The sequence below is a fragment of the Bifidobacterium sp. LH_450 genome (assembly GCF_056356715.1).
In genome coordinates this window covers 1-57671 of sequence record NZ_JBKEUU010000003.1, presented here as the reverse complement: position 1 = coordinate 57671, position 57671 = coordinate 1, and the positions used below count along the sequence as shown (strand labels likewise).

Below are 57671 nucleotides of genomic sequence, written 5' to 3'. Positions count from 1 at the left end.
CGCGCGCTATGAGGAAGGCCTGAAGCACCAGGAGCTGCTGCGCACGAAGGACGGCTACTTCTTCGGCTGCAACGCCGCGCACAACCCGGAGATCCGCAACCTCGAATGCGTCGACAACGGCTACAACGACGTGCGCCAGCAGACCGGCGCCCGCCGCGCCCGCTTCTCGCAGCTGCTGCCGCAGGTCAACGGCACGATCGACGACGAAATGGCCAAGAAGATCCTTGCCGACAAGTTCGACCCGTACCTGGGCTACGAGTGCGCCAGCTCGCGCGACATCTGCGCCCACTACGACGTGGACCCGCAGTACTACGCCGACGACATGAACGCCGTGTGGAACATTCCGTTCTATCCGGCCGGTTCGGTGGACGGCAAGTGCGCCGACGGCAACGACATCGACAACTTCCGCATGTGGGGCATCTTCGGCCGCGCCGACGGTGAACCGTTCGACGCCGACGACTTCATGAACCAGCATCCGCAGTGGAACTGGCAGCGCGGCTACTTGAAGAGCCGCCCGAGCCAGCCCTGGACGCTGTTCGTCTGAGATTTCCAACGTCGGGGATTTCCGGCCCCACGCGGTTTTGCGCCGTGCGGCGAAAAGAATGGTTTTTCAGGTTTCTCCCCATAGCCGGGGTGTACAAATAAAGCAAAGCTTGACGTAAAGCTTTCGTGATGGTGGGACACGGGAAATGCGTCAAAGAAGGTCAATATTAAGGGAAGGTAATTTGACATGGAATTGACGAAACAAGACCTGTCGAAGATGGCCGAGTCGTATAAGAAGGCTACGACCCAGCATGTTGCCGAAAACGCCGTGAAGAAGAACGGCATCAAGGCTTCCGCCGAGCGCGAGCACGTCGCCGTCACCGAAAACAGCTTCGTGTTCTCCATCGACGTGGACGACGAAGCCGTCGCCAACCAGCAGCAGTCCGGCCGTTGCTGGATGTACTCCTGCCTCAACTGGATGCGCCACAAGATCGAGAAGGACCTGAAGCTCCCGAAGGGCTCGTTCCAGCTGTCCCAGAACTACAACTTCTTCTTCGACAAGCTCGAGAAGGCGAACTTCTTCATGGAGAACATCGTGAAGTACGCTTCCTCGGACCTGGATGACCGCCGCATCGACTTCCTGCTCGCCACCCCGCAGCAGGATGGCGGCGACTTCGACCCGATCGTCGCCCTCGTCGAGAAGTACGGCGTCGTCCCGCTCGAAGCGATGCCGAACACCGCCGTCACCGAGAACACCTCGGACCTCGACGCCGTGCTCAACAAGCTGCTGCGCCAGGATGCCCTGGAGCTGCGCGACATGGTCAACTCCCGCAAGTCCGAGAAGGACATCGACGCCCGCCGCATGGAGATGCTCAACGACATCTACCGCATCCTGGCCGTGTCGATGGGCGAGCCGCCGACGCACGTCGACTTCGAGTACCGCGACACCGACAAGAAGTACCACGTCGACCGCAATCTCACCCCGCTGGAGTTCTACAAGAAGTACGTCGGCTACAAGCTCGAGGACTACGTCGGCGTCATCAACCTGCCGACCGAGGACTACGGCAAGATGTACACGATCGACATGACCGGCGAGGTGCTCGGCTCCAAGCGCGACCTGCACTATGTCAACGTCCCGATGGACGTGATGGTCCAGGCCACGATCGACCAGCTCAAGGCCGGCGAGCCGGTGTGGTTCGGCTGCGACGTCACGCAGGACGCCGACTGGACCAAGGGCATCTTGAGCTGCGGCCTGTACGACATGGAGAACCTCTTCGGCATCAAGTGGACGATGGACAAGGCCCAGCGTTTCGAGACCAACCAGTCCCTGCCGACCCACGCCATGCTGATCGGCGGCGTCGACCTCGACGAGAACGGCAAGCCGGTGCGCTGGAAGGTCGAGAACTCGTGGGGCACCAAGGCCCACAACAAGGAAGTCGGCCACAACGGCTACTTCATCATGGACCAGAAGTGGTTCGAGGAATACAACTACGAAGTCGGCGTGCGCAAGGAGTTCCTGCCGGAGGAGTACCGCAAGGTCCTCGACACCGAGCCCGTCGTGCTGCCGTACTGGAACACCTTCAACCCGGAGCCGTGAGCCCCGCTGCCTGACCTGCCGCCCGATTCGCCGCCGTCCGAACGCAACGCAACAGTACAAGGCGGCGGCCGGCCGGCGGCATTGCCCGTTGGCTTGGGCGTGCGCAGGGGGCTTGCCTGAACGGTTCCTTCCCGGCGAAGAATCTTGTTCAGGCAGCCTGCGCAGGCGGCCCGCAAAGGCGACTTGCTGAAGCGAAACGGGGGCAGCGGACACTACCCGCTGCCCCCGTTCGCTTGAGCCCTGGAAAAACGTATGTCGCAGGAAGGCTTGTTAAGGAGGCAACCCTTCCGCATCGCAAGGATTCATTATGAGTGGAAAATCGAATGCGACCGCAACGAAGGCGGTTGCGAAACAAGGGGATGCGAAGGCCCCGTCGGTAGGAACCGGCCAGCTTTCGACGATAGCCCTGACGATGATGACGGTCACGACGCTGGCCGGCATCGCCAACGACGTCCAGCTGAGCTTCTACGGCCTGTCGGCCGTGACCTACCTGCTCATCGGCGGCCTGCTGTTCTTCGTGCCGACCGGCCTGGTCGCCGCTGAACTGGCGTCCGGCTGGAGCCAGCGAGGGGGCATCTTCCGCTGGGTAGGCGAAGGCCTGGGCACGTTCCCGGCCATCTGCTGCCTGCTGATTCTGTGGTTCCAGACCTCGTTCTCGTTCGGTTCGGGCATCCCGAGCTCCTCGGCGACGATCGGCTTCTTCACCACGAACTACGACTGGGCGGTCAACTTCGCCGAGAACTCGCATAGCTGGAAGGTGACGCTGCCGATCATGCTCGGCTGGCTGGCCTACTACTGGTTCATCTGCTGGCTGGCGACCAAGGGCGTCAAGGTCTTCTCGAACATCGCCAAGTACGGCGTGATCTTCGGCACGTTCCTGCCGCTGTCCGTCATGATGATCCTTGCCATCGTCTGGCTGTGCCAGGGCCACAAGCCCGTCATCGACATGTCGATGAGCGGCTTCGTCCCGCAGTGGAACGGCATGGCGTCGCTGTCGCTGGTCGCCGGCGTGTTCTTCAGCTTCGCCGGCGTCGACATGAACGCCGCGCACATCAAGGACCTCAAGCACCCGAGCAAGCAGTTCCCGGTCGTAGTGTTCGTCTCGATGATCCTCGCGTTCCTCATCTTCGTCATCGGCACCGTCATCATCGCCATGATGGTTCCGGAAGGCCAGATCAACCTGCTGTACACGCTGAACACCGTCTACCGCGACCTGGGCGCCACGATCGGCTTCCCGGACCTGTACGTCGTGTTCGTCTACCTAGGCATGGCCAACAGCTTCGCCGCGCTGATCACGAACCTCGCGGGCCCGTCCTACATGCTGGGCCAGGCCGGCCGCTCGGGCTTCCTGCCGAAGTGGCTGCAGAACAACAACAAGCACGGCATGCCGAGCCGCATGATGTACTTCCAGATGCTGTTCATGACCATCGTCGCGTTCATCGTGTTCTTCCTGCCCAACGTCGAGGGCTTCGTCGCCCTGATCACGCAGGCCATCACGATCCTGTACATGATCTACTACGTGCTCATGTTCGTCGCGTTCCTCAAGCTGCGCTATGAACAGCCGAACCGCCCGCGTTCGTTCAAGGTGCCCGGCGGCATGGTCGGCGCGTGGATAGTGGCCGGCATCGGCATCCTCGCCGCGGTGTTCGCCATCGTCATCGCGTTCTACCCGCCGGCACAGCTGAAGAAGGAAGTCGGCTCCGCGTTCACCTACGACATCATCATCCTTGGTCTGCTGGCGTTCGTGTTCCTGTGCTGCTTCCTCATCTACCGTGCGTCGCGCAAGCATAACTGGGTCGATCCGTCCAACCAGTTCGCGCCGTTCACCTGGCAGATCGAGGGCCTGAAGAAGCCGGGCAAGGTCGAGTCGAACATCCCGACCGCGCTGATGAGCGAAGGCCAGGCCCCGATGGGCATGCCGATCAAGCACTACTACGATCCGAACGAAACGATCGACCTGCCGAGCTCCAAGGACTACAAGCTCCAGGCCGCGGCCGCCGCGAAGATCCTCGCGGAGCACGGCATCAAGGAGCCGAGCGAGCCTGCGAAGGCCGCGATGATCAACCCGAACAACAACAGCATCAAGACCGTTGCGTTCGCTGCCCCGCACGTCCAGCCCGACGACGACCTGTCCGTCCCCGGCGTCGACGTTCCGGCGCCGACCGCGGAGGAGATTGCCGCCGTCAAGATTCCGTCCGACCTGAATGCCGACGCCGCAGCAGCCCGCGCCGCCGCGGCCAAGGCGCAGACGGTCGCGCACGACGCCGAGGTGGAGGCCAAGGCGTACGAACTGCGCGCGAAGGCCGACGAGAACCTCGCCGCCGCCCGCCAGAAGGTGAAGGAGGAGACCGCCGCCGCCCAGCAGGCCGTCGAAACCGCCCAGTCGCATCTGCGGCAAGACGATGCCGGCGCCGCGTCCGCCGACGCGGCTTCCAGCGACGCCAAGCCGGCTGATTCCGCCAAGCCGGCCGCGTCCGGCGACGCGAAGGCCGAGGGTTCCGCCAAGACCGACGGTTCCGCCAAGCCGGCCGATTCCGACAAGTAACCCTCGCCGCTCAGAGGAACCGGACCCAGGATTTTCAGTGGAGGCTGGGTCCGGTTCTTCCGGCTCCGGCGTGTTGGGGAACCCGACCTGAGATTTCGGACGAATCTTGGCCCCGGTTCCTCCCCCCCGCGGCGTGTTGGGGAACCCGACCCAGGATTTTCAGTGGAGGCTGGGTTCGGTTCCTCCGCTGGTGGCGTGTTGGGGAACTGGACAGAAAAAACCGGTGCGACCGAAAATAATCTTTGCGAGGAATCTTATTTCTTCTAAGCAAGATTTCAGAAAAAACCAAACTTACCGGGCATAGCATGAAGCTGTTTTCCGCAGCGAGAGCTGCCCGCTGCGACCATTAATTCCAAGCAAAAATCTTAAGGAGCTCGATATGGCAGACGAAACGCAAGCCGCCGCCCAGGGCGAGAAGAAGGAGCCGCTGCCGGTGCCGGCGACGGCCACCAAGGACTTCGTATGGAAGTCCCCGGAAGGCGAGTCGATCAACTACACCGCCACCGCCGAAATGGTGCCGGTCTACGACAAGGACAACGTGCTGATCGGCCAGATGTTCATGTTCTCGCAGGTTTCCGACGACGTCGCCGACAAGAAGGACCGTCCGGTGACGTTCCTGTGGAACGGCGGCCCCGGCGGCGCTTCCTACATGGTCAACATCGGCGGCATGGGCGCCCGCCGCGTCGCTACCGACGGCGAGAAGCACCTGCCGAACGACACGGCGATGGAGGACAACCCGTACACGCTGCTGCCGAGCTCCGACCTCGTGTTCATCGACGCGTTCGGCACCGGCTACTCGAAGGTCGACCCGAACTACGACGCCAAGAAGGTGTGGGGCGTCGACGGCGATGGCGACGCGTTCGCCCGCGGCATCATCGCATGGCTGGCCAAGCACGGCCGCGACGATTCGCCGGTCTACCTGTACGGCGAATCCTACGGCACGATGCGCAACGCCGTCGTCTACCGCCTGCTGGGCGAAATGGGCCGCGGCGTGGCCGGCGTCATCGAACAGTCGACGATCCTCGACTACGAGCCGGTCATGCCCGGCGACGACGCCTACTACATGGGCATGGTGCCGGTCTACGCCGCCACCGCGAATTACTTCGGCAAGGCCGGCGTCGGCCAGGACCAGTACAAGTGGTTCGACAAGGCCGTCGACTGGGTGTACGACACCTACGCCGCCGCCGTCACGAAGGCCGACCGCCTGCCGGCCGACGAAATGAAGGCCGTCGCCGCCGAAATGAGCGAGCTGATCGGCCTGCCGGCCGACTTCATCGTCGAGAAGGGCCTGCGCATCGAGCTCGACACGTTCCGCAAGAACCTGCTCAAGGACGAAGGCAAGACCATCGGCCGCTACGACACCCGCGCCGTCACCTACGCCTACCAGGACGTGCAGGGCGACAACGAGTTCTACGCCGGCGAGGATCCGTCCTACGACATCATCAACGCCGCCTACCTCGACGCCTACATGAAGTGGCTGCACGACGAGATCGGCTTCGAAGGCTACGCCACCTACGACCCGCTGTCGATGAAGGTCAACATGGACTGGAACTGGACGCACACCGCTCCGGGCACGATGGGACCGGCCCAGGTGCCGAACGTCGCGTGGGACATGGCCACCGCGCTGCGCCGCAACCCGACGTCGCGCATCCTGTTCTTCGGCGGCATCCACGACGCGGCGACGCCGTTCTGGAACGTGCTGCACGATACGTCCAAGATGTTCCTGCCGGCCGAGCTCAAGGAGCGCATCTCGTTCAAGGTGAACTCCAACGGGCACATGCTGTACGCCGACGCCGAGGCGCTGAAGAACGCCGCGGCCGAACTCAAGGCGTTCTACCAGCTGCCGCACGAGCCGGTCGAGTGAGCCGCCGCTGCCGCTGGCAGCGTGACAGTTTGACAATCCGTCCCCGGTGACCACTCCCGGGGAGCAAGTGCGCCGCCTTTGCCCGCCATAAGCGGGCGGAGGCGGCTTTTTCGTTGTTTTTCCGCGCGTCGGCAAGGAGCCGTGGGGAAGCGCTGGCGCGCCAGCGGGCGGACGGTACAATCGTGAGGTATGACTGAGCAGAACCCTACGCCTTCGCTGGCATGGCTGGAAGAAGCGCGGCGCGACGTCCCGCAGTGGGCGTCGCTGCTCGTGCGCGACGCCGACGGCGCCGTCATCGACTGGGAATGGGTGGCGTCGCTCGACCTCGCCGGCGGCATCGGCGCGGCCGCCGCCGTCGATATTCCCGCCGCCGCGGCCGCCGGTCCAGCTGCCAGCGGCCTGGACCTGCACGCGCTGCTCAGGCAGGACTACGCCATCCGCAACCGCCTGGAAGCGGTGCTGGAACGCGCCGTGCAGACGTTCATGTGCGATTTCGACCGCGTGCTGCGTTCGTTCCGCCTGCCGCGCGCGCTCGCCTACGCCAACCGGCGGCTCAACGACGAAATCGGCTGCCTGATCGAGCTCGGCGCCGAATGGGGCCTGTGGACGGTGCGCCAGGAGCGGCGGCAGTTCGCGACGGTGCCGGTGCTGCAGGCGGCGGCCGATGCCGACGTCGCCGACATCCAGGACGACACCGACCGCATCGCCGAGGCGCGCAAGTCCCGCGGCGCCCGCGAGCGCGAGCAGCGCGAGGGGGCGGCGCAGCTCGCCGCGCAGGGCTCGCTCTCCGGCATCGAACGCGGCGTGATGGACGAGCGCGAGAAGGCGAAGCGGCCCGACGTCGCGCACGACTGGCGCAACGCCTACCTGCCCGGCCGCGACGTCGGCATCGTGATGGGCATCGACCTGGAGACGACCGGCATCAGCCCGTGGCGCTCCTATATTATTGACGCCGGTTTCGAATACATCGACGTCGCCGCGCCCGAAGGCTCCGGCGCCAGCGACGGGCGGCGCCGCACCGCGCTGTACGGCGAGGACGGCTACGACGCCGGCGACGCGTTCGGCCAGGCGCGCCTGAGCTTCGGCGTGCCGGCGCGCGCCGCGTGGCTCGGCAACGCGTTCATCCGCGAGCTCACCGGCATCGACGTCGCCGAACGCGCCGTGGGGGAGCGCTACCCGGCCTTCGACGAGTGGCCGGCAGCCCAGCACGCGCTGCTGCGCCGGCTTTCCGAGCAGCCGTACGTCGCGCACAACGCCAGCTTCGAGCACAAGTACTTCATGTTCAACGTCGAGGGATACGCCGAACGCTATCGCGACGGCGGCATCACGATCATCGACACGCTGCCGATGAGCCGGCAGTGGGATCCCGGCAGCCAGCCCAGCGACGAGCATCCGTACGGCGACAACACGCTCGAGGCGTACGCGCGCCGCCAGGGAGCGCTCGGCGCCGGCATGAGCGAACGGCACCTGGGCCTGGAAGACGCGCACATCATGCTCGTCGCGATGAAGCACCACTTGGCGTCGCTCAAGGAACGCGGCGAGGGGCCGTGGGGTCCCGACGGCCACGGCGGCACCGGCGGCAAGCGCTGCCGTCCTCATTGGTAGGAATCTCGCGTGTCCCGCCGCGATACCCCCTAAACTGGAGTCACCTGCATCTGACCCAGGACGTCAGGTTTCGGCTTGAGAACCCCGGAATCTGTACATACTGGGGGATTGCCGAAAAACGGGCCCGGCCTGGCTTCAAGCCCCGGGCCCGTGTTACGTCCGCCGCCCGCGTTCCTTCCCGGCTGCGTTCCGTATCCGTACGTTGCGTCCGGCGTTCCGGCTTCTACTATGTGAGATTTTGCGGCCGCGCCGCCCCGTTTCCCACCTCCAGCCGGTAAAGTCAGAGGCAAAAATCTGGTTCCTTGCGAAAGGTCGACGATGACGGAACTTGCCCAATGCTGCTCGATTTCGGTAACGGACCTCGGCCTGCCCGCGGCGGCGGCCATTCCGGCGGCGAAGGCGGCGCTGCCGAAAGCGGCGTTCGTACGCGGCGCCGTCGGCACGAACGTCAAGCAGCGCCTCGCCAACGACATCGCGGCGATCCGGTTCCTCGGGCTGCTGCAGGAGCGCAATCTTGGATATGCGGGCACGAAGGTGCCCGAGATTCTCGTGCTCGGGCTGCAGCTGGCGCCGAAAGCCGCCGGCGTGCCGGAATCGGTCATCGAACTGATCGCCTCCCAGCGCAAGTCGGGCATCGTGTTCGTCGTCGCCCGGGAAGATGCCGACGGCGGCGAGGCGAGCGTTGCGCTCGCCGTACGCCGCGCGATGCCGTCGCGCCCCGGCCACCCGCCGGTCTACGAAACGTTCGCCACCGATTTCGCGCCGGCGTCGGAAACGATGCTGCTCATCCCGGACGCGGCGGCGACGCTCGACGACGTCTGGGATTCGTTCTGCTCCCAGATCGCGCTCGGCGACGACGCGTTCGGCGACGTCGACGGCCGCATCGCGCGCAGCCGCCGCGCCGAACAGCTCAAGGCCCAGATTGCGAAGCTGGAAGCCGACCATAAGCGCGCGAAGAACCCGCAGCAGCGCAACGAGGCGTTCGCCAGGCTCCAGCAGGCGCGCAAGGAACTCGCGGCGCTGTAGCGCGGGCGCAGATGCGCGCAATGCTGCAGGGTTGCCGGCTGTGCGGCTGCCGCGCCACGAAATCCGCTGCTCTCTGAACCCGGTGCGCGGCGATCCGTCGTCGGCTAGACTCGGGAACGGAAGTCTGTTTCGCCGACGCAAAGGAGGTCGCGATGACGCAGGATGCAGCACACGCAACGGGGGATGCCATGGGGAACGCCGCGGAAGGGGCGGCGCAGAGGGCAGCCGCGCAGGACGCCGGGGTGGTGAACGTCGCCATTCTCGGCGCGGGGCGCATAGCCCACACGATGGCGAAGACGCTGGCGATGATGGCCGGCGACGAGCGGTACGCAACGCTCGTGGCGCCGTACGCCGTCGCGTCGCGCAGCCAGGACAAGGCGGACGCGTTCGCCGAACAGTACGGCATCGCGCACGCCTACGGTTCGTACGAGGCGATGCTTGCCGACCCGGCCGTAGACCTTGTATATATAGCGACCCCGCACCCGCTGCATGCGCAGCAGGCCATCGACTGCATGCGCGCGGGCAAGAACGTGCTCGTCGAGAAGCCGTTCGCGGCGAACCTCAAGCAGGCGCAGGCCGCGCTCGACGTCGCCGACGATACCGGGCTGCTGTGCGCCGAGGCATTCTGGACGCGCTACATGCCGTCGCGGCTGATCATCGACCGGCTGGCGTCGGGCGGCGAAATCGGCGACGTGACGTCGATCAGCGCCGACCTGTCGTACCGCGTGGACTACAAGGAGCGGCTGACCGACCCGAACCTGGCCGGCGGCGCGCTGCTCGACGTCGGCGTCTACCCGCTCAACTTCATCGACATGCTGATGGGGGCGCGCGAAATCAGCCGCATGGCCACGATCATGGCGCCGTACTCCACCGGCGTCGACGCGTCCAACGCCACGACGCTCGTGTACGCCGACAACACGCTGGCGACGGCGACGAGCTCGATGACGTGCGCGTCCGACAAGCAGGGCATCGTGCGCGGCACGGGCGGGTATTTCATCGTCAACGACATCAACAACCCCGCAGGCATCGACGTGTTCGACGCCGACCACCAGCCGGTGCGGCATATCGACGTGCCGGCGCAGCTGACCGGCTATGAATACGAAGTGGCGGCCGCGGCGAACGCTGTGCGGGCCGGGCGGCGCGAATGCGTGGAGATGACGCATGCCGACACGCTGCGGATGATGGCGCTCTACGACGCCATCCGCAAGCAGTGGAACCTGCAGTACCCCTTCGAACGGTAAGGATAGCCGGCCGCCCGCAACCGCCGCCCGGATATGAAAAAGTGCCCCAGATCGGATTCGAACCGACGACACCCGCTTTAGGAGAGCGGTGCTCTATCCACTGAGCTACCAGGGCAACAGAGTGACATTATACACCGGCGCCGCCGAAAAGGCATGCCTGCGGATGATGCGCGTGTGGCCGCCCGTTTGCTAGAGTCGTGCGGTGACCTTGGATGGGGGAGCGGCGAAAGGAGCGGGCATGGCGAGAGCGGCGAAGAGACATCCGGTACTGACGGCGGCGGCGCGGCTCCTGGCGGCCATAGCGGTCGTCGGCTGCCTGCTGCGGCTGCTGCCGTCCTCGTTCCAGGGGCTGCCGTACGTGGCGAACGTCATCGCGTGCTCGCCGTGGTTCGCGGCGCTCGCCGCCATCGCCGCCGTGCTCGCGCTCGCCACCCGCCGCTGGATGACGCTGTTCCTGTCGGTGCTGTGCATCTGCGCGCAGGCCTATTGGCAGATGCCGTTCTTCGTTGCCGGCGACGCCCTCGGCCAGGATGCCCGCAACGCGGTGGCGCAGGTCAAGCCCGACACGTCCGACGCCTATGCGCGCGTCATGACATGCAACGTGTTCATGGGGCAGGCGAGCGCGCAGGACATCGTCGACGCGGTGCGTTCGCAGCATGTCGAGGTGCTCGCGTTGCAGGAGATCAGCGCGCCGTTCGTCGAGGAGCTCGAGGAAGCGGGCATCGAGTCGTACCTGCCGTATTCGATCACCGCCGGCATCGACGACGACGGCTACGGCAACGGCCTGTGGTCGGCCGCGCCGATGAGCCGCCCGGTCGACGCGGAAATCTCTTCCAGCGCCTCCAGCATGCCGGCAGGCACCATCGGTTTCGGCGGCCGCGAAGTGCGCTTCATGTCGGTGCATACGACGTCGCCGCGCGCCGGCCAGTGGGCGCAGTGGCGCCGTTCGCTCGAGGAGCTGCAGCAGGTCACCGAGCGAACCGGCATCGACTACGTCATGATGGGCGACTTCAACGCCACCGTCGACCACGCGCCGCTGCGCGACGTCATGGGCTCGCGCTTCAAGGACGCCGCCGAAGCGTCCGGCCACGGCCTGGAATACACGTGGCCGGCCGACTGGCGGTTCGTTCCGGCGTTCGCCGGCATCGACCACGTGCTCGTCGAGCAGGGCGTCACCGTTGGCCAGGTCGAGACGGCGTCCGTCGGCGGCAGCGACCACAAGGCGCTGCTGGCCACGCTCGACTTCTCCAGGCTGTAGAGGGGCCGTCCCCTCCGGTGCGGGCGCCCTACAGCCTCCGGAACGGGGCTGCCGGTCCTTTCCGGTTTCAGGGTGCGGGTCCTTTCCGGCAAGCCGTCCCGATGCCATCGGCGGGGGCGTTCTATTCCAGATTGCCCTGCGTTCCGGCGGTGTTCGCCGTCGCGGCCTGCTCGGCCTGCGCGGCGTCCAGCTTGGCGCGCACGTCGTTGAGCAGCGACTGCGCGCGGGCCGCCAGCGCCTCGCCGATTTCCCACTGGTGCATCGACTGCTCGAGGCTCAGGCCACCGGTTTCCAGCGCCCGCACCGCTTCGATGAGCCGGTCGCGCGCCTCCTCGTACGGCATGCGCGCGATGGCGTCGCGTTCCTTCTTGGTCAGGCTGCTGGCCGGCTCCGCCTTCTTGCCGCCCTTTGCGCCGCCCGCTTTCCTGCCGGCTTTCGCGCCGGTTTCCGGCTCGCTGCCTTCGCGCGCATCGTCTTCCTCGATCGTTTCCTCGACGCTCTCTTCGACGATGCCCTCCTCGATGACGTCGTCCAGTTGCGTTTCCTTGGCCATGGGTTTCCTTTCGTTCTTGCGTTGCCCGTTGTCCTGCTTGAAGATTTCCGGTTGTGACTGCCTAAGATTTCCTGCGCGCGCGGTTTCGCGCCCGTGCGGTTTCGTACCGGCGCGGATTGCCTACCCGCGCACCGTTTCGGCCTGCGCCACCACCGCGCCGGATTTCAGCGTCAGCGTCAGCATGTCGCCGGGGGCGACGGCTGCCGCATCCGCGACGACGTGGCCGGCGGCGTCCTGCACGACCGCGTAGCCGCGGTCGAGCGTCGACTGGGGGCTCAGCGCCGTCAGCGTCGCCTGCGTCTTCTCGATGGTGAACTGCGCCTCGTCGACCAGGCGCGTCATGCCGATGCGCATCGTGCGCTTCGCGTCGTCGATGAAGCGCTGGTACGGCTCGAGCATCGTCAGCGGCTGCGTCAGGCTCGGGCGGTTGGCGTATCCCTCGACGAGGCGCTGCTCCGAGTCGACGCGGCCCTCGATGCGCATGCGCATCGTCGCGATGGCCGACTGCACGAGCTGCCACTGTTCGCGCACGTCCGGCACGACGCGCTTGGCGGCGTCGGTCGGCGTCGAGGCGCGCACGTCGGCGGCCAGGTCGATCAGCGTCCAGTCGTCCTCATGGCCGATGGCGCTGACGATCGGCGTGGCGCAGGCGGCCGTGGCGCGCACGACGCCTTCGTCCGAGAAGCCGATGAGGTCCTCGAAGCTGCCGCCGCCGCGCGTCACGATGATGACGTCGACTTCCGGGTCGGCGTCGAGCTGCCTGATGGCGGCGATGACCTCCGGCGGGCACTGCTCGCCCTGCACATGCGTATGGACGACCTTGAACTTCACCGTCGGCCAGCGCAGCATGACGTTCGTGATGACGTCGCCCTCGGCGCGCGCCTGCGGGGCGCACACCAGGCCGATCGTGCCGGGGAATTCCGGCAGCGGGACCTTGTTCTCCGGGTCGAACAGGCCTTCGCCCTTGAGCTTCATGCGCAGCCGGTCGATCTGCTCCTTCAGGTCGCCGGCGCCGATGCGGCGGATGTCGTCGCCGCGGAAGCTCAATCTCGTCTGCTTCATCCACAGGTCCGCGCGGCCGTGCACGACGACGCGGTCGCCCTGGCGGAAATTGCGCGCCATCTGCGCGAAGGCGCCGAAGCCGTTGACCGAAATCGAAACGTCCTGGTAGCTGTCGCGCAGCGTTATATATACGGACGTGGCGCGCCGGGCGTTGATCTCGACGATCTGCCCCTCGATCCAGGCCGCCGGCCAGCGTTCGACGGCGTCGTGGAAACGCTGGGACAGCACCGAAACCGGCCAGGGGTTCTCGGCCGTCGTGTCGCGCGCCAGGCGCGGCAGCTCGTCGAGCGGCCGGGGGCCGTCGGGCCGCGCCGCGGCCGCATTCGGGAAGGCCGGCGCATGCGACCGGTCATCTTGTAACCAACTCATGGCTTCTAGGTTCGCGCCGCTGACGGACTTTCGTCAACCAAGGGCGCAAGGCGTGTCTGGGAGTGTCGGGCCAAACCAAGCCGATCCGGGGGTGAATCGGGGGCTGCGAAACGCTGGGGCGCCCGGCGAACGTAATCTTTATCACACAGCCTCGTTTCGGTTGGAATGACGCCAAAAACCCAATATCTAGTCACTGCACGGCGTGGCGCAACTAGATATGGGATGCCGATTGGCGTACAGTCTTATGTGCCCGCAAATGACATGCAGGTGATTTGCCGCTGCGACGGGCGGCGATCGGCAATAGGAAAGGAACACGACATGGACACACAGGCATTGGCCACGACGCAGACGACGAAAGCCACGCCCGGCAACGAGGCGCGCGTGCTCGTGGAGAAGCGCGATGGCCGCGTGGTCGACTTCGACCCGATCAACATCATCGCTGCCGTCAAGTCCGCCTTTGCCGACCTCGACCGCGAAGTCGGGCCGCAGGAAGAGCGCATGATCCGCGAAATCGCCGACCAGGTGCAGGGCCAGATCCGCGAGCGCTACAACGGCCCCGCGAAGATCGAGGACATCCAGAACCTCGTCGAGCACGCGCTCATCGAGGACCACCTTTACGACGTGGCGCGCACCTACACGACCTACCGCCTGAACAAGGACATCGAGCGCGCCAAGGCGACCGACATCAACGAAGCCGTCAGCCGCCTGGTCAACAAGGACGAATCGCTGGTGCGCGAGAACGCCAACAAGGACTCGAACGTCTACGCCACGCAGCGCGACCTGCTCGCCGGCGCCGTGTCGAAGGCCTCCGCCTTCTCGATGCTGCCGGATGCCGTGGCCAACGCCCACATGAAGGGCGACATCCATTTCCATGATGCCGATTACTCGCCGTTTACGTCGATGAACAACTGCTCGCTGCCGGACTTCGGCGACATGCTGCGCCACGGCTTCGCGCTGGGCAACGCGATGATGGACTCGCCGAAGTCCATCGGCACCGCCGCCACGCAGATCACGCAGATCATCAAGGACATCGCCGGCGCCCAGTATGGCGGCCAGACCGTCAACCGCGCCGATGAAATGCTCGAGGAATACGCCAAGCGCGACTACGTGAAGAACATGGACATGGCCCGCGCCATGATCCCGGACTCCACGCCCGTCGAGGTCGCCGAGGCGATGATCCGCGGCCTGAAGGCGCAGGAGCCCCGCTGGCTGCACTTCGAGAACCGCGAGCCGCTGCCGGACGACGTGCCGTTCGACGACGACCTGCCCGAGCTCGAGCAGCTGCGCGAGATCTACGCGAAGATCATGACGCGCAAGAGCATCTACGATGCGATGCAGACGATGGAATACCAGATCAACTCGAACCGCGTCTCCAACGGCCAGACCCCTTTCGTCACCGTCGGCTTTGGCCTCGGCACTTCGTGGTTCGCCCGTGAAATCCAGCGCGCCATCCTGCTCAACCGCATCCGCGGCCTCGGCAAGGACCGCCACACCGCCATCTTCCCGAAGCTCGTGTTCACCATCAAGCACGGCGTGAACGCCGACCCGGGCGACCCGAACTACGACATGAAGGAGCTTGCGCTCGAATGCTCGACGAAGCGCATGTACCCGGACGTCGTGTTCTATGAGAACATCGTCAACATCACCGGCTCCTTCAAGGCGCCGATGGGCTGCCGTTCGTTCCTGCAGGGCTGGATCGACCCCGAGACGGGCGAGGACGTCGAGGACGGCCGCATGAACCTGGGCGTCGTCACCGTCAACATCCCGCGCATCGCGCTGGAATCGCACGGCGACGTCGACCGCTTCTGGAAGATCTTCAACGAGCGCATGGAGATCGCCCACCAGGCGCTGCAGTTCCGCATCATGCGCTGCAAGCAGGCGACGCCGGTCAACGCGCCGACGCTGTTCCGCTACGGCGCCTTCGGGCGCCTGGGCGCCAACGACAACGTCGACCAGCTGTTCCGCAACGAGCGCGCCACCGTGTCGCTGGGCTACATCGGCCTGTACGAGGCGACGGCCGTGTTCTACGGCAAGAACTGGATGCGCGACCACGGCTGGGATCCGCAGGGCAAGGAATTCGCCCTGTCCATCGTCAAGAAGATGAACCAGCTGTGCAAGGACTGGAGCAAGGCCGAGGGCTACCACTACTCGGTGTACTCCACGCCGGCCGAGTCGCTGACCGACCGCTTCAACCGCATGGACCGCGAGAAGTTCGGCAAGGTCGATGGCGTCACCGACCACGACTTCTACACGAACTCGTTCCACTACCCGGTGTGGCTGCAGCCGACCCCGATGGAGAAGCTCAACTATGAGAAGGACTTCCCGTACTACGCGTCGGGCGGCTTCATCAACTACTGCGAGTTCCCGTGCCTGCAGGCCAACCCGAAGGCGCTCGAGGCCGTGTGGGACTACGCCTACAACATCGGCATCGGGTACCTGGGCACCAACACGCCGATCGACCACTGCTTCGAATGCGGCTTCCAGGGCGACTTCGAGCCGACCGAGGAAGGCTTCAAGTGCCCCGAGTGCGGCAACTCCGACCCCGACAAGTGCAACGTGACGAAGCGCACCTGCGGCTACCTGGGCAACCCCGTCCAGCGCCCGATGGTGCACGGCCGCCACGAGGAGATCGCCCACCGCGTCAAGCACATGAGCGGCGAAACCGGACATGTGACCCTTTCCGACGGCACGGCCCGCGAGTGGTTCGAAGAAACGAAGTAATATAGAGGTACGGTCCCGCCGGCGCCGTAGGAAACCAAAGCCGGCGGGATGAATCTATGTTAGGTCTTCCAATCTTAGATTCCTTCTCAAAGTCGTGACCCACAATAAATGCGGCGAAAAGAACAAGGGGAGCCGCACGGGGTCGTGAAGCAGCCAGAAGCGTTGGGGGACGTTCCGGCTGCACCGGAAGATAGGAGGGTGGCGCGTTGCCACCCTCCTCGTGCGTTCGGGGGCCGGCGCCGCGGCGAGTCGCCGCAGCCGGCCCCGGCTTCCCGGAACGGCGGCCTAGGCTTCCTGCAATGGCAGCCCCCGGCTTCCCGGAACGGCGGCGAAGCGAAGAACGACAAAACGAAACGAAGAAGAAGAGAACGGGGCATCATGAGCCTGCATGACTTTGCGAAAACCGATGCGAACCGCGGTCCGGCGATCCCGACCGCGCTTGCCAACAACCCGCGGGCCGGGCAGTGGACGAGCGCGGCGATGAGCCACCGCATGATCGCCGACTACAAGCGGTTCCTGATGACCGACGGCGAGGGCATCCGCTGCTCGCTGTACGTGTCCGGCTGCCCGTTCCACTGCGAAGGCTGCTACAACGCGTCGATCTGGGATTTCCAGGCCGGCCACGAATACAACGACCGGCTTGAGGCGCAGATTCTCGACGACCTGTCGCAGCCGTTCGTGCAGGGCATCACGTTCCTCGGCGGCGAGCCGCTGCTCAACACGTCGGTGCTGCTGCCGCTGGCGCATACGATCCGCGAGCGCTTCGGCACGGCGAAGGACATCTGGTGCTGGACCGGCTACACGTGGGAGGAGCTGATGCGTGCAGGGGAGAGCGCCGACAAGATCGAGCTGCTGCATCTGGTCGACGTCCTCGTCGACGGCCGCTATATCAAGGACCTGCACGATTCGCTGCTGCAGTTCCGCGGCTCCTCGAACCAGCGCATCATCGACGTGCCCGCAAGCTTCGCCGCCGGCACCGTCGTCATCTGGCCGAAGCTGCACGACCAGGAGCGCTTCATCCCCGAAATCTACGGCAAGGAGCGCGCCGCCGGCGAAGGCGACGCCAGCTAGGCTTCGTAGAGCACCTTCCCGTCGCGTTCGATTTCCCCGGCGAGCGCCGCGTCGACCGGTCCATCGAGATTGACGACGTCCACTTCCAGCAGCGACCACAGGTCTTCCTGCACGGCGTCGTAGAAGCCGTTGAAATCCGCGCAGCCTTCTACGGCGATGTCGATGTCGCTGGTCTCGCGGTTCGTTCCGCGCGCCCGCGACCCGAACAGCCGCACGCGCCGCGCCCCGTACCGCTCGGCCAGCTCGGCGATCTGCCGATACACCGCCTCCGTTTCGCCCATGCCGCGCCTCCTACGCCAAACCCGTCCCTCCAGCATATCGCGCCATCAAATTCGTTGCCAAGGATTACGTTTTCTCTCCCCGGTCCCGGCAGAATCTTGTTCCCTCCATATGCGCCGAATCTTGCATCCCGCTCCCTGTTCATAGAGTCTTGAATCCTTTCCTTTCTTTCTTTCTCCGGAAATACCCTCCAGATGAAAGCCGGCTGTGGGCGACACACGTTGCCATCCACAGTTGCGTCTGGGCTGCCGCTCTTTAGAAGCGACTCTTCTACCGTGGAAAGCGGAAGGAGGCGACGGATGAACCGGCGTATGTGGATGATGCTTGCGGAAGCGGCGGAGCAGGGGCGTTGCGCGACGCCGACTACTAAAAACGAACTGCGATGGTGCCAGTGGCATGCGCAGCAGGGCGATGTGCGGCGACCGTTTCCGGGAATCTATGCGTCGAGTGAAGTTTGGGAACGGCTGAAACCGCCGGAACGCTACCTGTATGTTGCGCGCGCTGTTTCGCTCAAGCATCCGAGGTGGGTCTTCACCGGCGTCGCGGCAGTGCTCGCCTATGGCGTCAGCGTCGGATGGAGGCTGTGCGAAGTTCCGTTGGCGGTGGTGACAGGGCGTGCCGCAAGCAGCCGAGGAGTCACCTTCATTCATGACACGCGCTGCTGTCGCCAAAACCGTTCCGGGGTGCCCGTCGTGCCGCTTGCCCAGGCGCTGTGCGATTGCGCCGCGCTTTACGATTTTCCGAACGTTCTCGGCGCATTCGACATGGCATTGCGCAGCGGAAAAATCAAGGAGAACGAGATTCCCGGTTCCTCCCGTGTGCTGGATCCGCCGCGTTTGCAGCGGCTGATGAAATATACCGACGTCAAGAGCGAGAACGGCGGTGAATCCTACGTGCGCGGATTGTTGCTGGAACGCGGCATCGCGCGGCCCATGCTGCAGGTTCCGTTCACCGACCCTGAATCAGGACGCGTCAGCCGCGTCGATTTCGCGTGGGTGGGTGTGGATGGCCGCATCATCGTGCTTGAGTTCGACGGCATGGGCAAATATGTCGATGCCGACAAGGCCGGGCGCCGCGATATTGCGCAGGTGGTCGTCGAACAGGAGGAACGTACTCGGGCGTTGATGCGTTGCGGCGTCGCTAGGATTCTGCGCTGCAAATACGACGATTTAGGCAACCCGGAGTTTCTGGTCCGAGATTTGTTGCAGGCTGGCGTTCCCTACGCTAGCTAGATTTATCGGTTCGATGTCCCCGCAGCAGCCATATTCCTCCAGGCAGCCCATGGTGCCCTTCCGCTTTTGTGGCCAACACGCCCGTTTCCCGCATTCTGGCGAGAATCTATGCCGTTCTTTTGTGGCCAAAATGCAGCGACTGGGCGTGTCGACGAGAATCTGTCCCCGTTTTTTGTGGCCAACATGCGGAGGATGGGCGTGTTGGCCACAAAATGGAGAGGTATCGGGACTATTTTTCAGCTCAGCAAGCTAGGCACGGCGGGTCGATGGCCGCCTCAGTCGGCGGACCGCTCCGCGCTGGCTTCGGCTTCGGCGACGCGCTCGCGTTCGCGGGGGCGTTCGTCGCGGCGCTCCAGCTTGCGTCGGTCGAGCTTGCGTTCCTGATGCAGTTCGTACAAATCGGCCTGCTGGTCGAGCATGCACCGCAGCGCCGCGGTCGGCGGCTCCGCGTCGCCGGCGTCGAGCCCCAGGTCGGCGACGGCGAACGCCACCGCTTCCGGAACCGGCGCATCCTCCAGCTCGTCCAGCGAGCCGGCGGTCGCCTGCGCGTCCGCTTCGCCGCGCCGCACGCTGGCCGCCGCGCCGCCGTGCTCGCTTTGCAGCGCTTCGTCGACTTCCTGCGCCTTCTTCGCGTCGTCCAGCGGCTTGGCGTAGCCGCCGAAGCCGGCGTCGGCGCGCAGTCCGGCCGTCAGCGCGGTGACGTGGCGCGCCGCGCCGTCGCCGGCGAACGTCGCCATGATCGCGACCCACGAATTCCACACGTTCAGGTACGTCGATTCGGTCGTGTCGAAATGCCCCTTGAATTCGAAATGCACGCCGTAGTTGAGTCCGCCGGGGAACGAGAACAGTTCCGGCGAAACGCCGTAGTAATTGCAGAACTTGCCAGATGCGTCGGGGTAGGCCGCCGGCCCCGCCACTTCGCCCGCGGCCGCGTTCTTCGCCGCCTGCGTCACGAAGAACCGCAGCATCGCGCGGAACCGCCGGTAATCGTCTTCGGAAAACTGAGCTGCCATCGTCGGGCCTTTCTGTCGGGAAACTAACGCCGTTGGGCCGACTATAAGCACGGGTTGCCTTGGGTCCGCTGGAATGTTCGCTGAAAGAATCTCGACTGATCCCCAAGATTTGCGCAGCGAGGTGAGGAAACCGTGAATTCGGTCACGTTGCGTGCCGTCTCGTGGGATTCTTCCCAAGATTGGACCGGCGGCTGGTCTAGAGTGGATACGATTGAGGTTTTGCCGTAGGGAATGGACGCGCGGGCTGGCGCCTTGGCAATGCCTTCCTCAACAGACGAGAGGTATGCATGGTGGAAACGCGAAATGATGCCACAACGATTTCCGGCACTGCCGCATATGGCGCGGCGCAGGAGGATGCGGCAGCCCGTACGATCCGCATAGGGCTCGACATCGGCTCGACGACGGTCAAGGCCGTCGTGCTCGACGTCACCGGCGATGCGCTGGAAGGCGACGTCCTCTTCTCGGACTACCGGCGCCACCACGCCAACGTGCGCGCGACGATGGAGGGGCTGCTGCGCGACATCCTCGCCACGCTGCGCGAGCAGGGGCGCGGCGACGAGCCGGCGGCGCTCGCCATCACCGGTTCCGGAGGCCTGGCGCTTGCGGAGCAGCTCGGCGTGCCGTTCGTGCAGGAGGTGATCGCCGAAACGCGCGCCATCGACGAATGCTATCCGCAGGCCGACGTCATCATCGAGCTGGGCGGCGAGGACGCGAAGATCACGTACCTGAAGCCCACGCCGGAACAGCGCATGAACGGGTCGTGCGCGGGCGGCACCGGCGCGTTCATCGACCAGATGGCCACGCTGCTCGACACCGACGCCGAGGGGCTCAACGCGATGGCTGCGCAGTATTCGACGCTCTACCCGATCGCCTCGCGCTGCGGCGTGTTCGCGAAGACCGACCTGCAGCCGCTGATCAACGACGGCGCCGCCAAGCCCGATCTGGCCGCGTCGATCTTCACCGCCGTCGCCACCCAGACGATTGCCGGCCTGGCGTCCGGCCGCCCGATCCACGGCCGCGTCGTGTTCCTCGGCGGCCCGCTGTTCTTCATGTCCGAGCTGCGCGAGGCGTTCCGCCGCGCGCTCGACGGCAAGGTCGACGAGTTCATCACGCCGAGTGACGCCCACCTGTACGTCGCGTACGGCGCGGCGCTGACGGTCGGCGAGCCCGACAGCCTCGAGGACGGCCAGAGCGCCGCCGCGCGTCCGCTCGGCGACGTCATCGCCGCGCTCGAGGAGCTCAAGAGCCTGCCGGCGAACACGGCGACGATGCCGCCGCTGTTCCCGACCGAAGCGGACCGCGAGGCGTTCAACGCCCGCCACCACCGCGAGCACGTCCACACCGGCACGCTTGAGGGGGCCACCGGCCCGCACTTCCTCGGCATCGACGCCGGCTCCACCACCATCAAGGCGACGCTCGTCAACGACGACCGCGAAATCGTCTGGTCGAGCTACGCGACGAACGAAGGCAGCCCGCTGACGGCCGCCATCAACATCGTCAAGGACATCCAGCGCGAGCTGCCCGAGGGCGCGTGGATCGCCCGCTCGTGCGCCACGGGGTATGGCGAGGGCCTGATCACCACCGGCCTGCATCTGGACGAAGGCGTCGTCGAAACGATGGCCCACTACCGCGGCGCCGAAATGGTCAGCCCCGGCGTCACCGCCGTCATCGACATCGGCGGCCAGGACATGAAGTACCTGGCCATCGCCGACGGCGTCATTGATTCGATTGCCGTCAACGAGGCCTGCTCGTCCGGCTGCGGCTCGTTCCTGCAGACGTTCGCCCAGTCGATGGGCCTGACCATCGAGGAGTTCACGCAGGCCGCGCTCAACTCGGAGCACCCGGTCGACCTGGGCTCGCGCTGCACGGTGTTCATGAACAGCTCGGTCAAGCAGGCGCAGAAGGAAGGCGCCACGATCGAGGACATCGCCGCCGGCCTGTGCTATTCGGTCGTGCGCAACGCGCTGTACAAGGTCATCAAGCTTCGCGACTCGGGCGAGCTGGGCGACACCGTCGTCGTGCAGGGCGGCACGTTCCTCAACGACGCCGTGCTGCGCGCCTTCGAGCTGCTCACCGAGCGCGAGGTGACGCGCCCGAACATCGCCGGCCTGATGGGCGCGTACGGCGCCGCCCTCACCGCCCGCATGCACTACGACGACGTCGCCGACGACACCGACGACCAGGGCGCCGACGCGGCCGCGCAGCCCACCGTCGACATCGACGGCGTCGCGCACACCGCCTCCTCCGTCTTGTCCGGCGAGGCGCTCGACGAGCTGACGATGAGCAGCGAACGCGACGTGTGCAAGCTGTGCCAGAACCACTGCAAGCTGACGATCACGACGTTCGGCGACGGCTCGAAGTACGTCACCGGCAACCGCTGCGAACGCGGCGGCGACGCGAAGAAGCAGCGGAGCGACCGCCCGAACCTCTACGACTACAAGTACAAGCGCGCGTTCGCCTACCGCCGCCTGACCGACAAGAAGGCCACGCGCGGCGAGATCGGCATTCCCCGCGTGCTCAACATGTACGAGAACTACCCGTTCTGGTTCACGCTGCTGACCAGCCTGGGCTTCAAGGTCGTCATTTCCGGCCGCAGCTCGCACGAGCTGTTCGAAACCGGCATCGAGTCGATCGCCTCCGAGAACATCTGCTACCCGGCCAAGCTCGTCCACGGGCACATCAAGTGGCTGGTGAACAAGGGCATCACGACCATCTTCTACCCGTGCGTCTCCTATGAGGAGTACCTCGTCGAGAACACCGACAACCACTACAACTGCCCGATCGTGGCGAATTACCCGGTCGTCATCGGCGCGAACATGCCCGAGCTGCGCCAGAGCGGCATCCGCTACATGCGCCCCTACTTCAACATGGCCAACCATGAGCTGATGGTCGACCGCATCGTCGAGGAGTTCGCCTGGGCTTCCGTCACGCGCGAGGAGGCCGAAACCGCGGTCGCCGCCGCGTACGCCGAGGACAAGGTGTTCAAGAACGACGTGCAGACCGAGGGCCTGCGCGCGCTGGCGTATATGAAGGAACACGATTGCCGCGGCATCGTCCTCGCCGGACGCCCCTACCACGTCGACCCGGAAGTCAACCACGGCATCCCTGAAACGATCTGCTCGCTGGGCATGGTCGTGCTTTCGGAGGACTCGATCTGCGAGCTTGAGCCGGGACAGAAGCTCGACCTGACGCCGTTCCTGGCCGACGGCGAGCTGAACCCGGCGGCGAAGAGCTCCGAAGGCTTCCGCCACGTCGGCGACCGCACCGTCACCCGCATGCCGCTGCGCGTCACCAACCAGTGGGCCTACCATTCGCGCCTGTATACGGCGGCGAACTTCGTCGCCTCCTACCCGGGCCTGGAAATGGTGCAGCTCAACTCCTTCGGCTGCGGCCTCGACGCGATCACGACCGACCAGGTGTCCGAGATCCTCGCCGACAAGGCCGACGTCTACACGATGCTCAAGATCGACGAAGTCTCGAATCTCGGCGCCGCGAAGATTCGTTTGCGCTCGCTGAAGGCCGCCGTCGAGGAACGCGAACGCAACGCTTCCGCGCAGCCGGAAGATTCCTCTTCCCAGCCGGCTTCCTCCAGCGAAGCCGAGATTGCCGCCGCCGAACTTGCCGCGGCCAAGCGCGCGCTGGAAGAGGCGCAGGCCCGCTACGACGCCGCGAAGGCCGCGCAGCCGGCCCCGGCCGACAGGCGCGGCGAGTTCCGCAAGACCGGTTCCGAGGCGCCGACGCCGGGACGCCAGGTGCTGCTCGATTCGGTCATCGCGAATTCCCCGGAGCTGACGAAAGCCGTCAAGGAAGCCTCGCGCCGGGCGCAAGCCAAGCAGGCGGCCGGCGGCGCGGAATCCGGGGCAAGGAAGAAGCAGCGCACGAACGCGACGCTGACGAACTACTCGCACAAGATTCCGTTCGCCAAGTCGATGAAGAAGGACTATACGATCGTCGCCCCGCAGATGAGCCCGATCCACTTCTCGCTCGTCGAAGCGGCCATCCAGTCCGGCGGCTACAAGTTCGAGGTGCTCAAGTCCGCCGACAAAGGCGACGTCGAGACCGGCCTGAAGTACGTCAACAACGACGCCTGCTATCCGGCGATCATGACGATCGGCCAGCTCATCGCGGCCATCGAAAGCGGCAAGTACGATGCCGACCATACGGCGCTCGCGATTACGCAGACCGGCGGCATGTGCCGCGCAACGAACTACTACGGCCTGATCCGCAAGGCGCTCGTCGACGCCGGGTATCCGCAGATCCCGGTCATCGCCATCTCGACGCAGGGCCTCGAGGACAACCCGGGCTTCACGCCGACGATCCCGATGGCGCACAATGCCCTCAAGGCGCTGATCCTCGGCGACCTGCTGATGAAGTGCCTCTACCGCGTCCGGCCGTACGAGAAGCGCAAGGGCGAGACGGACGCGCTGCGCGAGCAGTGGGACACGATCATCCGCGAAACATTCCTCAACCATGGCAAGAGCGAGACGGCGGCGCGCGTGTACGGCAAGCGCCGGTGGACCTACTCGCAGCTGGCGCACCGCATCGTCGAGACGTTCGACGCCATCGAGATGACCGGCGAGGAACGCAAGGTGCGCGTCGGCGTGGTCGGCGAGATCCTCGTCAAGTACCATCCGGACGCGAACAACCACGTCGTCGACGTCATCGAGTCGCAGGGGTGCGAAGCGGTCGTGCCGGGCATCATGGAGTTCATGACCACCCGCCCGTACATCACCGACTGGAACGAGAAGCACCTGGGCATGGGCGGCAACAAGGCTGTCTACGCGATCATGCGCGCGGGGCTCAACGTGTACATGAAGCCGGTGCGCGACGCCCTCGCGAAGTCGAACGGCAAGTTCGAGCAGGACCTGCCGATGCCGGAGCTGGTCAAGAAGGCTGCCGACGTCACGTCGATCGGCGTGCAGGCCGGCGAAGGCTGGCTGCTGACGGCCGAGATCATCGAGCTGATCGAGTCCGGCTGCCCGAACGTCATCTGCGCGCAGCCGTTCGCCTGCCTGCCGAACCACGTCACCGGACGCGGCATGTTCGGCAAGATCCGCCGGCTGTACCCGGAGGCGAACATCGTGTCGATCGACTACGATCCGGGCGCTTCGGAGGCGAACCAGCTCAACCGCATCAAGCTGATGATCGCCGCCGCCAAGAAGGCCCAGCGCGAGTCCCGCCAGAGCAGCGCCGAAAAGCTAGGCCCCGAACTCGCCGTCGACTGAAGGGCGTTCATTTTTTCTGCATGTTGTAGCGCAAGACGGTGCGCGTTCGGTACACTGGCGAACCATGAGCACACTGCCTCCGCGCGTCTCCTACGCGCACATGCTGGGAAAGCCGAATCCGAAGCACGTCGAAAGCCTGCTCGCGTTCTTCGAAAGCGGGGCGAGCATCGCGCCGCCCTACGGGTATGGCGTGGAAATCGAGCATCTGCCGGTGCATGACGGCGACGATACCGCCGTGACGTACTATGAGCCGAACGGTATCGAGACGCTGCTGATGGAGCTGCGCCGCTACTACGACCCCGAACGGGAGTACTGGGAGAACGGCCATCTGGTCGGGCTGGCGCGCGACGGCATTTCGGTGTCGCTCGAACCCGGCGGCCAGGTGGAGACGTCGATCGGCGTGCTCGCCGAGCCGGCGCAGCTGACCGAATACTACGGCCAGTTCCGCCGCGAAACCGACCCCATTCTCGAGCGGCTGGGCTTCCGCCTGGTGCATTACGGCTACCAGCCGAAGTCGCAGGCGCTCGACATCCCCGTCAACCCGAAGGCCCGCTACGACGCGATGACCGACTTCCTCGGCCGCATGGGGGAGTTCGGCCCGTGCATGATGCGCGCCTCCGCCTCCACGCAGGTGAGCATCGACTACGCCGACGAAGCCGACTCGATCGCCAAGCTGCGCATCGGCACCGCCATCGGGCCGATTCTCGCCTACTTCTTCCGCAACTCGCCGTATTTCGAGGGCGTCGAGAACCCGTGGCCCTTGCTGCGCCAGCGCATGTGGGACTACCTCGACTTCGGCCGCACGAACGTCATCCCCGGCCTGTTCGACCCGCGCTTCGGCTGGGAGGACTACGCCGTCGACGTGCTGTCGACGCCGATGATGTTCGCCGACCTGACGCATACGCCGGAAGCCGCCGGATTGCCGGAAAGCGAGCTGCACCGCGCGGCCTTCCGCGAGAACGCGGCGGAAATCTACCCCGACCGCAATCTCAATGAATACGAAATCAACCACGTGCTGTCGACGCATTTCAACGACGTGCGGCTGAAGAACTTCATCGAGCTGCGCCACTGGGATTCGCTGCCGGTCGAGCGCGCCGAACGGCTCACCGAAATCGTTGGCGCGCTGTTCTACGATCCGGCGAAGTTCGCCGACCTGTGCGCGTACTTCGACGGCGTGCGCGAAGCCGACGTGCTGGAAGCGAAGGCGACGCTGCAGGCCCGCGGCGCCGACGCGCAGCCGTACGGCAACCCGCTGGAATTCTGGCGCGAATTCCTCGGCGTCGAAGGAACGCTCTGTGACGTCCCCGGCGACCGGGCCCACCCCGACGTCTTCCAGCGCTGATTGTTCACCGTTGGCTATTTATGCTGTGAAACGCCCCTTCGGCGGGGAAGATGGAGAGCAAGGACATACGCTTTCCGTCTGAAGGGGCTCGCCATTTCGGCGCGCTGTGCGGAAGGCGCCGAAATGGAGGATACATACTATGGCACGTCCAAAGATTGCATTCGTTGAAAGCTCGCTGAAGGATGGTTCGTTCGAAGGCAAGATGGCCCGCGAGGCCATCGCCGCGCTCGGCGACCGCGTCGACGTCATCGAAGTCGACTATTCCGACCTGCCGATGATCAACATCGACGAGCCGTTCCCGGCTCCGGAAGCCGCGCTCGCCATCCGCGACAAGTTCGCCGAGGCCGACGGCGTGTGGGTGTTCACCACCAAGAACCACGAGGCCATGCCGGTCGCCGTCGCCAACCTGTTCAACTGGCTGACGATGCCGGAGGACCAGACCGTCAAGGACGGCCGCACCGTGCTGTTCCACAAGCCGGTCGCCATCACCGGCATCGGCGGCTTCGGCTCCATGATCGGCCGCGTCGAGCTGGGCAACCTGTTCGAAGCCAACGGCATGATCGTCTACCCGGTCGAAGTGGGCCTGTCCGTGCCGAAGGAAGCCTACGAAACTGGCGAGTGGGTCATGACCGAGTCCGACGTCCAGGCCATCCAGATGCAGGCCAACGGCTTCCTCGACTTCGTCGACCTCAACCGCCACGACGGCAAGCACCGCTGATCCTTGCCTGATAAGCAGCAGCCCCCGCATGCGCGGGGGCTTTTGCGTAGGGTGGGTGTGTTGCGGCTCTGGGGAGCCGTTCTGGGAAGAAAAGATTGCATATGCAACTGTTGCATATGCAATTGTTGTATGTGCACGGGTTTAGGCTGTGCCCTGCAAAGACCAGAAACGAAGAGGCATCATGCAAGGGCAAGAGAAACCGGAAGGTGAGTACCGGCCAAGCGTGCTGATCCGTTCGCTGCACAACCTGATCGGCCGCTACCTGAGCGTCACGACGCCGCAGGAAGCCCGCAGCCTGAGCGGCGCCAACATGCAGATCATCGTGTTTCTTGACAAGCACCCCGACGAGGAGATCTTCCAGAACGACATCGAACGGCGGTTCTCCATTACGCGTTCGACGGCGTCCCGGGTGCTGGGGCTGATGGAAAGCAAGGGGCTGATCGAGCGTCGTTCGGTGGAACGCGACGCGCGCCTCAAGCGCATCGTGCTGACCGACCAGGCCAAGTCGATCGCCCACCAGCTCGAAGACAACGCGGACCAGCTCGAAGACAAGCTGTTCGAAGGGTTCAGCGCCGAGGAACGGCGCATGTTCATCGACCAGCTGCTCGCCATGAAGCGCAACCTCCTCGAATCAGGGAAAATCGGCGCCGAGTGCGCCAGGCAAGTGAAGGACCACGAAGAAGAAAGGAAGAGGTATGAGTAGCGCAACCGTGCAGGGCGCCACCGGCCGCGGCCGGTCGGATGACGACCTTGCATTCGAAACCGACGAAGCGAACCTGCCCAAGGGCACGCCGGTCATCGGCACGCTGGCCAAATCGCTGCGCCAATACGCCAGGCCAAGCATCCTGTGCCCGTTGTTCGTCATCGTTGAAGGCGTCCTGGAAATCCTGATCCCGACGATCATGGCGACGCTGATCGACAAGGGCATCACGGGCCAGAACATGGGGGAGATCTGGAAGTACAGCGGGCTGCTGTTCGCCATGGCCTGCGTGTCCCTGGGCGCCGGCGTCATGGCCGGCCGCTACGCCGCCATCGGCTCGGCTGGCCTGGCGCAGAACCTGCGCCACGACGTGTTCAAGAAGGTGCAGTCCTACAGCTTCACGAACATCGACAAGTTCTCGACCGGCTCGATCATCACCCGCTCCACGACCGACGTGACGAACGTGCAGAACGCCTACCAGATGATCATCCGCGTCGGCGTGCGCGCCCCCGTCATGCTCATCGCCGCGTGGATCTTCGCGTTCCGCATCAGCCACAGCATCTCGATGGTGTTCCTGGCCTGCATCCCGGTGCTCGGAATCGGCCTGTGCGGCATGGCCTGGTACGTCCACCCGATCTTCGAGCGCGTGTTCCACACGTACGACCACCTCAACAACGTCGTCGACGAAAACCTGCAGGGCGTGCGCGTCGTCAAGAGCTACAACCGCGAAGAGCATGAAATCCACAAGTTCTCGAAGATCAGCCAGCGCATCTACAAGAACTTCGTCAAGGCCGAACGCTGCCTGTCGCTCAACTCGCCGCTGTTCAGCCTGTGCATGTACGTGTCGATGATCATGATCGCCTGGATCGGCGCCAAGCAGATCGTCGCCTCCGGCAACAACGCGGCCTACGGCATGACGGCCGGCGACCTGACGGCGCTGGTCACCTACGCGATGCAGATCATGATGGCGATGATGATGCTCTCGATGATCTTCGTCATGGTCATCATCTCGCGCGCCTCGGCCGAACGCATCACCGAAATCCTCATCGAGGAACCCACCGTCACCGACCCGGACAACGCGAAGACGGCCGTCAAGGACGGCTCGATCGACTTCGACCACGTATCGTTCCGCTATTCCGGCACTTCGGAGCGCCCGGTGCTCGACGACATCGACCTGCACATCAAGAGCGGCATGACCGTCGGCATCGTCGGCGGCACCGGCTCGGCCAAGTCGTCGCTCGTCCAGCTCATCCCCCGCCTGTACGACGTGACCGGCGGCTCGCTGGAAGTCGGCGGCCTCGACGTGCGCAAGTACGAGCTCGAATCGCTGCGCGACGAAGTGGCGATGGTGCTGCAGAAGAACGTGCTGTTCACCGGCACGATCAAGGACAACCTCAAGTGGGGCGACCCGAGCGCCACCGACGAGCAGATCGTGCACGCCTGCCAGCTCGCGCAGGCCGACGGCTTCATCCAGGAGTTCCCGAAGAAGTACGATACGTGGATCGAGGAAGGCGGCACGAACGTGTCCGGCGGCCAGCGCCAGCGCCTGTGCATCGCCCGCGCGCTGCTGAAGAAGCCGAAGATCCTGATCCTCGACGATTCGACGAGCGCCGTCGACACGAAGACCGACAAGCTCATCCGCGACGCGTTCCGCAACGAAATCCCCGACACGACGAAGATCATCATCGCCCAGCGCGTCGCTTCCGTGCAGGAATCCGACCTGATCGTCGTGCTGCACGAAGGCCGCATCCTCGACAAGGGCACGCATGAGGAGCTGCTCGAACGCTGCGAGGAATACCGCAGCATCTACGAGTCGCAGACCCAGGCGCACGAAACGCCCGACCTGGTCAAGGAAGCCGCCGACTGGCACGAACAGGAAGCCGAAGCCGCAGGGCTCAAGGCCTCCGATCTGGGCGAGGACGACGAATGCATTATCGAACCCGCGCCGAACGCGCCGAAGGAAGGCGCTTCGCACGACGTGAATCTCCTGGGAGGTGAAACCAAATGACCGCAACGGCACCCATGGCCGACGTCACCGATGAAGCGGTGCTCAACGACGCCGACCGCAACCCCGAACCGGACATGCGCGGGGGCACGCCCAAGCGCGACAAGATCGCGCCCGGCACCATCAAGCGCATCTTCGGGTACATTTTCCGCTACAAGTGGCATGTCATCGCCGTCATCGTCTGCATCCTGCTGGCGGCGGTCGCGCAGGCCGGCTCCTCGCTGTTCCTGCAGACGTTGATCGACAACTACATCCTGCCGCTCGTCGGCAAGGACCATCCGAACTGGACGCCGCTGATCGAGGCCCTCGTCATGATGGCGGTGCTCTACGCAGTCGGCACCGTCGCCCAGTGGCTCTACAGCTTCCTGCTCGTCACCGTCGAGCAGGGCACGCTCAAGGCCATCCGCGACGACATGTTCGCGCACCAGCAGACGCTGCCGATCCGCTACTTCGACACCCATGAGCATGGCGACATCATGAGCCGCTACACGAACGACACCGACACGCTGCGCCAGGCCATCTCGCAGAGCTTCCCGCAGATGTTCAGCTCGGCCATCACGGCCCTCACCGCGTTCATCTCGATCATGATGCTCTCGATCCCCTACGCCATCTTCATCCTGGTGTACGCGGGGCTCATGCTCATCGTCATCAAGGCGCTCGTGAGCCGCTCGGGCCGCTACTTCGTCAAGCAGCAGAAGGAGCTCGGCGACGTCAACGCGTTCGTCGAGGAGTCCGTCAACGGCCAGAAGGTCATCAAGGTCTTCAACCACGAGGACGCCACGCAGGCCCAGTTCGACGCGAAGAACGACGCGCTGTACGAGGCGAGCTCGAAGGCGAACATCTACGGCAACATCACGATGCCGGTCGTCGGCAACCTCGGCTACATCCTCTACGTCATCACGGCGCTGCTGTGCGGCGCCGCGGCGCTGGGCGGCTGGGGCAACTTCGGCTTCTCCGGCATCGGCTCGTTCACGCTCGGCACGACGATTTCGCTGCTGACCCTCTCGCGTTCGTTCACGAACCCGATCGGCCAGGTCTCGCAGCAGTTCAACATGGTGATGATGGCGCTCGCCGGCGCATCGCGCATCTTCGCGCTGATGGACGCGCCGAGCGAAACCGACAACGGCACCGTCACGCTCGTCAACGTCGAACTTGGGCCGGACGGCCGCACGATGAAGGAAGTTGACCATGTCACCGGCCACTGGGCATGGAAGCGCGAGCCCGGCGACGACGGCCGCCGCTCGATGGAATACGCCAGGACGCTCTCGCCGGCCGCCTACGAAGTGGCCAAGAAGGCGCGCGAACAGGCGATTACGTCGCCTGACGGACGCCTCACGCTTCTGCGCGGCGACGTGCGCTTCACCGACGTGACGTTCGGCTACACGCCGGACAAGGTCGTGCTGCACGACATCACCTGGTTCGCCAAGCCGGGCCAGAAGATGGCTCTGGTCGGCGCGACCGGCGCCGGCAAGACGACGATCACGAACCTGATCAACCGGTTCTACGACATCCAGTCGGGCATGATCCTCTACGACGGCATCAACGTCAACAACATCCGCAAGCCCGACCTGCGCCGTTCCCTGGGCATCGTGCTGCAGGACGTCAACCTGTTCACCGGCACCGTGATGAACAACATCCGCTACGGCAAGCTCGACGCGACCGACGAGGAGTGCATCGCCGCCGCGAAGCTCACCAACGCGGACGCGTTCATCCGCATGCTGCCCGACGGCTACAACACCGTGCTCAAGGGCGACGGCTCGGGCCTGAGCCAGGGCCAGCGCCAGCTGATCTCCATCGCGCGCGCCGCCGTGGCCAACACCCCGGCGATGATCCTCGACGAGGCCACCTCGTCGATCGATACCCGCACCGAGGAGGTCGTCCAGGCTGGCATGGACAACCTGATGAAGGGCCGCACCGTGTTCGTCATCGCCCACAGGCTTTCCACCGTGCGCAACTCCGACGTCATCATGGTCCTCGACCATGGCCGGATCATCGAGCGCGGCAGCCACGACGAGCTGATCGCCCAGCACGGCGAGTACTACCAGCTCTACACCGGCGCCGTCGAATTCGAGTAGCGCCATCCCCCAAGCCACGCCCCTTCCCGCGCCTTCGAGCAGCGCGGGGAGGGGCGTTTTTCTTCCTTTTCCTCTGTGAACGCAATCGGCTCCGGCGTGCTGTAATGGAATCAACGCAATGAACGGAAACGCCAGGCGCCCGTAAGCCTCGCAAGGTGCGGGGGAGGGCGTCGCCACACGTAAAGGACGGCATCATGGACAAGGAAGAATTCGAGGAAATGAAGGAACGCGTCGAGGCCCAGCACGCTGACTTCAAGAAGGGCATCGAGGACAAGATCGACGAGATCAAGCAGGCCAAGGAAGGCTGGGAGGACTCCCACGCCGAGGATTACGCGAAGCAGTACACCGCCGAGCGTGAGGAAACCCACCAGACCCACTGACCGGGCCTAGCTGAAGCGCTGACAGGCAGCCTCCGCTGAAGTGCGGCGGCATGCAGCGCCGGAAAATAGCAATCTTTGCCATATCGCAGTAGTCACGGGGCGCGCCATGTTCGCATGGCGTGCCCTTTTCGCATTTCATGGGCCCTCCCGCGCGCTATGTGCCGGGCCAAGGGAGGGGCGGAAAGCGGAGAGTCGGTTGACAATTTTTCCCCGGCCGAAAAAGAAAACCTCGGAAACGGCTAGAATCCGCCGTTTCCGAGGTTTACATTTCAAGGGAAGCGAAAAAGCTTGGACGTTTTCCGCGGTACCCCCGCAGAATCACCCGCGATATTCCCGCGGAACCGCCTGCGCAAGCTTCCCGCGAAGAACAATCAGTAGTCCCACATGTTGCGCTCGTCGGCGATCAGCGCCGCCTGCGCTTCGTGGTCGATCTTCTCCCGTTCGCGCTTGGGTTCGCCGAGCCGTTCACGCGCCGCCATCTCGGCTTCGCGCGCGGCCGCCGGCTTCTCCGTTTCCTTGACGATTTCGCGCAGCTCCTCAACGTTGACGTTGTCGAGGAAACCGTCGCCCTGTTCCTTCTGCTCTGCCATCTGAACCAATCCCTTCATGCTTGAAAAGCGGATAATGCTGTGTTTCCCCGTTACGCGACGCTGGAAGCCAGCGCCGAAATCTCAAAAAATCTCAAAAATCCTGAATAAAAGCCGCGCAACGCGCGGAAGGCGTCACTCCACTTCGCTCTTGCCGGAGCCCCAGGCGCGCGCTTCCTCGATGACGGCCTTCTCGCGGTCGTTGAGTTCGACGGAATCGGCCGCTTCCTCCGCGGACTTCTTCACCGCGTCGGTGAACGGCTTGGCCACGTCGGCCGGATCCTTGCCGGCGGTGACTTCGCGCGCCGCTTCCGTGCCCGCTTCCGGCTGGATCGTCTCGCGTACGATGTCGCCCAGTTCCTTCGCCTGCGCGTCCGTCAGATCCTGCAGATTCTCTTCGCTTGCCATCGCAAACTCCCTTCGCCAGTGCGTTTCCCACGCACGATTGCTCCGTTATGCGGCAGCCGGGGATGCGTCATTGCGGCGCACGGACCCCAACTTCCATGCCTGCTTCCAACTATAATTCCACAGGCGCTGTGAAAACGCCTGAAGCCGCCGTTCTTCGCCGCCAACGAAGCGTAACGTATGTCACTGTTGCGGCGCCGGTTCGGTGTAGTAGCCGCGCATCGCCGCGATCTGGCCGTCGCCTACGCCCAGCGCCTGCTGCACGTAGCCGAGCAGGCCGCCGTAGCGTTCCGTCGCCTCGAGGAACGAATCGAAATACTGCGGCGCGGCGACCAGGAACTGCTCGATGTCCAGCGACGCGCGCCCCGGCAGCGCGGCTTCCAGCGCCTCCACGACCTTCGGGGTGTCCTGCGCCATGTACAGGTTCGTTTGCAGGTAGTCGGCGCGGATCGTGTCGGTGTCGGCTCCAAGCGCGGCTTCGATCAGCGCCGCCGCGATGCCGGTGCGGTCCTTGCCCTGCGTACAGTGCCACAGGTAGGCGCCGGGGTGGCCGGCGACGAGGCTGAACAGCTTGCCCCAGCACGCCTTCGCGCTGTCATCTTCCGCCATCGCCGGATACAGCGCCGCCATGAACGTTCCCGGCTTCGCGAACATCCCCTCTATTTGAGATTTCGCGACTTGCGCTTCGTAGAACACCGGCGTTTCGTACAGCTTCCAGTTCGCGAGCAGCCGGTCCGGCTTGCCGTGGCGTTCCGGCAGCGTGCGCAGGTCGATGACCGCGCCGACCGGGTACGCGTTGATCCGCTCGCCGCCCACTTCGTCGCCGTTGCCAAGGCCGGCGTTCCGCAGCCGCTCGAGATCGGCGTCGCTCGCCGCGTGCAGGTCCGCGGACCGGAACAGCAGCCCCGGCTTGATCCGCCGGTTCCCTTCGGTCGGGATGCCGCCAAGGTCGCGGCAGTTTTCGATGGTGTCCAGCGGCAGTTTCGTCGAAATCGTTGCGTAATCCATGGCTTTCATTCTATGGAGGCCAAGATTGCGCCGGGGCACCTTTCCGCTCTCTGCGTCGCCTCCTCGCCGTTTTCCAAAAGACGGCGCTGCGCCGCCGTTTCGGGCGGGCGGTGTGGTAGATTGAGGGACGATATGAGCGACGATCCGTTATCAGCGGGGAGCTCCCGGAAGAACGGCGCCGCTGCGGCGCCCAGTAGAACCGGCGGGACCGGCCCGCATAGCCGGACTACAAGCGGTCGGCGCCACGGACGTTGCGTTCGGGGCCCGGCAAGCGAGGTGGTACCGCGGTGGCGGCAGCATAAGGCGTTGCCATCGTCCTCGTGTGGTTGAAACTAACGAAGCTAACGAGGAGCAACGGTGAGCGAAACCACCAATCATGTGTACCCGAAGGCCGCGGTCGGCGACAGCGCGGCGAACGTCACCCCAAGCCCGGATTTCCCGGAGCTGGAGAAGGCGACGCTGGAATACTGGGACGAGCACGACACGTTCCAGAACTCCATTTCTAGGAACCCGTCCGGCGAGAACAGCAACAACGAGTTCGTGTTCTTCGACGGTCCGCCGTTCGCCAACGGCCTGCCGCACTACGGGCATCTGCTGACCGGGTATGCGAAGGACGTCGTGCCGCGCTACCAGACGATGAAGGGGCGCCGCGTCAACCGCGTGTTCGGGTGGGATACGCACGGCCTGCCGGCCGAACTCGAGGCGCAGAAGGAGCTCGGCATCGACTCGGTCGACCAGATCGAGGAAATGGGCATCGACAAGTTCAACGCCGCCTGCCGCGGCTCGGTATTGAAGTACGTCAACGAATGGCGCGACTACGTGCACCGCCAGGCGCGCTGGGTGGATTTCGAGCACGGCTACAAGACGCTGGACATTCCGTACATGGAATCGGTGATGTGGGCGTTCAAGCAGCTGTACGACAAGGGGCTGGCGTATCAGGGCTACCGCGTGCTGCCGTACTGCCCGAAGGACCAGACGCCGCTTTCCGCGCACGAGCTGCGCATGGATGCCGACGTCTACCAGGACCGCCAGGACACCACCGTCTCCGTCGCCGTCAAGCTGCGCGACGAGGAGGACGCCTACCTGGTGTTCTGGACCACGACGCCGTGGACGGTGCCGACCAACTTCGCCATCGTCGTCGGCGCGGACATCGACTACGTCGAGGTGCGTCCGAAGGAAGGCAAGTTCGCCGGCAAGAAGTTCTATTTCGCCAAGCCTCTGCTCGGCTCCTATGGCAAGGAACTCGGCGAGGACTACGAGGTAGTCCGCGAGCTCAAGGGCTCCGAAATGGCCGGATGGCGCTACTGGCCGGTGTTCCCGTACTTCGCCGGGGATTCGAACGCTGTTGAAGGCGCGGTGCCGGGGCCGGAAGGCTTCCAGGTATTTACGGCGGATTACGTCGATACCGCCGAAGGCACCGGCCTGGTGCATCAGGCACCTTACGGCGAAGACGATATGAACACGCTCAATGCACACGGCATCAAGTCGACCGACGTGCTCGACGCAGGCTGCAAGTTCACCGCCGCGTGCCCGGACTACGAGGGCATGTACGTGTTCGACGCGAACCTGCCGATCCTGAGGAACCTTCGTGCAGGCGACGGGCCGCTCGCCTCGATTCCGGAAGACCATCGCGCGCTGCTGTTCCAGGAGAAGAGCTACGTGCACTCGTACCCGCACTGCTGGCGCTGCGGCACCCCGCTGATCTACAAGCCGGTGTCCAGCTGGTTCGTGTCGGTGACGAAGATCAAGCCGCGCCTGCTTGAGCTCAACCAGGAGATCAACTGGATTCCGGACAACGTCAAGGACGGCCAGTTCGGCAAGTGGCTTCAGAACGCGCGTGACTGGTCGATTTCGCGCAACCGCTTCTGGGGCTCGCCGATTCCGGTGTGGGTCTCCGACGACCCGAACCATCCGCGCGTCGACGTGTACGGATCGCTCGACCAATTGAAGGAAGACTTCGGCGACTACCCGCGCGACGACGACGGCAACATCAACATGCACCGTCCGTACATCGACCGGCTGACACGCCCGAACCCGGACGATCCGACCGGCAAGTCGACGATGCACCGCATCACCGACGTGCTCGACTGCTGGTTCGAATCCGGCTCGATGCCGTTCGCGCAGTACCACTACCCGTTCGAGAACAAGGAATACTTCGAGCAGCACTTCCCGAGCGACTTCATCGTCGAATACATCGGCCAGACGCGCGGCTGGTTCTACCTGCTGCACGTCATGGCGACGGCGCTGTTCGACAAGCCGGCGTTCAAGAACGTCATCTGCCACGGCATCGTGCTCGGCGACGACGGCCAGAAGATGAGCAAGCACCTGCGCAACTACCCGGACGTCAACGGCGTGTTCGACAAGTACGGTTCGGACGCGATGCGCTGGTTCCTGATGAGCTCGCCGATCCTGCGCGGCGGCAACCTCATCGTGACCGAGGACGGCATCCGCGACACCGTGCGCCAGATCATGCTGCCGGTGTGGAGCGTGTACTACTTCTTCACGCTGTACGCCAACGCGGCGAACGGCGGCGCCGGCTACGACGCGCGCAAGCTCAAGCCGGAAGAGGTGCCGGGGCTTGACGAGATGGACCGCTACCTGCTGGCCCGCACGCGCAAGCTCATCGCCGAAGTGACGGCCGACCTCGACGCGTTCGCCATCGCCGACGCGTGCGGCGTCGTCGCGGACTTCATCGACATGCTGACGAACTGGTACATCCGCAATTCGCGCGACCGCTTCTGGAACGAGGACGAGAGCGCGTTCAACACGCTGTACACGGTCCTCGAGGCGTTCATGCGCGTGCTGGCGCCGCTCGCCCCGATGGAAGCCGAAGCCGTCTGGCGGGGCCTGACCGGCGGCGAATCGGTGCATCTGGGCGACTGGCCGTACCTCAACGATCCTCAAACCGGCGACGAAACGGAACTCGGCCGCGTGCTGGCCGACGACGTCGAACTGGTCAACGCGATGGAGAAGGTACGCGAAATCGTTTCCGGCGCCCTCTCGCTGCGCAAGGCCAAGCAGATGCGCGTACGGCAGCCGCTGGCTGCCATGACGGTAGTCGTCGCCGAACCCTCGCAGGTCGACGGATACGACGAGCTGCTCAAGAGCGAGCTGAATCTCAAGTCGATCGACTACATCACGCTGGAACAGGCAGCCGACCACGGGCTGAAGATCATCGACGAACTCAAGGTGAACGCCCGCGCCGCCGGCCCGCGCCTCGGCAAGAAGGTGCAGTTCGCCATCAAGGCGTCGAAGAGCGGCGACTGGCATGTCGACGTGGAGACCGGCAAGCCGGTCGTGCACACGCCGGAAGGCGACATCATGCTGGAAGGTGGCGAATACGACCTGACGAAGCGCGTGGAGGAAGCGGACGCCGCGGCGGCGAAGAACACCGCGACGACGATCCTGCCGACCGGCGGGTTCCTGATCCTCGATCTGGCGCTGAGCGACGATCTGGTCGCCGAAGGCTACGCGCGTGACGTCATCCGCGCCGTGCAGGATGCGCGCAAGGCCGCGGGGCTCGACGTGTCCGACCGCATCGAGCTGACGCTCGGCGTGCCGGCCGACGATGTCGCCAAGGTCGAGCAGTTCAAGCAGCTCATCGCCGACGAAACGCTCGCCACCGGCATCCAGATCAAGCCGGCCGACAAGCTGGACGTCCAGGTGGCGAAGGCCTGAGCGGCTGGCTTTATTGGCCCCGCTTTAAAAACTGAACGGAGCCGGCAAGCTGGCCCTGCGCAACGCAGCCTAGCTTGTCGCCTTCCCGGCTCCCGCCCAAGTGGTGGGAGCTTTTTCGTTTCCTCCGGGCAATCGATTTGGGCGGTAAATTGAAGGCTCAGGCGCGCGCAAAGTCGCTAAAACACAAGCAGGCGGGAATCGACGAAAGGAGGACGAAATGAAGCTTACGTACCCCATCGTGCTGGAACCGTTTGAAGAAGGTGACGACGGCTATACGGTTACCGCACCGGACATGCCGGGCTTGGTGACTTTTGGCTAGACGCTTGACGAAGCGTTGGAAATGGCGGTAGATGCGGCGAGCGGCTGGGTGCTCACGGAACTCGAAGACGGCAACCGCGCGCCTAAGGCTACCCCTCTTCTGGAAGTCAAGCCGGAAAAAGAGGGCGATCTCGTCACCCTTACCCTCCTCGACATGGATGCCTATGCAGCTAGGTACGGGAAGAGGGCCGTGTAAAAGAACGTCGCGGTGGCCGCCGGATGCGTCCAAGTGTGGCGTGCCATATGCGGTCAGCCCTCGACCATTTTTACGTAGGCAATCCTATCGTTGCCTACGCGCAGCACGGTTGCGCAGCCGGTTGCGTACACCTCGGTGTTCGCGGGCAGTTGGGTGGCCGTCCAGTCGTCAAATGTGGTTGTACTGGTTGCGATGATGGAACCGATCTTCTCTCGTACGTCATCGGCGCCATCCGGCAACGCTGCGGGATCTTCGGCGCGCATCCAGACCGCTTGATCCGCAATGAGATAGTCGGCATTGGGGTCGTCTTGCAGCAATTCCAGTGGGTGAACGCCGGTATTCTCGGCGATTTCCGCTGCCTGGTTTTCGCTCGAGGGAAGCGAGGAACTTTGCGACTGTCCGCAGCCAGCGGCCAGTCCCACCGCGGCGATTAGCGCAGCTGCTGCCATCCAACGCCGTCGTCGAAGAGCCTTCACACCGAATCCCTTCCGTTCAGTAAAGCTTTCCACCATCATATCCTTGTGCATCCGAGTGCGACGCCGCCTTGGGGTCGGCAGAATTCATGCCGGCAATAAATCCCATATGGCTTGAGATAGCGAAGCGTTCTCTAGTGTGAAAAATCAGAATCGCTAGCGGGAAAGGGTAGCTGCCTGCGTTTCCTGCGCTACCCGTACGCGCCAGTTTAAGGCGTTGCGGATGTTGGCGATGCGCTGGTCGGCGAGCAGTCCGGAAGTTGACAGACGGTGGGCAACGTCGTCGGGCCAATCATGCAGGCAAGTCAAATCAAACCGGGACCAGTCTTGGATAAGGCCTAGATGGCGCCGTGCGCTGCCGTGCTCGCTCGCCTGAAAGAACGGCTTGGCGGCATATTCGCGGTTGTCGACGGTGAATTCGCCGGTCCACAGCGACTGGCCGTTGTCGAAGAGCGGCGCGGGGCGCACTTCAAGCGTCTCGACGTCGCGGATGAGCCCGAAATTGCGCCAGTGCCGGTCCGTGTTGCGCAGCAGCCAGTCTACGAGCAGCATGCCGTCGGCGGCGGCTGCAATCTGCGCAAGGACGGGAGCGGCAGCGTCCGGCTGGAGCTGGCAGTGGCGGGTGAGGAATATCCGGCACGATTCATGCCACTGGTCGCGCAGGCCGAGCCGGTTGTTCCGTTTCACGGTTTCCAGCACGTCGAATACGGGGATGAGTTCCTCGCGGTCCGTGAGCATGTCTGGGCAGATGGAGACGAGCCGGTTGTCGGCAACGGCAAGCGAGTATGGAACCGCGGCGATGCCGAGCCGTTCGCACAGATGCGTGGCGATGAGTTCGTTGAGCGGCTCCTGGCCGGAGCGGCCGGCCTTGATCAGCAGGCGCTCGCCGCCGTTAATCGTCCAGCGTTTCGGCAAATCGCCGCCGGTCGATGCGTCCGGCGCGTCGAAATCAACGCGGGCCGACGACGATACCTGCGTGAGCAGCAGCTCTCCGAGCGCGGCAGGGAACGGGTTGTCGAAGAAGTTGCGGGTATGCCAGATTTGTGCGACGGCATCATAGTCGATGGCAATCTCGTTCAGCTCAGCGGAACGATTTTCGGCGCTGGAACTGCTGGCAGGTGTCCGTATGGCGCCATCATCAGCGGTCGTTACCCAATACTGGTCGGATAGCGAAAACGCATGCGTCTGCGCCAAAAGCTGGGCGGTGGAGGCGAGGCCGAGATCGTCGAGCACGCGCCGGATACCGTCGCGGGACGGCGGTACCGCACGGCTGCGCCACCATGCGTCGATCTGTTTGGCGTATACGGCCGGCTTGCCATGCGACGTGAACGCAAGCGGAAGACGCTCACAGTCGAGCACTCGCCCCGAGCCTTGCGCGCGCCCCGTGCGCTCGTCCCAGTAAAAGGCAAGCACCGGCACGGTACGGCATACCAGGAGCCGTGTCTGCAGATGCGACGACCCAGTGCTCAACACCGCTCCTTCCCATTCCGGCAACGCGCTTCAGCAACGCAAGCGAACGATATACAACGTATGCGCCCAAGTATAGTGAAACTAAACTTGGGCGCACAATGCGGTGGCGAAAGCTCCGGCGCTATGCGGCTCAGGCGGCCTCAAGCTTCCGGGCCGGCTGGGCGCCATGGCGCAGATGGCGGGCGTGGGGCTTGCGGAAGCCGAGGGCGGCGAGGATGAAGAAGGCCACGATGAACGCCCAGACGACGGCGAAGTCGTCCCAGATCCTGTCGAATCCCCAGCCGCGCAGCATGATGTCGCGCAGCGCGTTGACCCCGTACGTTACCGGCATGCAGTTGCCGAGCACCTGCATCCAGCGCGGCGCCGTCGACAGGTCGAACAGGCCGCACAGCAGGATCTGCGGGACGACGAACAGCAGCATCAGCTGGATGACCTGGAACGCGCTCGACGCCAGCCCCGACACGAGCAGGCCGAGCGTGACCGACACCATCGCCATCGACACCGTCATCAGTATGACGAGCCCCACGTTGCCTTCGTTGGGGAAGCCGATGAACGTCAGCGCGACGAACAGGATCACGGCCGACTGCACGCACGCGAGCAGACCGAACCCGATGACGTAGCCGCCGAGGATTTCCGCGGGGCGGATCGGCGTGGCCAGGAACCGCTGCATCGTGCCGGCGCTGCGTTCGTTGACCAGCGACATGCCGCTGGTGAGGAACGTGAACAGGAAGATGAAGATGCCGATGAACACGGGCCCGTAATAATCGAACATCCTCCAGTCCTTGTTGCCGTGCAGGTACGTCGTTTCGACGCCGCTGATATCCGACAGCGAAGCGGCATCCAGCAGGTCGCCGTTGATCGATAGCCCGGAAATGCCGGCTGCCACGCCGGTCACGGCCAGCGTTTTGCCCAGCTCGTCGAGCTGTCCCTTGAGCTCTTCAAGATTCGCCTCCATCTTTTCCGAGGCTTCCTTCTGCACCTCCTCCAGCGCCTTGGTGGCGACCTGCGCCACGGCGGCCGTCTTCGTCGAGTCCGAACCTTCCGCCCAGATGTCGAGCGTCGTGCCGTCCATGCGCAGCACGGCGTCGACGTCGCCATCGTCGAGCATCTGCGCGGCCTGCGCTTTGGAAACGTTGTCAATTGCCGCATCCTGCTTGTCCAGCGCCTTTTGGAACGACGCCGGCAGGTCGACGGTGGCGATTTTCGGCGCGTACGAATCGGCGCCCAGCAGCACGCTCAGCAGCCACAGGACGATGAGCGGCGCGATGAACAGCAGCACCATCGTGCGCTTGTCGTGCAGGAACTGTTCGAGGATGCGGCGAGCCACGGCCCACGTGCGTTTCATTGGTCTTCTCCCTTCTTCGTATGGCTGTCGCTGCCGGCTTCGGGCGTGCCAGCGGTTGCTGCGGCCCGCTGGGAACCGTCGAGAACGAGGAACGCTTCATCGAGATTCGCGGCGCCCGTTTCGCTCAGGATCTGCTTCGGGGGCGCCATCGCGATGATCCTGCCGCCATTGAGCATGGCGATTTCGTTGCAGCGTTCCGCTTCGTCCATCACGTGCGTGGTCACCAGCAGCGTCTTGCCTGCGGCGGCCATGTCGCGGAACGTGTTCCAGATGGCGATGCGGTGGTCCGGATCGAGGCCCACCGTCGGCTCGTCGAGCACGAGCAGCCCGGGGTCGTGCAGCATCGCCGCGGCCAGCGACAGCCGCCGCTGCATGCCGCCCGAATAGTCGCCCACCAGCTTCTTGCGGTGCTCCTCGAGCCGGGCAAACGCGAACATCTCGTCGATGCGCTCGTCCAGCCGCTTGCCGCCCAGGCCGTTCATCTTGCCGAAGAAGCGCAGGTTCTCCTCGGCGGAGATGTCGTTGTAGAGCGCCTCGTCCTGCGGCATGTAGCCGATCTTGCTGCGCACGTGCCGGTACGGGGCCTGTTCGCCCATCACCGTCACCGTGCCGGCTACCGGCACCGCGTTGCCCATCACCAGGTCGACCATCGTCGTCTTGCCGGCGCCACTGGGGCCGAGCAGGCACAGGATGTGCCCGCGCGGAACCTCGAGATTCACGCCGTCCAGCACGCGTTTGCGGCGGTCGGCAAACGGCGTGCGCCTTCCGTAGCTTTGCACGACGTCGCTGAACCGGACCATCGGTTCTCCGGAAACGTTTTCCGCCATGCTTCCTCCCTTGAATCTTGGAAAAACTTCTTGCCGGCCTGCAATCGTTTCCCAATCTTATGGAAGCGCGGGCGGCGCGGCTATGGCCGGTTTTCAAAAAAGCGGCCAATGGACAGTCGGCGCGGTGGCCGACAATAGGGAGCCAGACAGCGCAACCAAGGAAAGGGGAGCGGCGATGGCGGAACGGGAGGGCGGGCCCCAACGGCTGCGGACGGCGTTCTGGACGCTGCTGGAGCAGCGCAGCTACGCGGCGATAACGGTGCGCGACGTCGTGCGCGTCGCCAATCTCAATAAAAACACCTTCTATTACCATTACGGAACGCTTGACGACCTCGCCGCCGACGCGCTCGCGCACAACGTGCCCGTCGAGGTCTTCTCCGTCGTGCTGCGCCGGCTGATGACCGGGCAGCCCAGCAGCGACGCGCTCGCGGCGCTGCGGGACCGCGAACTCGCCGGAGATTTCCCGCAGCGCTACCACCGGCTGATGCTCGCCGTGGGCGACCATACGTCGCCGGCGCTGCTCGACATCATCAAAACGACGATGCTGGCGCAATGGGGAGCGCTGCTCGGCGTCGACCTGAACAATCTCGGGGAGGAATCGACGCTCGCCATGGATTTCCTGTTCGGCGGCATCACGGCGATGCTCAACCACTACGCGCGGCGGGAGCGCGAGGGGAAGCTGGCGTCCAGCGGCCTTGATTCGGCGTTCTTCGCGCGGCTGAGCGAGGCGTTGCCGCCGGTCATCTGGCAGACGCTTCGGGAAGACGGCGTCGCGCTGCCGGCGTCGGCTGCCGTTCCGGGGAAGTAACGCCGCCGGGGCGCCGGAATGTTGCTAGGATGGGCGTAACACAAGGGGGTGCGCCATGACGGACATGACAGCGGGGCAGTCTTCCGGCCAGCAGGTTTCGGAATCTGCGGCTGCCGGCGCGGGGATGGAACCGGCGTTTTTCGCGGCGGTGCAGCGCGACAACGCCGAGATTGCGGCGTGCGAAGAGACGGTACGGCAGCGGCAGGCGGTGGCGCAGCAGCGGCGCGATACGGTAATGGCGCGCAAGAAGACGCTGCAGGAAGCGCAGGAGGCGGTGCGGCGTCAGCGGCAGGCGGTCACGGCGGCGCATCAGCCGGAACGGGATCTGGAGAATCTTGAGCGCTCGCCACAGCCGGCGTTCCGCCAGATCGCGACGTTCGCCGGGTTCACGCTGTTCGAAGACAAGATTCAGCAGAAGGGGCGTGCGTTCGCCATCCCGATCGACACGGTGTCGGTTTCGGTGGGGATTCGCGGCGAAATCTACACGACGACGCAGGTGAGTGGGGGAGGATCACGCCCGACGCTGACGCGCGTTACCGCCGGAGCGCTGCTGGGAGGCGGCGTCGGCGCGGCAATCGGCATGGCCGCGCAGAAGAAGCAGCCGGTAGAGACGGTGACGACGACCCATGACGAGCGCGAAGGCATCCTCATAGTGCAGGGCGACGGCGTCGAATGCACGTCGACGTTCCCGGTGGCGCAGGAAGCGGACGCGCGCGAATTCGCCGGGAAAATCTACGACGCGAAGGCCGGCTACGCGCAGGCGCGCAACCGACTGCAGTCCGAGCGGCGCACGCGCGAGGCGCGGCTGGCGGCGCTGCGCGACGACGTGGAGCGGGCGCAGCCGGTCATCCGCAAAGAAGAGGAAGCGCTCGCGTCGCTGCAGGAGTCGGTGGAGGCGCAGCAGACGGCGCTCAAGTCGGCCAAGGATGCGGTGGCGCAGGCCCGGCAGGAAGTGAGCGCGGCGCAGAAAACCGTCACGGAGGCGAAAAGCGCGCTGAAAACGACGGTCGGCACCGCTTCCAAGGCCCAGCAGAAGGCCTACCGCGAGTGGGTGAAGAGCGAACGCGCCTCCGGCGCTTCGCTGCCGGTCGCCCCATCCGGCATGGCGTGGAAGGTGGGTTTCGCCGTGGTCGCCGTCGTCGTGGTCGCGTTGATTGCGCTCGCGGTGCTGCTGTAAGCCTCAAAAACAATACGAATAATGCGTTCAAACTAGAACCGCAGTGCTGCGCCATCCAGCACTCCGCACAGGTTGATCGCGTCCCACGGGAGGTGCTCCGCAACCGTCAGCGCCACCACATCCGTAGCATCCTGGACTTCGGCAAGCAGCCGCTGCACCGTCTTGAGCCGCAAAGCGCCTACGGAAGCGAAGAAGTCGCGTAAGCGCTGGTCAGGGTTTGCCGGATAGACGGACCGGAACTCGTGCGGTTCAACCGAATCGAGGTCCCAGTGGACGGCCAGATGCGTGATGGCGGCACGCTTGATCCATGCGGTCACCGGTTGCGTGTTGAGATTGAGCTCAACGGGTCCGCTGTGCGCAATATTCAGCTCCTCGACCTTCCCTTCGTTCTCGGTGAGATGGTCATGCGGGTACGGGCCCGATTCCACGAGTCCGGCCAGAAAAACGTGCGCAGGATCCATCGGGCGAGGCACGCATGTCAGTTCGCATTCCTGATTCAGTCCCAGAAGATTCGCCACGGGCGTCTCGTGGAAGTGCGAGGTCGTATTGACCAGGGAGATATCGGGATGTGCATCAATCCACAGCACGCCGAATCCATTGCCATACCGTTGCGCAAGATATGCGAATGGCGCCTGGCTGACCGAGCAGTCGCCGCCAATAGTCAGCACGCGTGCGGCATCGGCGTCTTCGAGGAGCTTCGTGGCAGCCCGGGTCGTTTCCAAGAGCGCGGCTCCGTAATCGAATCCGTCAAGCGGCTCGTTTGGCTGATCGAAATCCGTGTTGACAGGCACGTCGATTGTCCGGCTGCCATCATGCGCGGGGACGATGACGTCCATGATGCGTTCGCCGATTACATAGTTGCGATTGACGCCGCCGCGCCATTCGGGATAGCGCAAGCGGATTGCGAAAGATTCAGTAAGGCTGTTCATCTGCATGGCCCTTTCTGCGAACTTGGATTATGCATTTCCCCCTACTGAAATTCAAGCATGCGCGGCTGCAGGCCGCCGGTCAGTGTGCACACAACGGACCCGGACCGGTTTTTCCGTGTGCTGGAACTTCCGGAACCGGAAACCTTGGATTTCCAAGGATTCGCGGCTCTCTGGCAGTGGTTTCTCGCGTATACGATCTCTTTCTTCTGGCTTGGCGCCATATGGGTGAATATCCATTCGTCCTACCAGTCCGTGGAGCGCATTTCCCAGCGCACGGTGTGGATGGCGCTTCCTCTGCTGTGCTTCTCCTCGTTCTTCCCGTATACGACGAAGCTGGTGTCGCTTCATTTCTCGACGGAAACCGTGCAGGCCATCTACGGCATCGTGGGGCTTTTGGTGACCTTCTGCAGTGTCGCATATCGGAGAGGCCTCGCAGCCGACAACCCCGGAGACGCCAGGCTTGCCACCCCGCACTGGCTGTGGTGGGATATCGCCATCAAGTGCCTCGGCCTGGTTCTGACGTTCACCGTATGGGTGTCGGCAGTCACTCGGTCGATCCTCGCAACGCTGGTGCTCCTAGTCCTCCCAGCCCAGTTCCGCTCACCAGCGCGCAAAGATTGAAAAAGAGTACCTTCTAAGCGTGGCTATTCGGCGGCGATTTCCGTGGCTGCCTCCAGTTCCTCTTCCGCTTGCTCGTCGCCCCAGCGCTTAAGGGAATTCATGAGGTTGACGACGTTGAGCCCGGTGGTCACCGTCGTCAGGACAATGTTGAGCTTGTCCTTGCGGATAATCGCCCGCACCGCTGACAAGGCCGACAGTAGGATAAGACCAGCTTGAGCGGTCAGCAGTTCAGATTGATCGATATCGAGCTTTGCGAGGTCAACGTGCTTCATTGTTTCTCCTTTGATTGGCAATGGTCAGTGCCCATCATTGTAAATGGATTTGGGCGCGCAGTCTATTGATTTTCCGCCTATATGAGAGATGTCTCCACCGAATAGACAGAAATTCAATAATATATTTGCTATCTTTCTCTGGGATGATAATGGTTCATTTCTAAAAACGGGAATACTTCAGCGCGGGTAAGATACGCCTTCATCCTTCCATGTCTCAGTCGTAAAACTGTAATGTCTTCCGGTCGCATCGGTCATTTTATTGATTTCAGCGATAATGGCCTTAACAGAATCAGGGTGAGATGCAGAGATGAGAATAGCTTTAGTCGGACGAAGGCCATCGTAAACCAGACCATCCCAATACATCCGTAGCTGATAAATATCTTTAGGGGTGGTGTGGTCTTTCTTCCCCTCATAGATTATTTGGTCGTTGCCGTATCCGACGTATAAATCGATACGAATCTTCTGTTCAAGGGTCGAGAAGGCATACTGCTGTGTTTCCAAGGTATGAGGCTTGGGAAGATGTGGCTCTTTTGCTGCCACGAGTTCATCGAATAAATCTGTTTCGTTCTGCGCGAACCTGGCGTCGGCGGCTTTTGCGGGTTCGGGCATGAGTGTCCTGATCCAGGCGCATAGCTTCTCGAATTTAGCGTCGCCGTTTTCGCAGGCCGTTCTTTGATGTCCTCGTTTCAGGGAGCCGTCTGGAATCACGGGATTGCAGATCAAGTTGAATAAGCAAGGAATTATATATATTATGTTTTGCTCTACACCAAATTTCTTCAAAAATATTATACTCGATAGCGCGTCCGTTGATTCGGATTTCAACACCAGAAGAGGACTGATTGCACTTATAGTATCTCTTGTTCCCTTCGCTCTCTGTAATCATTCCAAATTTATATTTGATATCAATTTCCCCTTTCCCGAGGTCTTGGCGGGTAAATCCTTCCAGTAGTTTTTTCGGATTGTCTTTCGCTGTCTGTACGTAATCCCATTTAGGCTGGACGGCTTCAACTTGCTTTTTCTGTTGGGTTGCAGAATCGTCAAAATAGACGATGGTGATGCGAAGTTCGCCTTTGATGATTGGAGTGGCGTAGGTGAAACCAAGGTCTTCAGCAAGGATGTTTATGAAATATTCCATTCTGCTGCCTGTCCCTCTGATTCCCTTTGATATCGTTTCAAACATTGTCTCGGAGGTCGTGAACTCTACTATGGTTCCAGTGCAGTTATAGTGGCCGGGCCAATTGGAGTGCTCGATAGTGGCTGGAAGTTTGAATCTATATGGTGCTTGGATGACCGTATACGTTCCGTCTTCGTAATTTTCCTGGGTGCGCGTAGCAATTTTCCAAGTCCGGTTCAACGGATCCGCGCTCGCGAGAGCATGCTTCATGCCGAATCCGTGCTCATTCAGTGGAGATTCTTTCGCCTTTGTGGAACCCAATGTAAAAGACGCGTCTAGATTTTTAATTCCTGTTCCAGAGTCTTCGATCTTCGTATGGGCACCATTCTCATCTCGCTTTATTTCTATGACTATCTCGTTTGGGATATGGTTAGGATTAGCTCTAAAATCAGAGAGAGAATTATCTATAAATTCACATAGTATCTGACAATAATTATCGAAATGGCCACCGATGCCTGCCCATACTTCATCGGCGTCAGGGCTGTTCTCAATCGTGAACTGTTCCGATGTATTCAGTTGCACTCCTTCGTGCAACTGAATATTTTGTCGAATAATAATTTTATTATACGCTCTCGGTAAAACATTCTCTCCCGGATTCAATTTAGAAGCGCAACGCCTCCTGTATGGTTGGAATTGTTCAGATTACAACTTCAGGAAGGCATTGCGCTCTTATGTCACATTACACGCATCTATCGGACGGGGAACGGATCCTGATCGACCGCATGCACAACGTCGACGGCCTGAGCCAGCGCGAGATCGCGCGCAGGCTCGGCCGCAGCCCGTCCACGATCGGCAGGGAACTGAAAAAGGGCCTGTGGTTCGCGTCCAACGAAAGCGAATCCTACCGGCCATACAGGCCGGCCCGGCTCAAGGCCGGCCCGTGGACGGCCAAGCCGTTCTATAACGCGCACGCGGCCCAGCGCAAGGCCGAGCAGCGGGCCCGCAGGTCCCGCAAGAAACACACCATGGACCGCGGGCGGCTGCGCGCCGTGGTGCTCGACTGGCTGCGCCGGGGATGGAGCCCCGAGGCGATCAGCGGGCGCCTGGCGCTCGAGTGCCCGGACGACGCGTCCATGCGCATCAGCGCCGAATGCCTCTACCAGTGGATCTACGCGCCCGCGCAGCGCGCGCTCGACCTGCGCCAGTACCTCAAGCGCGGCCGCAAGCGGCGCTGCAGGCAGAAGGGGCGCGCCGCCAGGGGGGCCGAAAATCCCCATGCGCGTGCCCATCGCGGACCGTCCGGCCAGGGTCGATTCGCGGCGCGGATCCGGCCATTTCGAATCGGATACGGTGGTTGGCTCGTGCCCGTCGAAACGGTGCATCAACACGCAGGTCGAACGCAAGACGCGCATGCTGTTCGTCCGGCTGGTCGACGACAGGAGCGCCGTGTCGACGATGCGCGCCGAATACGACATCTACTCGCGCATCCCGCCCCGGGCGCGCCTGAGCCGCACGTGGGACAACGGCACGGAGGCCAGCCTGCACGCCGTCGTCGACGAGGCGCTGGGCATGCTCACCTACTTCGCCGACCCGTACAGTTCCTGCCAGCGCGGCAGCAACGAGAACCGCAACGGCAGGATCCGCCGCTACCTGCCCAAGAAAACGCCGTTCGACGACATCACCGGCGGCGAGCTGCGGTCCATCATCGACGAAATCAACAACACGCCGCTGAAGGTCCTCGGCTGGCGCACGCCAGCCGAAGCATGGCAAGAGGAAATCGACAGGCTCGAAGTATCATGACAGCCAGCCATGCAGGACCGCAACGTTGCACTTGCAAATTGAATCCGGGCCTGCCCGATGCCTTGTTCCTGAACCGCTAGTGGGGCATGGATGCCTTTGGTGAATCAATCATGCTTCGCTTCTTTGCCCGATAGCGTGGCATGGCTATATGTCATACAATTTTGTTAGACGATAAGAGTGGCAGGAGGCGACTATGGATGCACTAGTGGTACATCCACGCATAGCGGAACGACATCCGTCTATCAGTCCGGATGATGTCGAATCAGCATGGATTAATGCTGTCGAATTTGCTCCACGTACCGCTGATGCATCGGTATTCATTGCTTTGGGCATGGATTCAAAAGGACGTCTTCTTGAAATGGTCGCTCGCCATGTGGAAAGCGCATGGATTGTCTATCATGCACTTACTCCGCCCACCAAGAAATTCCTTAAGGAACTAAGTGAAGGAGGTTCGTGATGATTCGTAAGGAAATGAGCGCTGAAGACATCAACCGTATGCTTGGCAAGACTGAGGAAGAGCTGGAACGGGAGTGCGAGGAATACGAAAATGATACGTGGGAAGGAGGCTTGGGCCCAATTTTCCCGGGACGACCGAGGCTATACGACGAAGAGCTTGAAGCCATTACGGTGAAGCTGCCGACAAGCTGGGTTGGTGCAATCGATGCAAGAGCTAAAGCGCGCGGACGTAACCGCAGCCAGATCCTGCGGGAACTCGTGCTTAATGGTCTTCTTTCTTCTGAGGAGTCTCAGTCTGCTGAGTCAGCGGAGTAAATGGAAAGTCCACTTCGACTTCGTGAATGAGCAGATTCGGAATAGGGTTCAGCCGGAGGAGAGGAACGGTAATGGTGATTTGCTTCTCAGAGGGCGTGGAATCCCCCTGAGAAGCATTCGAGGTATCTGCGGAATCGGACGAATTGGTAGCTGAAGTCATAATCGAATGATAATTCAAGCTTCTGGAACCGTCTGCAGGTTTTCCGGCCGCTGTTCCATTCAGACGGCTTGACGGCTGAGCCCGCTGCTCAGTGCTCCTTGCCCTGGATCTTGTTGATGCCGTGCTTGACCATTTGGCGGCTGTACCATAGCGACGCCACGAACATCGCCGCTTCAATGGCGACGGCGATCCACAGCGCGTTCTGGAAGCCGGTGACGTAAGCGTCCTGCCGCGGCGTGCCGTCCGCAACGCCGCGCAGCACGTCCGCGGAGACGATGCCGACGAACAGCGCCGAGCCCATCGATCCGGCAATCTGCGTCGACGTTGAATATACCGAATTCGTGTGCGGCACCAGGTCGCTCGGCACATGCTCGAGCACGACGTCCTTGCCGGGCACGTTGATCAGCCCGAACCCGAGGATCGCCAGCCCGCACACCACCGTCATCACCGCGATATTGCGCCCCGGAGCCAGCAGGATCACCGCCACGAGCCCCACCGTCATGATCAGGAAGCCGAGCGACAGCGCCGGCCACATGCCGTAGCGGTCGGTGATCTTCCCGCTCGCCGCGTCCATCGCCGCATAGAAGCCGGCCACCACCATCAGCAGCAAGCCGGCCGCGAACGCCGGCAGATCGCACGCGCGTTCCAAATACAGCGGCAGCACCAGCAGGATCGCCTGCTCGCCCAGCGCGCCGGTCATGTAGAACAGCACGTCCCACGTCACGAACGCATGGCGTCGCAGCGGCTCGAGGTCCAGCAGCGGCGTCTTCAAATGCAATTGCCGCACGGTGAACCACACGAGCAGCGCCGCGCCCACGGCCAGCAGCGGCAACGCCACCTTCGGCTTGGCGGTCATCTGCGAGAACCCGTACATCAGCGCCGCCAGCCCGGCGAACGACAGCGCAATCGACGGTCCGTCGATATTGCGGTTCTCGCGCGGCTCAACGTCGAACACCCACGTACGCCCCATCACCGTCGTCACGATGCCGAACACCAGCGGAATCGCGAACATCGACGTCAGGCTGACGAACGAGAGGCACAGGCCGGCAAGCACCGGCGCAATCGCCAGGCTGACGCCGTACGACGCGCTGTTGATTGCTAGGATTCCGCCGGATTTCGCCGGCGGAATCAGCTGGATGACGACGGTATTCGCAATCGGGAACAGCGCCCCGCACGCAAACCCCTGCAGCAGCCTCGCAGCCAGCATCATCGGGAAATTCAGCGAGAACAGTCCCAGCAGGCAGCTGGCGACGAGCAGCACGCGGCTGTAGAAAAACAGCTTCTTCAAACCGATCCGCGCCTGCACGGCCGCCGACATCATCACGATCGTCGCGCCGGTAATCGCGAAGCCGATCTGCACCCAGTTCGCCGTGGCAATCGAGATATGGTAGGCGTCGGAAATGTCCGGCAGCGCCACCGACATCATGATCACGCAGAATGCGTCGCCGAAATTCGCGAGGATCACCGCAACCAGCAGCCGCACGACTTCCTTCTTCGGTCGCGTGACCCCATCACCGCCGGTAACCATCGCCTCCGCCATCCGTGCCCTCTTTCGTTTCGCAATCTTGAAAAACCCTCATATAATCTTTGCTCGGCGCCGCCGCGCCCCGCCGCCGGCTTAGCGGGCGGCAAAAACGCGCCCGTTGTAGTCTTGAATCCATGAAGAAACTCGTCGCCGGAATACTTGCGCATGTCGACGCAGGCAAAACCACCCTCTCGGAAGCGCTGCTGTATGAAGGCGGCGTGCTGCGCAGGCTCGGCCGCGTCGACCACGGCGACGCGTTCCTCGATTCCGACGCCATCGAACGGCAGCGCGGCATCACCATCTTCTCCGAACCGGCGGTGCTGGCGACGCGCGGCATGGAACTGACGCTCATCGACACCCCCGGCCACGTCGACTTCGCCGCCGAAATGGAACGTACGCTCGCCGTGCTCGACTTCGCCATCCTCGTCGTTTCCGGCGCCGACGGCATCCAGGCGCACACCGAAACGGTCTGGCGGCTTCTGCAACGCAACCAGGTGCCCACCTTCGTATTCGTCAACAAGATGGACGCTCCCGGCGCCGACCGTTCCGCCATCCTCAAGCAGCTCAACCGGAGATTCGGCGACGGTTTCGTCGACTTCACCGCCGGCGCCGACGGCAATCTTCCTCCCGAAACGCTCGAAGACATCGCAACGCTCGACGAAACGGCGATGGAAGCGTTCCTGTCCGGCGGCAATCTCGGCGACGACATCATCCAGGATTCAATCGCCGCGCGGCGCCTGTTTCCGGTGTTCTTCGGCGCCGCTCTGAAAAGCGACGGTGTCGCCGCGTTCCTCGACGGCTTCGCGCGCTACGCCGCCGAACCGCGCCGCGGGGAAGCGTTCGGTGCCCGCGCGTACAAGATTTCCCACGATGGGCAAGGCAACCGGCTGACGTGGCTGAAAGTCACCGGCGGCGAGCTCAAGGCGAAGGCGCCGCTGGAAGGCACGGACCCGTCCAGCGGCGAACGCTGGCAGCAGAAAGCCGACCAGCTGCGCGCTTACTCCGGAGCGCGGTTCGAGACGGTCGCCAGTGTTGGCGCCGGCAGCGTGGCCGCCGTCACCGGGCTGGACCATTCGTACGCGGGGGAGGGGTTCGGCGCCGAAGCCGACGCGGGCGCGCCGTTACTGCAGCCGGTGCTCACCTATACGCTCATCCCCGGCGGCGAAGACGTGCACCGGTGCCTGGCGGCCGTGCGTGAACTGGGCGACGAAGAGCCGCTGCTGCACGTCGCCTGGGAGCCGACGCTCAAGGAAATCCGGCTGCAGCTGATGGGTGCCGTCCAGCTGGAAATCGTGCAGCAGCTGCTCGCCGACCGCTTCGGGCTGCATGTGTCGTTCGACCCCGGTTCGATTCTCTACAAGGAAACGGTGGCGGCGCCGGTGGAAGGCGTCGGCCATTTCGAACCGCTGCGGCACTATGCGGAGGCGCACATCCTCATCGAACCGCTCCCGGCCGGTAGCGGCGTCGAAGTCGCCAGCGACGTATCGCTCGACGATCTCGACGGCAACTGGCAACGGCTGATCATGGCGCACTGCCGCGAGAAGGAGCATCGCGGCGTGCTGATCGGGGCGCCGTTGACCGATGTGCGGCTCACGCTCGTCGCTGGCCGCGGCCACGACAAGCACACCGAAGGCGGCGACTTCCGGCAGGCGACGTACCGCGCCATCCGGCAGGGGCTGATGGAGCTGCGCGCCGGCGCGCCCGGCGACGGGCCGTACGCCATCGCGGAACGCTATGAAGGCAGCGAAAGCGGTGCGTTCGGCGGGAACATGGCCCAAGATTCGCCGGCTTCCAGCGCCGATGCTTCCGCCGGCGCCGGAAGCGTCGAACTCGGCAATTGCGTGCTGCTGGAGCCGTGGTACCGGTTCCGGCTGGAAGTGCCTGCGGAGATGCTTGGCCGCGCGATGTCGGACGTGCAGCGGATGGGCGGCGAGTTCGCGCTGCCGCAAGGGAGTACGGAAGCGGCGCCTGCAACTGGCGCCGCCGCGGCGCAAGGCACGGCGGAAAGCACGGCGACGCTGGAAGGTTCCGCACCGGTGTCGCGGATGCGCGACTATGCGATGGAGGTCAACGCCTATACGCACGGCACCGGCCGCATCGCGCTGGCATTCGGCGGCTACCGGCCCGCGCTGGATGCCGCGCAGGTCGTGGCGCAGGCGCACTACGACCCGGAAGCCGACGTCGAGAACACGCCGGATTCGGTCTTCTGCGCCCACGGCGCCGGCTACCCGGTCAAGTGGTATAAGGTCCCCGAATTCATGCACCTCGCGTACCGCGACGCACGGTAGGCACGCTGCACTCCGGAAAGCGTAGAGGAAATCCCGGAAACATTGGGGCGCGGAGCCGCGGCATGTTCATCGTGCGGGCGCCGTGCCTCATGAGAATCTTGGAAAAACAAAAAGCCGCAGCCCTGAGGCTGCGGCAGTGGAGCGGACAACGGGACTCGAACCCGCGGTCTCAACCTTGGCAAGGTTGCGCTTTACCAACTAAGCTATGTCCGCAAATCGCTTGCTGAAACTTTGTTTCAGACAACGAGTTGACAGTTTACCGAGAACCGTTTGTCTGGTCAACTCGGCGCGTCGTGGGTGTTATAGGAATCGAACCTATGACCCCTTCCGTGTGAAGGAAGTGCGCTAGCCGCTGCGCCAAACACCCGGTACAACGTTGGTACGCTGTTCAGTTATCCGCCGGTATTCGCCGGCTTCGTGGGCGATACAAGATTCGAACTTGTGACCCCTTCCGTGTCAGGGAAGTGCGCTACCTCTGCGCCAACCGCCCGAAGCGAGTGCTACCTTACCGGGATTCTTCCCGGAACGCAAGCTTCGGCGCGTCGAACGTAAAGAAACGGTGGAGTAGGGGGTGCGGGAGCGCAACGTACAGAATTACGCAAGGACCGTGAAAAAAGTTATGAAAAAAACCGGGGCGCCGGAAGAGAAATCCCCTCCCGGCGCCCCGGCGAACAATCTTGCTTCGAACGGTTCAGTCCGCTCTTGGCGTTCGCGTTAGTGGATGTAGCTGAACTGCGATGCGGTCGAAGCGCTGAACGTGCGGTTCGACACGACGCCGACGCCCTTGACGTTCATCTCGCTGATGATGATCGAGCCGTCCGGCTGCACCGATTCAACGATCGCGACGTGGCCATAGTACGAATGCGCTCCCGCCTGTCCCGGCGCGAACACGACGATTGCGCCCGGCGTCGGCGTATTCGAGACCGAATAGCCCCACATGATCGCGCGGCTCTTCCACATCCAGCCGTTGCCGAAGTAGGAAGCGACCGGCAGCCCCAGCTGATGGCGGCGTTCGTAGGCCCACCAGGTGCACTGGCCGGCGTAGTAGCCATTGCCGTAGTCGCGCGGATCCGCCGGATTCGACACCAGCGACGACGATACCTTGTCCGCAAGGTAGATGCCGTCGAGGTAGGAACCGGAATCCGACGTCGTGATCGTGTTGACCGTTTCGGCAGGCTGGCCGCACACGATGATGTCGCCGCCGCTCGTGTCGATTTCCTCGCCGTCGGCCAGCTCGACGTATTCGACGACGTATTCGTATTCGGTATCGTCGGCGTCTGAATCTTCCTCGGAATCCTTGGCGTCCTTCTCGGCGTCGTCCTTCTCAGTGTCGGCGTCCTTGTCGCCGTCGGTCTCCTTGCCGTCCTTCTCGTCGCTTTCCGGCTCGGAAACGAGCTGTTCGGCGTCGATCAGGTTGACGTCGCCGAGGCTCCAGGTGCCTTCCTCTTCCGCCGTCAGCGCGTAGTCAAGCTCTTCCGCTTCGTATTCGAACGCGTCGGTGCCGTCGGTCAGCGCAACGTCGCGCGGGAAATTGCGCTCCGGTTCCGGCAGCGGCGCCATCAGGTCCACGAGACGGGGAATGGTGAACTCGATTTCCACGACTTCTTCCTCGGCCTCGGCGCTCTTGTCGTCGACGTCCTGCTGCTTTTTTTCCTTGGCGATGCGACGCAGGATCTTGACGATGCGCTTGCCGCCGTTCGTCGTTTCGGTCTGCGTCGTCGTCGATTCCGCAGAGGAATCCTTCGTGTCGGAAGCCGCCGCATCCTGTCCGGAAGAGGCGGCGTTATCGGCTCCGTTGGAACCGGAGTTGGAAGCATTGGAAGAAGATTCAGAGCCGGAGGCGGAGTTCCCCGCCGAAGCCGTTCCGGAGGAAGCGGGAGCCGAAGGAGCCGGGCTCTCGCCGCCGGTCGAGCTGTCGGAACCGGCGCTGGAATCGGAACCGGTTCCGGAATCCGCGGAATCCGAACCGGAGCCGGACGATGCGTCGTCGCCGCTGCCGGCATCGGGCGTCTGCGTTGCGCCGTCGTCGGGAGCGGGGGAGGCGTCGGCGCCGGAATCCGCGCCGACGTCACCGGCTGTATCTCCTGCCGAGCCGTTCGAGGCGTCGCTGGCGGCTTCGCTGGAACCGTCGCCGGCCGCTTCGAGCGCGTCGCTCGCTTCGTTGCCGGTTTCCGAATAGGCGTCGGCGGTGCTGTCAAGATTGCCGCACGCTTCCTCGACTAAGACGTACGTAGCCCCCTCGTCGTCGTTGATGGTGGCGTATGCGGGCATCGCCCCCGCGCCGCAAACCGCCGCCGCCGTTATCCCCGCAGCGAAAAGGAACGCCATCGAATGGCGTAGCCCTTTGCGCCCTGACCGTGCCTTTTTTCCGTTCATGCTCTCTTGTCTTTCGCGTTGCTAGTTCACCCTTCGTGCGCTTTTCAGCGCTGGCTGCCGGGACTTCTCCGTCCGCAACTGCAATGGCAGCCGTATTCGGCCTATTCTAGACAAAAACCGCAAAAAAAGCGAGTTTCCTGCCGCGCTGCGGCCGCTTCTTCACGAGATTCTCGAAACCTCTCCCCAATCGTTTTGCGACACGCCGTGGAGGGGTTCTGGTGCTTGGGTTTTCGTATTGGGGGTTGCGGTTTTCGCGTGGGGCGTGTAAGTTGTTCTCTTGCTGCCGCACGGCCGCCCCGGGTTCTTCCGGGTGGTGCTGGCCGGGCGCGTGGTGGTGGTTTGAGAACTCAAGAGCGTGTACTGTACTACTTGAATTTATACTTTTTCGAGTGTTTTTGATTGCCAGTCCGGCTTCCGCTCCTTGTTTGGAGTCCATTAGGTTGGTTGATGGGGGCCGGGGTTTTTGCTTGCCCTTTCCTTATAAGGGCTTGCGGTACTTCAATGCCTGGCCTTTGGGCTGGGTGGTTGATTTCTTATTTTTGGAGCCGATATGGTTCCTGACACAGTTTTTTTGTGGAGGGTTCGATTCTGGCTCAGGATGAACGCTGGCGGCGTGCTTAACACATGCAAGTCGAACGGGATCCTGGCAGCTTGCTGCCGGGTGAGAGTGGCGAACGGGTGAGTAATGCGTGACCGACCTGCCCCATGCACCGGCATAGCTCCTGGAAACGGGTGGTAATTCCGGATACTCTGGCCAGCCGCATGGCTGGTTAGGAAAGGCCTTTTTGGCGGCGTGGGATGGGGTCGCGTCCTATCAGCTTGTTGGCGGGGCAACGGCCCACCAAGGCTTTGACGGGTAGCCGGCCTGAGAGGGCGACCGGCCACATTGGGACTGAGATACGGCCCAGACTCCTACGGGAGGCAGCAGTGGGGAATATTGCACAATGGGCGCAAGCCTGATGCAGCGACGCCGCGTGCGGGATGGAGGCCTTCGGGTTGTAAACCGCTTTTGTTCACGAGCAAGGCCCGTCTTCTGGCGGGTTGAGTGTAGTGTTCGAATAAGCACCGGCTAACTACGTGCCAGCAGCCGCGGTAATACGTAGGGTGCAAGCGTTATCCGGATTTATTGGGCGTAAAGGGCTCGTAGGCGGCCCGTCGC

Annotated in this window: 45 protein-coding genes, 4 tRNA genes, 1 rRNA gene and 1 pseudogene (1 of these 51 running past the window's edge); 29 read left to right on the top strand and 22 right to left on the bottom strand. The window is 63.5% G+C overall.

Annotation, left to right across the window (positions count from 1 at the left end; translation table 11 throughout):
* From AC1AXT_RS05120 to AC1AXT_RS05090, 7 genes are all read left to right on the top strand, one after another.
* Positions 1-544: the 3' end of a C45 family autoproteolytic acyltransferase/hydolase gene (locus tag AC1AXT_RS05120; RefSeq protein ID WP_476541283.1), read on the top strand. It extends 818 nt beyond the left edge of the window; 544 of the gene's 1362 nt are visible here — the last part of the coding sequence; its start codon lies beyond the left edge, outside the window; the stop codon is at positions 542-544.
* Between the two features lie 186 nt (positions 545-730).
* Entirely contained in the window at positions 731-2080 is a 1350-nt protein-coding gene (locus tag AC1AXT_RS05115) for a C1 family peptidase (protein WP_476541281.1), read from the top strand.
* A 307-nt stretch (positions 2081-2387) separates the two neighbouring features.
* Positions 2388-4625, top strand: coding sequence for an APC family permease (locus AC1AXT_RS05110; RefSeq protein ID WP_476541279.1), 2238 nt, complete (start codon positions 2388-2390; stop codon positions 4623-4625).
* A gap of 379 nt (positions 4626-5004) precedes the next feature.
* Positions 5005-6489 (top strand): S10 family peptidase, encoded by a 1485-nt coding sequence (locus AC1AXT_RS05105; protein ID WP_476541277.1) that lies wholly within the window; start codon positions 5005-5007, stop codon positions 6487-6489.
* Between the two features lie 189 nt (positions 6490-6678).
* Positions 6679-8094 (top strand): PolC-type DNA polymerase III domain-containing protein, encoded by a 1416-nt coding sequence (locus AC1AXT_RS05100; protein ID WP_476541275.1) that lies wholly within the window; start codon positions 6679-6681, stop codon positions 8092-8094.
* Between the two features lie 318 nt (positions 8095-8412).
* Entirely contained in the window at positions 8413-9120 is a 708-nt protein-coding gene (locus AC1AXT_RS05095; RefSeq protein WP_476541274.1) for a DUF4391 domain-containing protein, read from the top strand.
* A 188-nt stretch (positions 9121-9308) separates the two neighbouring features.
* Positions 9309-10361: a Gfo/Idh/MocA family protein gene (locus AC1AXT_RS05090; RefSeq protein WP_476541415.1), complete on the top strand. Its 1053-nt coding sequence runs from the start codon at positions 9309-9311 to the stop codon at positions 10359-10361.
* A 42-nt stretch (positions 10362-10403) separates the two neighbouring features.
* Here AC1AXT_RS05090 and AC1AXT_RS05085 read toward each other — a convergent pair.
* Positions 10404-10476, bottom strand: a tRNA-Arg gene (locus AC1AXT_RS05085).
* Positions 10477-10599: 123 nt separating this feature from the next.
* Here AC1AXT_RS05085 and AC1AXT_RS05080 point away from each other — a divergent pair.
* Positions 10600-11619 (top strand): endonuclease/exonuclease/phosphatase family protein, encoded by a 1020-nt coding sequence (locus AC1AXT_RS05080; RefSeq protein WP_476541273.1) that lies wholly within the window; start codon positions 10600-10602, stop codon positions 11617-11619.
* Positions 11620-11740: 121 nt separating this feature from the next.
* Here AC1AXT_RS05080 and AC1AXT_RS05075 read toward each other — a convergent pair whose 3' ends face one another.
* Together AC1AXT_RS05075 and xseA are read right to left on the bottom strand one after the other, a co-directional pair.
* Positions 11741-11995: an exodeoxyribonuclease VII small subunit gene (locus AC1AXT_RS05075; RefSeq protein WP_476541413.1), complete on the bottom strand. Its 255-nt coding sequence runs from the start codon at positions 11993-11995 to the stop codon at positions 11741-11743.
* A gap of 297 nt (positions 11996-12292) precedes the next feature.
* On the bottom strand, positions 12293-13603 hold the full coding sequence (xseA, locus tag AC1AXT_RS05070) for an exodeoxyribonuclease VII large subunit (protein WP_476541272.1): 1311 nt from the start codon (positions 13601-13603) through the stop codon (positions 12293-12295).
* A 318-nt stretch (positions 13604-13921) separates the two neighbouring features.
* On the opposite strand from xseA, the gene nrdD reads away from it, so the two are divergent.
* The gene (gene nrdD, locus AC1AXT_RS05065; RefSeq protein WP_476541270.1) at positions 13922-16324 is read left to right on the top strand and encodes an anaerobic ribonucleoside-triphosphate reductase; all 2403 of its coding nucleotides are present in this window, start codon (positions 13922-13924) and stop codon (positions 16322-16324) included.
* Between the two features lie 378 nt (positions 16325-16702).
* Positions 16703-17395, top strand: coding sequence for an anaerobic ribonucleoside-triphosphate reductase activating protein (gene nrdG, locus AC1AXT_RS05060; protein WP_476541268.1), 693 nt, complete (start codon positions 16703-16705; stop codon positions 17393-17395).
* Here the strand turns inward: nrdG and AC1AXT_RS05055 are convergent.
* On the bottom strand, positions 17392-17676 hold the full coding sequence (locus tag AC1AXT_RS05055) for a nucleotidyltransferase family protein (RefSeq protein ID WP_476541267.1): 285 nt from the start codon (positions 17674-17676) through the stop codon (positions 17392-17394). The genes nrdG and AC1AXT_RS05055 overlap by 4 nt on opposite strands.
* A 297-nt stretch (positions 17677-17973) precedes the next feature.
* Here AC1AXT_RS05055 and AC1AXT_RS05050 point away from each other — a divergent pair, with 297 nt between their 5' ends.
* Complete coding sequence (locus AC1AXT_RS05050; protein WP_476541265.1) at positions 17974-18906, top strand: hypothetical protein; 933 nt, start codon at positions 17974-17976, stop codon at positions 18904-18906.
* Between the two features lie 275 nt (positions 18907-19181).
* Here the strand turns inward: AC1AXT_RS05050 and AC1AXT_RS05045 are convergent, their stop codons facing one another.
* Positions 19182-19919, bottom strand: a complete 738-nt coding sequence (locus AC1AXT_RS05045) for a hypothetical protein (protein ID WP_476541263.1) — start codon at positions 19917-19919, stop codon at positions 19182-19184.
* Between the two features lie 317 nt (positions 19920-20236).
* On the opposite strand from AC1AXT_RS05045, the gene AC1AXT_RS05040 reads away from it, so the two are divergent.
* The 7 genes from AC1AXT_RS05040 to AC1AXT_RS05010 all read left to right on the top strand — a co-directional run bounded on the left by AC1AXT_RS05040 (position 20237) and on the right by AC1AXT_RS05010 (position 32364).
* Positions 20237-25144: an acyl-CoA dehydratase activase-related protein gene (locus AC1AXT_RS05040; RefSeq protein WP_476541411.1), complete on the top strand. Its 4908-nt coding sequence runs from the start codon at positions 20237-20239 to the stop codon at positions 25142-25144.
* 64 nt (positions 25145-25208) lie between these two features.
* Complete coding sequence (locus AC1AXT_RS05035) at positions 25209-26486, top strand: glutamate-cysteine ligase family protein (RefSeq protein WP_476541261.1); 1278 nt, start codon at positions 25209-25211, stop codon at positions 26484-26486.
* 139 nt (positions 26487-26625) lie between these two features.
* Positions 26626-27204: an NADPH-dependent FMN reductase gene (locus AC1AXT_RS05030; RefSeq protein WP_476541259.1), complete on the top strand. Its 579-nt coding sequence runs from the start codon at positions 26626-26628 to the stop codon at positions 27202-27204.
* Positions 27205-27385: 181 nt separating this feature from the next.
* Complete coding sequence (locus AC1AXT_RS05025; protein ID WP_476541257.1) at positions 27386-27907, top strand: MarR family winged helix-turn-helix transcriptional regulator; 522 nt, start codon at positions 27386-27388, stop codon at positions 27905-27907.
* Complete coding sequence (locus tag AC1AXT_RS05020) at positions 27900-29912, top strand: ABC transporter ATP-binding protein (protein WP_476541256.1); 2013 nt, start codon at positions 27900-27902, stop codon at positions 29910-29912. The genes AC1AXT_RS05025 and AC1AXT_RS05020 overlap by 8 nt, the downstream gene beginning before the upstream one ends.
* Positions 29909-31984, top strand: coding sequence for an ABC transporter ATP-binding protein (locus tag AC1AXT_RS05015; RefSeq protein WP_476541254.1), 2076 nt, complete (start codon positions 29909-29911; stop codon positions 31982-31984). The genes AC1AXT_RS05020 and AC1AXT_RS05015 overlap by 4 nt, the downstream gene beginning before the upstream one ends.
* Positions 31985-32178: 194 nt before the next feature.
* Positions 32179-32364: a hypothetical protein gene (locus AC1AXT_RS05010; protein ID WP_476541252.1), complete on the top strand. Its 186-nt coding sequence runs from the start codon at positions 32179-32181 to the stop codon at positions 32362-32364.
* A 371-nt stretch (positions 32365-32735) separates the two neighbouring features.
* Here the strand turns inward: AC1AXT_RS05010 and AC1AXT_RS05005 are convergent, their stop codons facing one another.
* The 3 genes from AC1AXT_RS05005 to AC1AXT_RS04995 all read right to left on the bottom strand — a co-directional run bounded on the left by AC1AXT_RS05005 (position 32736) and on the right by AC1AXT_RS04995 (position 34364).
* Positions 32736-32954 carry a hypothetical protein gene (locus AC1AXT_RS05005; protein WP_476541250.1) on the bottom strand — a complete coding sequence of 73 codons (219 nt, stop codon included), beginning with the start codon at positions 32952-32954 and terminating at the stop codon, positions 32736-32738.
* Positions 32955-33086: 132 nt separating this feature from the next.
* Entirely contained in the window at positions 33087-33359 is a 273-nt protein-coding gene (locus tag AC1AXT_RS05000; RefSeq protein WP_476541249.1) for a hypothetical protein, read from the bottom strand.
* Between the two features lie 180 nt (positions 33360-33539).
* The gene (locus AC1AXT_RS04995) at positions 33540-34364 is read right to left on the bottom strand and encodes a tyrosine-protein phosphatase (protein ID WP_476541247.1); all 825 of its coding nucleotides are present in this window, start codon (positions 34362-34364) and stop codon (positions 33540-33542) included.
* 357 nt (positions 34365-34721) lie between these two features.
* On the opposite strand from AC1AXT_RS04995, the gene ileS reads away from it, so the two are divergent.
* The 3 genes from ileS to AC1AXT_RS04980 all read left to right on the top strand — a co-directional run bounded on the left by ileS (position 34722) and on the right by AC1AXT_RS04980 (position 38556).
* Positions 34722-38042, top strand: a complete 3321-nt coding sequence (gene ileS / locus AC1AXT_RS04990; protein ID WP_476541245.1) for a mupirocin-resistant isoleucine--tRNA ligase — start codon at positions 34722-34724, stop codon at positions 38040-38042.
* Between the two features lie 217 nt (positions 38043-38259).
* Positions 38260-38361, top strand: coding sequence for a type II toxin-antitoxin system HicB family antitoxin (locus tag AC1AXT_RS04985; protein ID WP_476541243.1), 102 nt, complete (start codon positions 38260-38262; stop codon positions 38359-38361).
* A 21-nt stretch (positions 38362-38382) separates the two neighbouring features.
* Entirely contained in the window at positions 38383-38556 is a 174-nt protein-coding gene (locus tag AC1AXT_RS04980; RefSeq protein ID WP_476541241.1) for a hypothetical protein, read from the top strand.
* 53 nt (positions 38557-38609) lie between these two features.
* Here AC1AXT_RS04980 and AC1AXT_RS04975 read toward each other — a convergent pair whose 3' ends face one another.
* From AC1AXT_RS04975 to AC1AXT_RS04960, 4 genes are all read right to left on the bottom strand, one after another.
* Positions 38610-39071, bottom strand: a complete 462-nt coding sequence (locus AC1AXT_RS04975; protein ID WP_476541239.1) for a hypothetical protein — start codon at positions 39069-39071, stop codon at positions 38610-38612.
* A 114-nt stretch (positions 39072-39185) separates the two neighbouring features.
* On the bottom strand, positions 39186-40499 hold the full coding sequence (locus tag AC1AXT_RS04970; protein WP_476541237.1) for a HipA domain-containing protein: 1314 nt from the start codon (positions 40497-40499) through the stop codon (positions 39186-39188).
* 130 nt (positions 40500-40629) lie between these two features.
* Positions 40630-41844 carry an ABC transporter permease gene (locus AC1AXT_RS04965; RefSeq protein WP_476541235.1) on the bottom strand — a complete coding sequence of 405 codons (1215 nt, stop codon included), beginning with the start codon at positions 41842-41844 and terminating at the stop codon, positions 40630-40632.
* Positions 41841-42671 (bottom strand): ABC transporter ATP-binding protein, encoded by an 831-nt coding sequence (locus tag AC1AXT_RS04960; protein ID WP_476541234.1) that lies wholly within the window; start codon positions 42669-42671, stop codon positions 41841-41843. Before AC1AXT_RS04960 ends, AC1AXT_RS04965 begins: the two co-directional genes overlap by 4 nt.
* Before the next feature lie 175 nt (positions 42672-42846).
* On the opposite strand from AC1AXT_RS04960, the gene AC1AXT_RS04955 reads away from it, so the two are divergent.
* Complete coding sequence (locus AC1AXT_RS04955; RefSeq protein WP_476541232.1) at positions 42847-43479, top strand: TetR/AcrR family transcriptional regulator; 633 nt, start codon at positions 42847-42849, stop codon at positions 43477-43479.
* 55 nt (positions 43480-43534) lie between these two features.
* Complete coding sequence (locus AC1AXT_RS04950; protein ID WP_476541230.1) at positions 43535-44656, top strand: hypothetical protein; 1122 nt, start codon at positions 43535-43537, stop codon at positions 44654-44656.
* Positions 44657-44688: 32 nt separating this feature from the next.
* Here the strand turns inward: AC1AXT_RS04950 and AC1AXT_RS04945 are convergent, their stop codons facing one another.
* On the bottom strand, positions 44689-45591 hold the full coding sequence (locus AC1AXT_RS04945; protein WP_476541228.1) for an arginase family protein: 903 nt from the start codon (positions 45589-45591) through the stop codon (positions 44689-44691).
* A 51-nt stretch (positions 45592-45642) separates the two neighbouring features.
* Between AC1AXT_RS04945 and AC1AXT_RS04940 the strand changes: the two genes are divergently transcribed.
* Complete coding sequence (locus AC1AXT_RS04940) at positions 45643-46206, top strand: TMEM175 family protein (protein WP_476541226.1); 564 nt, start codon at positions 45643-45645, stop codon at positions 46204-46206.
* Positions 46207-46229: 23 nt separating this feature from the next.
* Here AC1AXT_RS04940 and AC1AXT_RS04935 read toward each other — a convergent pair whose 3' ends face one another.
* From AC1AXT_RS04935 to AC1AXT_RS04925, 3 genes are all read right to left on the bottom strand, one after another.
* Positions 46230-46478 carry a hypothetical protein gene (locus AC1AXT_RS04935; protein WP_476541224.1) on the bottom strand — a complete coding sequence of 83 codons (249 nt, stop codon included), beginning with the start codon at positions 46476-46478 and terminating at the stop codon, positions 46230-46232.
* A gap of 177 nt (positions 46479-46655) precedes the next feature.
* Positions 46656-47087 (bottom strand): hypothetical protein, encoded by a 432-nt coding sequence (locus AC1AXT_RS04930; protein WP_476541222.1) that lies wholly within the window; start codon positions 47085-47087, stop codon positions 46656-46658.
* A 34-nt stretch (positions 47088-47121) separates the two neighbouring features.
* The gene (locus AC1AXT_RS04925) at positions 47122-48186 is read right to left on the bottom strand and encodes an ATP-binding protein (protein ID WP_476541221.1); all 1065 of its coding nucleotides are present in this window, start codon (positions 48184-48186) and stop codon (positions 47122-47124) included.
* Between the two features lie 137 nt (positions 48187-48323).
* On the opposite strand from AC1AXT_RS04925, the pseudogene AC1AXT_RS04920 reads away from it, so the two are divergent.
* From AC1AXT_RS04920 to AC1AXT_RS04910, 3 genes and pseudogenes are all read left to right on the top strand, one after another.
* A pseudogene (locus AC1AXT_RS04920) lies at positions 48324-49392 on the top strand (IS30 family transposase).
* Positions 49393-49585: 193 nt separating this feature from the next.
* Complete coding sequence (locus AC1AXT_RS04915; protein ID WP_476541219.1) at positions 49586-49849, top strand: hypothetical protein; 264 nt, start codon at positions 49586-49588, stop codon at positions 49847-49849.
* Positions 49849-50163, top strand: a complete 315-nt coding sequence (locus tag AC1AXT_RS04910) for a ribbon-helix-helix protein, CopG family (RefSeq protein ID WP_476541217.1) — start codon at positions 49849-49851, stop codon at positions 50161-50163. The genes AC1AXT_RS04915 and AC1AXT_RS04910 overlap by 1 nt, the downstream gene beginning before the upstream one ends.
* On the opposite strand, the gene AC1AXT_RS04905 is transcribed toward AC1AXT_RS04910, so the two are convergent.
* Complete coding sequence (locus AC1AXT_RS04905) at positions 50111-50323, bottom strand: DUF2589 domain-containing protein (RefSeq protein WP_476541216.1); 213 nt, start codon at positions 50321-50323, stop codon at positions 50111-50113. The two genes, AC1AXT_RS04910 and AC1AXT_RS04905, sit on opposite strands and share 53 nt — an antisense overlap.
* Before the next feature lie 88 nt (positions 50324-50411).
* Positions 50412-51863 carry an MFS transporter gene (locus tag AC1AXT_RS04900; RefSeq protein WP_476541214.1) on the bottom strand — a complete coding sequence of 484 codons (1452 nt, stop codon included), beginning with the start codon at positions 51861-51863 and terminating at the stop codon, positions 50412-50414.
* Positions 51864-51982: 119 nt separating this feature from the next.
* Between AC1AXT_RS04900 and AC1AXT_RS04895 the strand changes: the two genes are divergently transcribed.
* A complete protein-coding gene (locus AC1AXT_RS04895; protein WP_476541212.1) occupies positions 51983-54136 on the top strand; it encodes a GTP-binding protein in 2154 nt (717 codons plus the stop codon).
* 137 nt (positions 54137-54273) lie between these two features.
* Here AC1AXT_RS04895 and AC1AXT_RS04890 read toward each other — a convergent pair.
* The 4 genes from AC1AXT_RS04890 to AC1AXT_RS04875 form a co-directional block, all read right to left on the bottom strand.
* Positions 54274-54349 (bottom strand) — tRNA-Gly (locus tag AC1AXT_RS04890).
* An 81-nt stretch (positions 54350-54430) separates the two neighbouring features.
* Positions 54431-54503 (bottom strand) — tRNA-Val (locus tag AC1AXT_RS04885).
* A gap of 51 nt (positions 54504-54554) precedes the next feature.
* Positions 54555-54626, bottom strand: a tRNA-Val gene (locus AC1AXT_RS04880).
* A gap of 224 nt (positions 54627-54850) precedes the next feature.
* Positions 54851-56407, bottom strand: coding sequence for a CHAP domain-containing protein (locus AC1AXT_RS04875; RefSeq protein ID WP_476541211.1), 1557 nt, complete (start codon positions 56405-56407; stop codon positions 54851-54853).
* A 675-nt stretch (positions 56408-57082) separates the two neighbouring features.
* Here AC1AXT_RS04875 and AC1AXT_RS04870 point away from each other — a divergent pair.
* Positions 57083-57671 (top strand): 16S ribosomal RNA (locus AC1AXT_RS04870); the annotation flags it as partial.

Bases quoted from the DNA above. Each gene is read 5' to 3' on its own strand.
- AC1AXT_RS05115 (WP_476541281.1), top strand. From the start codon at position 731: ATGGAATTGACGAAACAAGACCTGTCGAAGATGGCCGAGTCGTATAAG.
- AC1AXT_RS05110 (WP_476541279.1), top strand. From the start codon at position 2,388: ATGAGTGGAAAATCGAATGCGACCGCAACGAAGGCGGTTGCGAAACAA.
- AC1AXT_RS05105 (WP_476541277.1), top strand. From the start codon at position 5,005: ATGGCAGACGAAACGCAAGCCGCCGCCCAGGGCGAGAAGAAGGAGCCG.
- AC1AXT_RS05100 (WP_476541275.1), top strand. From the start codon at position 6,679: ATGACTGAGCAGAACCCTACGCCTTCGCTGGCATGGCTGGAAGAAGCG.
- AC1AXT_RS05095 (WP_476541274.1), top strand. From the start codon at position 8,413: ATGACGGAACTTGCCCAATGCTGCTCGATTTCGGTAACGGACCTCGGC.
- AC1AXT_RS05090 (WP_476541415.1), top strand. From the start codon at position 9,309: ATGGGGAACGCCGCGGAAGGGGCGGCGCAGAGGGCAGCCGCGCAGGAC.
- AC1AXT_RS05080 (WP_476541273.1), top strand. From the start codon at position 10,600: ATGGCGAGAGCGGCGAAGAGACATCCGGTACTGACGGCGGCGGCGCGG.
- xseA (WP_476541272.1), bottom strand. From the start codon at position 13,603: ATGAGTTGGTTACAAGATGACCGGTCGCATGCGCCGGCCTTCCCGAAT.
- nrdD (WP_476541270.1), top strand. From the start codon at position 13,922: ATGGACACACAGGCATTGGCCACGACGCAGACGACGAAAGCCACGCCC.
- nrdG (WP_476541268.1), top strand. From the start codon at position 16,703: ATGAGCCTGCATGACTTTGCGAAAACCGATGCGAACCGCGGTCCGGCG.
- AC1AXT_RS05055 (WP_476541267.1), bottom strand. From the start codon at position 17,676: ATGGGCGAAACGGAGGCGGTGTATCGGCAGATCGCCGAGCTGGCCGAG.
- AC1AXT_RS05050 (WP_476541265.1), top strand. From the start codon at position 17,974: ATGAACCGGCGTATGTGGATGATGCTTGCGGAAGCGGCGGAGCAGGGG.
- AC1AXT_RS05045 (WP_476541263.1), bottom strand. From the start codon at position 19,919: ATGGCAGCTCAGTTTTCCGAAGACGATTACCGGCGGTTCCGCGCGATG.
- AC1AXT_RS05035 (WP_476541261.1), top strand. From the start codon at position 25,209: ATGAGCACACTGCCTCCGCGCGTCTCCTACGCGCACATGCTGGGAAAG.
- AC1AXT_RS05030 (WP_476541259.1), top strand. From the start codon at position 26,626: ATGGCACGTCCAAAGATTGCATTCGTTGAAAGCTCGCTGAAGGATGGT.
- AC1AXT_RS05025 (WP_476541257.1), top strand. From the start codon at position 27,386: ATGCAAGGGCAAGAGAAACCGGAAGGTGAGTACCGGCCAAGCGTGCTG.
- AC1AXT_RS05020 (WP_476541256.1), top strand. From the start codon at position 27,900: ATGAGTAGCGCAACCGTGCAGGGCGCCACCGGCCGCGGCCGGTCGGAT.
- AC1AXT_RS05015 (WP_476541254.1), top strand. From the start codon at position 29,909: ATGACCGCAACGGCACCCATGGCCGACGTCACCGATGAAGCGGTGCTC.
- AC1AXT_RS05010 (WP_476541252.1), top strand. From the start codon at position 32,179: ATGGACAAGGAAGAATTCGAGGAAATGAAGGAACGCGTCGAGGCCCAG.
- AC1AXT_RS05005 (WP_476541250.1), bottom strand. From the start codon at position 32,954: ATGGCAGAGCAGAAGGAACAGGGCGACGGTTTCCTCGACAACGTCAAC.
- AC1AXT_RS05000 (WP_476541249.1), bottom strand. From the start codon at position 33,359: ATGGCAAGCGAAGAGAATCTGCAGGATCTGACGGACGCGCAGGCGAAG.
- AC1AXT_RS04995 (WP_476541247.1), bottom strand. From the start codon at position 34,364: ATGGATTACGCAACGATTTCGACGAAACTGCCGCTGGACACCATCGAA.
- AC1AXT_RS04985 (WP_476541243.1), top strand. From the start codon at position 38,260: ATGAAGCTTACGTACCCCATCGTGCTGGAACCGTTTGAAGAAGGTGAC.
- AC1AXT_RS04980 (WP_476541241.1), top strand. From the start codon at position 38,383: ATGGCGGTAGATGCGGCGAGCGGCTGGGTGCTCACGGAACTCGAAGAC.
- AC1AXT_RS04975 (WP_476541239.1), bottom strand. From the start codon at position 39,071: ATGATGGTGGAAAGCTTTACTGAACGGAAGGGATTCGGTGTGAAGGCT.
- AC1AXT_RS04965 (WP_476541235.1), bottom strand. From the start codon at position 41,844: ATGAAACGCACGTGGGCCGTGGCTCGCCGCATCCTCGAACAGTTCCTG.
- AC1AXT_RS04960 (WP_476541234.1), bottom strand. From the start codon at position 42,671: ATGGCGGAAAACGTTTCCGGAGAACCGATGGTCCGGTTCAGCGACGTC.
- AC1AXT_RS04955 (WP_476541232.1), top strand. From the start codon at position 42,847: ATGGCGGAACGGGAGGGCGGGCCCCAACGGCTGCGGACGGCGTTCTGG.
- AC1AXT_RS04950 (WP_476541230.1), top strand. From the start codon at position 43,535: ATGACGGACATGACAGCGGGGCAGTCTTCCGGCCAGCAGGTTTCGGAA.
- AC1AXT_RS04945 (WP_476541228.1), bottom strand. From the start codon at position 45,591: ATGCAGATGAACAGCCTTACTGAATCTTTCGCAATCCGCTTGCGCTAT.
- AC1AXT_RS04940 (WP_476541226.1), top strand. From the start codon at position 45,643: ATGCGCGGCTGCAGGCCGCCGGTCAGTGTGCACACAACGGACCCGGAC.
- AC1AXT_RS04935 (WP_476541224.1), bottom strand. From the start codon at position 46,478: ATGAAGCACGTTGACCTCGCAAAGCTCGATATCGATCAATCTGAACTG.
- AC1AXT_RS04930 (WP_476541222.1), bottom strand. From the start codon at position 47,087: ATGCCCGAACCCGCAAAAGCCGCCGACGCCAGGTTCGCGCAGAACGAA.
- AC1AXT_RS04915 (WP_476541219.1), top strand. From the start codon at position 49,586: ATGGATGCACTAGTGGTACATCCACGCATAGCGGAACGACATCCGTCT.
- AC1AXT_RS04910 (WP_476541217.1), top strand. From the start codon at position 49,849: ATGATTCGTAAGGAAATGAGCGCTGAAGACATCAACCGTATGCTTGGC.
- AC1AXT_RS04905 (WP_476541216.1), bottom strand. From the start codon at position 50,323: ATGACTTCAGCTACCAATTCGTCCGATTCCGCAGATACCTCGAATGCT.
- AC1AXT_RS04900 (WP_476541214.1), bottom strand. From the start codon at position 51,863: ATGGCGGAGGCGATGGTTACCGGCGGTGATGGGGTCACGCGACCGAAG.
- AC1AXT_RS04895 (WP_476541212.1), top strand. From the start codon at position 51,983: ATGAAGAAACTCGTCGCCGGAATACTTGCGCATGTCGACGCAGGCAAA.
- AC1AXT_RS04875 (WP_476541211.1), bottom strand. From the start codon at position 56,407: ATGCCCGCATACGCCACCATCAACGACGACGAGGGGGCTACGTACGTC.